The organism is Thermaerobacillus caldiproteolyticus (assembly GCF_013761245.1).
Lineage (GTDB): Bacteria > Bacillota > Bacilli > Bacillales > Anoxybacillaceae > Thermaerobacillus > Thermaerobacillus caldiproteolyticus.
Genome location: NZ_JACDUT010000003.1, coordinates 230,687 through 288,357, shown reverse-complemented (window position 1 = coordinate 288,357; position 57,671 = coordinate 230,687). Strand labels below are relative to the sequence as shown.

The 57,671-nt window shown below is 40.1% G+C and carries 44 protein-coding genes and 1 pseudogene (2 of these 45 running past the window's edge); 13 read left to right on the top strand and 32 right to left on the bottom strand.

Annotated features, from left to right (window positions below; all coding sequences use genetic code 11):
• Positions 1-1,181: the 3' portion of a polysaccharide deacetylase family protein gene (locus HNR31_RS06685; RefSeq protein WP_181555477.1), read on the top strand. 28 nt of this gene lie to the left of the window's left edge; only the last 1,181 of its 1,209 coding nucleotides appear in the window; its start codon lies off the left edge, out of view; it ends in the stop codon at positions 1,179-1,181.
• Positions 1,182-1,363: 182 nt separating this feature from the next.
• Here the strand turns inward: HNR31_RS06685 and HNR31_RS06680 are convergent, their stop codons facing one another.
• Complete coding sequence (locus HNR31_RS06680) at positions 1,364-3,283, bottom strand: S-layer homology domain-containing protein (protein ID WP_181555545.1); 1,920 nt, start codon at positions 3,281-3,283, stop codon at positions 1,364-1,366.
• Positions 3,284-3,809: 526 nt separating this feature from the next.
• On the opposite strand from HNR31_RS06680, the gene HNR31_RS06675 reads away from it, so the two are divergent.
• Entirely contained in the window at positions 3,810-5,126 is a 1,317-nt protein-coding gene (locus tag HNR31_RS06675; protein WP_181555476.1) for a processed acidic surface protein, read from the top strand.
• Positions 5,127-5,720: a class D sortase gene (locus HNR31_RS06670; protein WP_181555475.1), complete on the top strand. Its 594-nt coding sequence runs from the start codon at positions 5,127-5,129 to the stop codon at positions 5,718-5,720.
• Between the two features lie 285 nt (positions 5,721-6,005).
• Here HNR31_RS06670 and HNR31_RS06665 read toward each other — a convergent pair whose 3' ends face one another.
• The 3 genes from HNR31_RS06665 to HNR31_RS06655 form a co-directional block, all read right to left on the bottom strand.
• Positions 6,006-6,146 (bottom strand): hypothetical protein, encoded by a 141-nt coding sequence (locus HNR31_RS06665; RefSeq protein ID WP_181555474.1) that lies wholly within the window; start codon positions 6,144-6,146, stop codon positions 6,006-6,008.
• A gap of 417 nt (positions 6,147-6,563) precedes the next feature.
• Positions 6,564-7,034, bottom strand: coding sequence for a C40 family peptidase (locus HNR31_RS06660; protein ID WP_220129426.1), 471 nt, complete (start codon positions 7,032-7,034; stop codon positions 6,564-6,566).
• Positions 7,035-7,205: 171 nt separating this feature from the next.
• Positions 7,206-8,246 (bottom strand): zinc-dependent alcohol dehydrogenase family protein, encoded by a 1,041-nt coding sequence (locus HNR31_RS06655; protein WP_181555472.1) that lies wholly within the window; start codon positions 8,244-8,246, stop codon positions 7,206-7,208.
• A gap of 768 nt (positions 8,247-9,014) precedes the next feature.
• Here HNR31_RS06655 and HNR31_RS06650 point away from each other — a divergent pair.
• Positions 9,015-11,363, top strand: a complete 2,349-nt coding sequence (locus HNR31_RS06650) for an N-acetylglucosaminidase (RefSeq protein ID WP_309505629.1) — start codon at positions 9,015-9,017, stop codon at positions 11,361-11,363.
• A 943-nt stretch (positions 11,364-12,306) separates the two neighbouring features.
• Positions 12,307-12,474, top strand: coding sequence for a hypothetical protein (locus tag HNR31_RS19240; RefSeq protein WP_374058291.1), 168 nt, complete (start codon positions 12,307-12,309; stop codon positions 12,472-12,474).
• Here HNR31_RS19240 and HNR31_RS18605 read toward each other — a convergent pair.
• The 12 genes and pseudogenes from HNR31_RS18605 to HNR31_RS06590 all read right to left on the bottom strand — a co-directional run.
• Positions 12,448-12,648, bottom strand: a pseudogene (locus tag HNR31_RS18605) (pre-toxin TG domain-containing protein); the annotation flags it as partial. The gene HNR31_RS19240 and the pseudogene HNR31_RS18605 overlap by 27 nt on opposite strands.
• A gap of 216 nt (positions 12,649-12,864) precedes the next feature.
• Entirely contained in the window at positions 12,865-13,209 is a 345-nt protein-coding gene (locus HNR31_RS06640; RefSeq protein ID WP_064551988.1) for a hypothetical protein, read from the bottom strand.
• Positions 13,210-13,237: 28 nt separating this feature from the next.
• Complete coding sequence (locus HNR31_RS06635; RefSeq protein ID WP_181555544.1) at positions 13,238-14,536, bottom strand: pre-toxin TG domain-containing protein; 1,299 nt, start codon at positions 14,534-14,536, stop codon at positions 13,238-13,240.
• Positions 14,537-14,872: 336 nt separating this feature from the next.
• Complete coding sequence (locus tag HNR31_RS06630) at positions 14,873-15,427, bottom strand: T6SS immunity protein Tdi1 domain-containing protein (protein ID WP_181555470.1); 555 nt, start codon at positions 15,425-15,427, stop codon at positions 14,873-14,875.
• 289 nt (positions 15,428-15,716) lie between these two features.
• Positions 15,717-16,025 carry a hypothetical protein gene (locus HNR31_RS06625; RefSeq protein ID WP_181555469.1) on the bottom strand — a complete coding sequence of 103 codons (309 nt, stop codon included), beginning with the start codon at positions 16,023-16,025 and terminating at the stop codon, positions 15,717-15,719.
• A 246-nt stretch (positions 16,026-16,271) separates the two neighbouring features.
• Complete coding sequence (locus tag HNR31_RS18600; RefSeq protein ID WP_258561024.1) at positions 16,272-16,478, bottom strand: hypothetical protein; 207 nt, start codon at positions 16,476-16,478, stop codon at positions 16,272-16,274.
• A 513-nt stretch (positions 16,479-16,991) separates the two neighbouring features.
• Positions 16,992-18,227 carry an IS110 family RNA-guided transposase gene (locus HNR31_RS06615; RefSeq protein ID WP_181555468.1) on the bottom strand — a complete coding sequence of 412 codons (1,236 nt, stop codon included), beginning with the start codon at positions 18,225-18,227 and terminating at the stop codon, positions 16,992-16,994.
• 159 nt (positions 18,228-18,386) lie between these two features.
• On the bottom strand, positions 18,387-19,163 hold the full coding sequence (locus HNR31_RS06610; protein ID WP_181555467.1) for a recombinase family protein: 777 nt from the start codon (positions 19,161-19,163) through the stop codon (positions 18,387-18,389).
• Between the two features lie 441 nt (positions 19,164-19,604).
• Positions 19,605-20,045, bottom strand: coding sequence for a DUF6756 family protein (locus HNR31_RS06605; protein ID WP_258561023.1), 441 nt, complete (start codon positions 20,043-20,045; stop codon positions 19,605-19,607).
• 14 nt (positions 20,046-20,059) lie between these two features.
• Positions 20,060-21,193, bottom strand: coding sequence for a polymorphic toxin type 47 domain-containing protein (locus HNR31_RS06600; protein WP_181555466.1), 1,134 nt, complete (start codon positions 21,191-21,193; stop codon positions 20,060-20,062).
• On the bottom strand, positions 21,190-21,504 hold the full coding sequence (locus HNR31_RS06595; protein ID WP_181555465.1) for a DUF5082 domain-containing protein: 315 nt from the start codon (positions 21,502-21,504) through the stop codon (positions 21,190-21,192). The genes HNR31_RS06600 and HNR31_RS06595 overlap by 4 nt, the downstream gene beginning before the upstream one ends.
• Before the next feature lie 976 nt (positions 21,505-22,480).
• Positions 22,481-25,111: an S-layer homology domain-containing protein gene (locus tag HNR31_RS06590; protein WP_181555464.1), complete on the bottom strand. Its 2,631-nt coding sequence runs from the start codon at positions 25,109-25,111 to the stop codon at positions 22,481-22,483.
• Positions 25,112-25,532: 421 nt separating this feature from the next.
• Between HNR31_RS06590 and HNR31_RS06585 the strand changes: the two genes are divergently transcribed.
• Positions 25,533-26,531: a C40 family peptidase gene (locus tag HNR31_RS06585; protein ID WP_181555463.1), complete on the top strand. Its 999-nt coding sequence runs from the start codon at positions 25,533-25,535 to the stop codon at positions 26,529-26,531.
• A 232-nt stretch (positions 26,532-26,763) separates the two neighbouring features.
• On the opposite strand, the gene HNR31_RS06580 is transcribed toward HNR31_RS06585, so the two are convergent.
• The 3 genes from HNR31_RS06580 to HNR31_RS06570 all read right to left on the bottom strand — a co-directional run bounded on the left by HNR31_RS06580 (position 26,764) and on the right by HNR31_RS06570 (position 33,551).
• A complete protein-coding gene (locus HNR31_RS06580; RefSeq protein ID WP_181555462.1) occupies positions 26,764-28,236 on the bottom strand; it encodes an S-layer homology domain-containing protein in 1,473 nt (490 codons plus the stop codon).
• A 93-nt stretch (positions 28,237-28,329) separates the two neighbouring features.
• On the bottom strand, positions 28,330-29,943 hold the full coding sequence (locus tag HNR31_RS06575; protein WP_181555461.1) for an S-layer homology domain-containing protein: 1,614 nt from the start codon (positions 29,941-29,943) through the stop codon (positions 28,330-28,332).
• A gap of 131 nt (positions 29,944-30,074) precedes the next feature.
• Positions 30,075-33,551 carry a S8 family serine peptidase gene (locus HNR31_RS06570; protein WP_181555460.1) on the bottom strand — a complete coding sequence of 1,159 codons (3,477 nt, stop codon included), beginning with the start codon at positions 33,549-33,551 and terminating at the stop codon, positions 30,075-30,077.
• Positions 33,552-33,769: 218 nt separating this feature from the next.
• Between HNR31_RS06570 and secA2 the strand changes: the two genes are divergently transcribed.
• Both secA2 and HNR31_RS06560 read left to right on the top strand, forming a co-directional pair.
• The gene (gene secA2 / locus HNR31_RS06565; RefSeq protein WP_181555459.1) at positions 33,770-36,121 is read left to right on the top strand and encodes an accessory Sec system translocase SecA2; all 2,352 of its coding nucleotides are present in this window, start codon (positions 33,770-33,772) and stop codon (positions 36,119-36,121) included.
• Between the two features lie 37 nt (positions 36,122-36,158).
• Positions 36,159-37,058, top strand: coding sequence for an accessory Sec system S-layer assembly protein (locus HNR31_RS06560; RefSeq protein WP_181555458.1), 900 nt, complete (start codon positions 36,159-36,161; stop codon positions 37,056-37,058).
• 182 nt (positions 37,059-37,240) lie between these two features.
• On the opposite strand, the gene HNR31_RS06555 is transcribed toward HNR31_RS06560, so the two are convergent.
• From HNR31_RS06555 to wecB, 7 genes are all read right to left on the bottom strand, one after another.
• A complete protein-coding gene (locus HNR31_RS06555) occupies positions 37,241-38,512 on the bottom strand; it encodes an oligosaccharide repeat unit polymerase (protein ID WP_181555457.1) in 1,272 nt (423 codons plus the stop codon).
• Positions 38,509-40,050: a murein biosynthesis integral membrane protein MurJ gene (gene murJ / locus HNR31_RS06550; protein ID WP_181555456.1), complete on the bottom strand. Its 1,542-nt coding sequence runs from the start codon at positions 40,048-40,050 to the stop codon at positions 38,509-38,511. The genes HNR31_RS06555 and murJ overlap by 4 nt, the downstream gene beginning before the upstream one ends.
• 10 nt (positions 40,051-40,060) lie before the next feature.
• Positions 40,061-40,768 carry a WecB/TagA/CpsF family glycosyltransferase gene (locus tag HNR31_RS06545; protein WP_181555455.1) on the bottom strand — a complete coding sequence of 236 codons (708 nt, stop codon included), beginning with the start codon at positions 40,766-40,768 and terminating at the stop codon, positions 40,061-40,063.
• A 32-nt stretch (positions 40,769-40,800) separates the two neighbouring features.
• Positions 40,801-42,087 carry a nucleotide sugar dehydrogenase gene (locus tag HNR31_RS06540; protein WP_181555454.1) on the bottom strand — a complete coding sequence of 429 codons (1,287 nt, stop codon included), beginning with the start codon at positions 42,085-42,087 and terminating at the stop codon, positions 40,801-40,803.
• A gap of 479 nt (positions 42,088-42,566) precedes the next feature.
• Positions 42,567-43,895, bottom strand: a complete 1,329-nt coding sequence (locus HNR31_RS06535) for a UDP-glucose dehydrogenase family protein (RefSeq protein WP_181555453.1) — start codon at positions 43,893-43,895, stop codon at positions 42,567-42,569.
• A gap of 386 nt (positions 43,896-44,281) precedes the next feature.
• A complete protein-coding gene (locus HNR31_RS06530; RefSeq protein WP_181555452.1) occupies positions 44,282-44,677 on the bottom strand; it encodes a hypothetical protein in 396 nt (131 codons plus the stop codon).
• 194 nt (positions 44,678-44,871) lie between these two features.
• Positions 44,872-46,017 carry a non-hydrolyzing UDP-N-acetylglucosamine 2-epimerase gene (wecB, locus tag HNR31_RS06525; protein ID WP_181555451.1) on the bottom strand — a complete coding sequence of 382 codons (1,146 nt, stop codon included), beginning with the start codon at positions 46,015-46,017 and terminating at the stop codon, positions 44,872-44,874.
• Positions 46,018-46,232: 215 nt separating this feature from the next.
• Here wecB and tagU point away from each other — a divergent pair, with 215 nt between their 5' ends.
• Positions 46,233-47,168, top strand: coding sequence for a polyisoprenyl-teichoic acid--peptidoglycan teichoic acid transferase TagU (tagU, locus tag HNR31_RS06520; RefSeq protein ID WP_181555450.1), 936 nt, complete (start codon positions 46,233-46,235; stop codon positions 47,166-47,168).
• Positions 47,169-47,596: 428 nt separating this feature from the next.
• Here the strand turns inward: tagU and HNR31_RS06515 are convergent, their stop codons facing one another.
• Both HNR31_RS06515 and HNR31_RS06510 read right to left on the bottom strand, forming a co-directional pair.
• Positions 47,597-47,806 carry a hypothetical protein gene (locus HNR31_RS06515; protein WP_181555449.1) on the bottom strand — a complete coding sequence of 70 codons (210 nt, stop codon included), beginning with the start codon at positions 47,804-47,806 and terminating at the stop codon, positions 47,597-47,599.
• A gap of 76 nt (positions 47,807-47,882) precedes the next feature.
• Complete coding sequence (locus tag HNR31_RS06510; RefSeq protein ID WP_181555448.1) at positions 47,883-49,271, bottom strand: C40 family peptidase; 1,389 nt, start codon at positions 49,269-49,271, stop codon at positions 47,883-47,885.
• 245 nt (positions 49,272-49,516) lie between these two features.
• Between HNR31_RS06510 and HNR31_RS06505 the strand changes: the two genes are divergently transcribed.
• A complete protein-coding gene (locus tag HNR31_RS06505) occupies positions 49,517-51,115 on the top strand; it encodes a hypothetical protein (protein WP_181555447.1) in 1,599 nt (532 codons plus the stop codon).
• The gene (locus HNR31_RS06500) at positions 51,099-53,861 is read left to right on the top strand and encodes a DEAD/DEAH box helicase (protein ID WP_181555446.1); all 2,763 of its coding nucleotides are present in this window, start codon (positions 51,099-51,101) and stop codon (positions 53,859-53,861) included. The genes HNR31_RS06505 and HNR31_RS06500 overlap by 17 nt, the downstream gene beginning before the upstream one ends.
• A gap of 158 nt (positions 53,862-54,019) precedes the next feature.
• Here the strand turns inward: HNR31_RS06500 and HNR31_RS06495 are convergent, their stop codons facing one another.
• Positions 54,020-54,511, bottom strand: coding sequence for a hypothetical protein (locus tag HNR31_RS06495; RefSeq protein ID WP_181555542.1), 492 nt, complete (start codon positions 54,509-54,511; stop codon positions 54,020-54,022).
• 215 nt (positions 54,512-54,726) lie between these two features.
• On the opposite strand from HNR31_RS06495, the gene HNR31_RS06490 reads away from it, so the two are divergent.
• Complete coding sequence (locus tag HNR31_RS06490) at positions 54,727-55,137, top strand: helix-turn-helix domain-containing protein (protein ID WP_181555445.1); 411 nt, start codon at positions 54,727-54,729, stop codon at positions 55,135-55,137.
• Positions 55,138-55,319: 182 nt separating this feature from the next.
• Here HNR31_RS06490 and ssb read toward each other — a convergent pair whose 3' ends face one another.
• A complete protein-coding gene (gene ssb, locus HNR31_RS06485; RefSeq protein WP_181555541.1) occupies positions 55,320-55,664 on the bottom strand; it encodes a single-stranded DNA-binding protein in 345 nt (114 codons plus the stop codon).
• A 255-nt stretch (positions 55,665-55,919) separates the two neighbouring features.
• Between ssb and HNR31_RS06480 the strand changes: the two genes are divergently transcribed.
• On the top strand, positions 55,920-56,372 hold the full coding sequence (locus HNR31_RS06480) for a YwpF-like family protein (protein WP_181555444.1): 453 nt from the start codon (positions 55,920-55,922) through the stop codon (positions 56,370-56,372).
• A gap of 60 nt (positions 56,373-56,432) precedes the next feature.
• Here the strand turns inward: HNR31_RS06480 and HNR31_RS06475 are convergent, their stop codons facing one another.
• On the bottom strand, positions 56,433-57,032 hold the full coding sequence (locus HNR31_RS06475; protein WP_373367421.1) for a class D sortase: 600 nt from the start codon (positions 57,030-57,032) through the stop codon (positions 56,433-56,435).
• Positions 57,033-57,038: 6 nt separating this feature from the next.
• On the bottom strand, positions 57,039-57,671 hold the 3' portion of the coding sequence (locus tag HNR31_RS06470; RefSeq protein WP_181555443.1) for a processed acidic surface protein. The gene runs 333 nt beyond the window's last position; 633 of the gene's 966 nt are visible here — the last part of the coding sequence; its start codon lies beyond the right edge, outside the window; the stop codon is at positions 57,039-57,041.

Here is a 57,671-nt window from a genome sequence, read left to right as displayed (position 1 = left end):
CCATAGCTTTTTGTATATCTGTCGCTACTCTAACGGCAAGCCAATTTGCTTTTTCTGCTTCTCCAAAAACAATTGTTGCCACAGATGACCACGCGTTTTTTTACCGGAAAGTCAACGGACAACTTCAGCCTAGTGGGCGGTTAAATCAACAACAATCGTTCTATGCAACAAAAGTGCATCCAAATTGGTATGTAATTCGAATCGGAAGCAATCAATACTACATTTATAAGAAACATGTGAAGGCGGTTCGCGCTTCTTCATCCGGAATCAACAAATCCGTGAAACCAATAAAAACCGTATATCCTCAAACTAATATATGGGTATACAAAAAAACGGATTTCAATACACCGATTGGAGTCATTTATAAAAATACCCCTTTACCAATTAGACAAATAGAAGGTCCTTGGTACAAGGTCGAATTTGCTGGCCATCTTGTCTATGTCAATCAAAAACAAGTCGCTGGATTAGCAACAGAAGTTCCAATTATTGTCTATCATCATATATTGAAAGAAAAGGAAAATCACAAATACAAGAACCAGCCAACAGTTGTAAGCTATGAAGAATTTGTCAAACAAATGAGGCTTCTTCATGATTATGGATATCATACAATTACATTGCATCAGCTTGAACGATTTTTGAAAGGGAAAATCGACTTGCCAGCCAAAAGCATGATGATTCATTTTGATGATGGCTTGAAAACGAACTATGTGTATGCTTATCCTATATTAAAAAAATACGGATTTCATGCGGCTGCATTTTTAATTACAAGTCGAAATAGCCGGCCATTAAAGCCTTTTAATCCTGACGACTATCAATTTCTCAACTGGAAAGAAATCGAGAAAATGGGAGACGTATTTGAGTTTGCTAGCCATACGCATGCCCTGCATAACCGTGGAAAAGATGGAATTGGAAATTTAGTTAAGGAACCAAGAGAAGTAGTTAAAGCTGATCTGTTGCTAAGCCGAAAACTGCTACATGGAACAACGTATTTTACGTATCCATTTGGTCAGTATAAGAAGGAAACGATTGATATTTTAAAAGAAACGGGATTTACAATGGCGTTTACAACAAAAATTGGAACAGTAAAACCCGGAGATGACCCATATCAATTAAAACGCCACGGCATCGATCCTCACACGACATTACAACAATTTAAACAAATTATTGGTGTCGTTGAATAAATAGTAATCTATTTACACCAAGAGCCCTCTCGCTTTGAGAGGGCCCTTTATCGTTTTTGTGAGAAATAAACAATATGAAACATTTACAATTAATTTAGGACAACAGAATCGAAATAAAAGAGAGAAATGGAACTGAAGCCGTTTTACACTCTCATCCTTTAACTAACGCCTTCATTTTATTCCTACTTCCCCATAGCCAACATGGCTCGTCTTACAAAAGCTGCGAATTCGGCTCGCGTCGTCTGTTCATTCGGGCGGAAATAGCCGCTCGCTTTGGTCACTTGATTGGCCTTTAATGTGGCGATATATGGATGCGACCATCGGGATAGAGCTACATCTTGAAAGTTGATGTCTTCCTCTCCGGTTAGCTGATACGCTTTTACTAAAATTTTTGCCATTTGCTCTCGTGTTAATGGCGCGTTCGGATAAAAGCGACCATTCGAACCACTAAAAATTCCTTCGTCAATAACTGTGGCAACGATGTCATATCCGTCTCGCCCTTGTTTTACATCCGCAAGTTTTGGATTCGGCCGATTTTTTGTAGATAATCCAAGTGAACGAACAATCATTGTTGCCGCTTGTAAACGTGTCACTGGGGCATTTGGTTTAAATGTTTGATTCTGCTCTGGTTTAATAACCCCTAAACTGGCTAGCACATCGATATCTTTTTTCGCCCAGTGATTGTTAGGAATATCTTTAAACGGTGCGAAATCAAGGATCGTCGCTTTGCTTCGACTATTTTTGATAGAAATGACTTTTGTCACTCCAGCAATTTTCAGTCCATCTTTACTTTTTCTTCCTGCATGATAATATGCAACTAACTGATAGTTTCCAGTTGGTAAATTTTTGGGTAGTATGAGTTGAAATTTTTCAGGGTAGCTTTTTCCTTTTGGTACTAGGCCAACAACATATTTTTCATAAGATGTTTTCACATTTCCTGAAGGATCGAGCAATTCGACTCTCATTGTGCCGCGTGATACCACGTTCCCTTCATTGTTTGCTGTCATCGTTCCATAGACGACATAATCATTCGCTCGTGGATACGCCTTAACATCAGTTAATGAAACGGTGACACTTCGATCAATCGGATGGGAAGTCGTCAACGGTTGTGATGTCCATTGAATGGCCTCGTCGATTAGCACTTTCAACTCCTCACCGCCTTTTAGCCCTTGCCACGCCTCTCCTTGTATTTCGTTTTTACCAAGCGGATTCGTCATATCCCACTCGTTCGACAAAGAAGTATCGACGCTTATATAGTTTAGAAGTTGAAACCCGAACCAAACCGCCTTTCCGCGTCCATACTCAATGGCATACGCAGCTCCTGTGTTGGCAGGAGTATGCTTCGGCACGTTAGAGTATCCGATTGTCTCATAATATAAAATTGGAGTAACATAACTGTTTGGGTACGGATGAATAACCTCAATCCATTCCGGACCATATTGATGGTAACGACTATTTTTTAGAACGAGCTTTGACGTTCCGAGTCGCTGAAGTGCTTTCTTTACAATCGGGTGATTATTAGTGCTTGCCACTGTGTAATTACCAATCTTTACATCATTAATAAACGCAGACTGAAATAATTCACTGAGATTATCCCACTCCCATATCCATGTTTCTGTATCATAGATGATTGGAGTTAAATCTAAATCGGTTGTTTTATACGGGAAGCGAGCACTGTCGTTTCTCGCCATGGCAAAGGCAAAAATGGCTCCTCCACCGTTTTTTATATATTCTTTTACCGCTTGCCGCTGTTCTTTTGACATCATCACCGTATTGGGAAAGAAAAGTGTATCGTATTTCGCTAACTTAGCAGGGTCTTTTAATTGGGCATCATCGACATATTCCACTTTATACCCAAGACTCTCTAGCAATAACTTTGCTTTAATCCGTTTATTTTTAATGGAAGATCCCAAGGGTTTCTCCGCAATGCTTTTTCCATTATAGGTTCCGCCTTTTCGTTCGATAAACGCGTACTTTTCGCTTAGTTCGGAAACAACGACCCCAACTACTCCCTTCCCCTTCTCCTCTGCTTGCACCTTTGTAATATGAACAAAAGCGAATGAAATGAAAGCGACAAGTACGGTGCTCAAAATCACATTCATTGATTTCAATACAATCCCCTCCCTCATGGTCATCTATTCTTTATATCGGTTGAAGCAGAACATGTTTAAATCAGGAATTTTGTCTATGTAATGGAAATGAAAACTTCCAAGAGCATTGCAAATCGGCATTTTAACATTCCAAAAAAGTTCTTCATTTCAAAAACATGACGAATTTTTATGGAAAGGGACTATCATTCTATAAAAACGCAGAAAGGAGAGCAGCCCATCTTTTACAGGGAAAACTCTCCTTTTTTCGACAAACTTCGAGATGGCCGCAGTGGATCGAGCCTTCGAAAATAGACATGTATGAAAAATGCTTATGCAGAGAATAAAAAGAAACCGATTAGCCATGTTCTGCAAAAGGAAGAGTCTAAACTCGAAGCAGTAAAAAGAAGACTTTCTTCATTTCTCATACGCGTTCATCCAAATTAAAATTTATTACATTAATGTTATATATTTTGTTATTTTAAGCTATTTGGTTTTTGTTTATACTAAATTAGTATTATTTTGCTATGGGGGTTATTCTATGAAAAAATTGATTTCTTTTACTATTGCGGCATCTCTTGCAATCGCCACATTGCCTGCTTCTGCTTTTGCGATTAATTCCAATGATCCTGAGCTCCAAAGCTACCTAAACGAGATCGGCATGACACAAGAAGAACTGGAAGAATATTTGAGCTATGATGGCTATACATTGGAGGATTTTAAAGATGTTGACGATCTTCGCAACGAGCTTGGCGATATATTGACAGAAGAAAATTTAGAACTATTACTTAAAAATTACGGCTTAACAAAAAATGAATTAAAGCAACTTCTTATCGATAACGGTGAACTAGAACCAAACGAAGAAATTACGGAAGCGTTTAAGTTTTATAACGACTTAGAGGAATACCTCGACTTTCTTCTCGAACAATCAGATTCAACACCGATTACCGAAGAAACGCTTTCCGATTTCTTACAAAAGCGCAATATGACGAAAGAACAATTACTCGCACTTCTTAACAGCCATAATGAATCATTAGAAGATTACAGCTCCATTGGCGAATTGGCTGATGCTGTTGATTATTATCAAAGCTTAACTCCTCTTACGGAAGAAACATTGAACGAACTTTTAGACACACTCGGACTTACACGACAACAATTGGAAGAATTGCTTGTGGCAAATAACGATTCTTTAGACAACTATGCGACAGTAGAAGAACTATCAGAAGCCATTGTCAATTATATGCTTCCTGATTTTGAAGAACTTGGTCTAACAGACGCTGAACTTGAAAAATTGTATAATCACTTCCATTCACTTAATATAGAAGATCCACAATTCGCAAGCCGAATAGAAGAACTCGGAAAGCGGCTTGAAGCCATTAGTTCGTATGATTTTGAAGGGGCAAAAGAATTGTCTCCAGCACAAATAGCGGAAATTGCTGATGTGATGCATGATATACTTGATATTTTCCAATTAGACGTGAAATTTTATTTGACGAAAAATGGGGAGAAAAAGCCATTAAGTCTATCCACGCTGTTAACGATGGAGTCAACAAACGGCTATGACCTCTTGATCGAAATTTATAACAAACAAGGCGAACTGCTTGCCGACTTCACGTTGACGGCAGACATGTTCAACGCTGATTTATTTGAAGACGTAGGCGAAGATTTAGAGAACATCGGAAAAGTCGCAAAGATTGAGAAAAACGCAACACCAAAACCGGTAAAAAGAACGGTGAAAGAAGCAAAACTTCCAAAAACAGCTTCTCCATATGCAACAAATATGCTTATGGGCGTTGTATTCATCGCTGCGGGAGCGTTTCTATTCCGAGCGAGAAAAATATTAGGGGCAAAAAAATAAATGCAAAAGCAACGAATCGTTCGCCTTCTTGGCATTGTCTTGATGGCAGTTGGCTTCGCTCTCGTCTTGCTCAACGGCTACAAATATGAAAAAGGGATCAACGCCGCAAAGCCGTTGCCAAAGGAGACAGCAACAAAAGCAACATCTACACCGACAAAGACTGCTGCAGCGATTTATCCGCGCCAACCAAAACTGGGCGAAAATATTGGGGAGCTCATCATTCCGAAGCTGAACGCCAGTCTTCCGATTTATCATGGCACCAATGAAGATGAGTTAGAAAAAGGAGTCGGTCATTACGCTGGAAGCGTCCTACCGGGAGAGCCAGATAACTGCGTCCTTGCCGGACATCGGGACACCGTCTTTCGCAAACTGGGCGAGGTAGGAAAAGGAGACTTGCTGATTGTCAAAACAGTCGCTGGAGAGTTTACCTATAAAGTTCGCAAAGTGCGAATTGTAGATGCCGATGACAGAACCGTGATTGTGCCAAAGCCAAAAGCCACTTTAACGGTATCCACGTGTTATCCATTTCACTACATAGGCGCGGCACCAAAGCGGTATATCCTCATCGCTAACTTAGTGAAGGTGAGGAATTGATATCTGCTTATCCCTTCACTCTCTATGAATTTAACTAAAACCTATTTCATTTCCATCAAAAATCCGGCTACATGCAAAAAGGGGCTGACCCAAAAGTATACATCACTTTTTGGGTTCATCCCCTTTCTTCCTTTTTTTCAATTACAAGAAATATAGTGATTAATTAGCAATTGGCTGTACCGCCAGTTTCAGCTCACAATGACCACCTTGATTTGTACCTTCGTGAGGCTACGAAAACAAAATCGCCGGAACGTCCGATTGCCTTTGAATTAATCGAACATATTTTCAAATCCGTTTCGGGGTGAGTTCCTTTCCACTACCTATCCAAAGACGCTCTTTTTCATATAACGGAACATCCCGAACGAACAATGCAGCAAATTTGATCTCTTCCGCTGTATGATCCCACAGCCTCGTTTCATTGGACAAGGCTTTAAATACTCCAAAAGTTCCATTGCTACCTCCAAGTTCGTCATTCCATCGTATTTTTTAATATTACATTATTTAAGTTTGTTCAGGAATCACTTAAGCAAGTATTATACTCAAAAAAGACGCACCAATTCGACTATGTTGGGCTTCACACAGAATGGCAAAATTCAGCCCTTAGAACTTAAAGAAAGTCAAATGATTTTTTAAGGTCCCGTCGTTTTTCTGAGCAGCAGAAATGAAGAACATTACAAAAAAGAAGTCATAAAATTGCGCCTCAGGGGAATTGGAGAGATGAAACAGCGGTTCTAAACAGGGGAATAATGAAGGAAATATCTATTCAGAGATGTCTATTTCACATCGCCTTTCTTTGGCAAGTCCCGGTTGTTAACCCATTTGCTTGTAATTTAAAACTGAAGCTTACAATACTCTCTTAGCACCGATAAAATTTTTCCTCCAATATGAATTTAACTCTGTGATGGTTACTTTTTTTCCTTGGCGGTACGTATGAAGCATTTGATTATTTCCTATATAGATCCCAACATGTCCAATTTTAGCAATTCCGTTTCTTTTCTTCCTTTTTTTCGTCGTAAAGAACAATAAGTCCCCCTTCTGAATCTGGTGTAAAGGAACCGGGGTACCTACTAAAAATTGTTGCCGGGAGTTTCTAGGAAGAGAAATGCCATTCACACCAAAAACGTACTGTGTAAACGAACTGCAATCAAACATATCTGTTCGATAAGATGGAGCATTAAATACATAAGGTGTTCCTAAATATCGTCGACCTGTCAAAATAATTTGATCCGCCAGCATATGAATCTCCCTCTTTACATAATCGCTATAATCCATAACATTCCGATTTCCTGTCATTTGATTGGACAAGTGTTTCATAAAAAGCACCTATTTTTAAATGGGAATCAAAGGAGATATAATAACTCGGGCGGTGGCAGGTACTAAGTCAAGCATTTGCAGGGAAAAAGAACCCGCATCATTGTATAATAAGCAATGATACGAGTTCTAAAAGTCAAGAATGGATGGATTTTGTATTAATAAAAAGAAAACTTAGTCGTTGGAAATAATGACTTTTAATGCTTTTTCTTTTGCTGCATTGCCAAATACCTCATACGCTTTCCTAATATCTGAAAAGGCAAAGCGATGAGTAATTAATTGTTCCGGCTGCAATTTTTTGGCCTCAACAGTTTTTAATAACATTGGTGTAGAAGTTGTGTTGACAAGACCGGTTGTTAACGTAATGTTACGTATCCATAATTTTTCAATATGAAACTCAACACTTTTTCCATGAACACCTACATTGGCTATATGGCCGCCTGGTTTTATAATTTCTTGGCAAATGTCAAACGTTACAGGAATTCCGACGGCTTCCATCGCGACGTCTACACCTTTCCCGTCGGTCAATTCCATAATTTTTTCAACTGCCTTACCGTCACCGCTATTAACCACTTGAGTTGCACCAAATTTTTTCGCAACTTCTAAACGGTTATCGTCTAAATCAACCATGATGATCTCTGCAGGTGAATAAAATTGGGCGGTTAATAGAGCTGCCATGCCTACGGGGCCAGCTCCGATAATGGCAACGGTTTGTCCCGGCTGAACCTTTCCGTTTAGCACGCCAATTTCAAAACCTGTTGGAAGAATATCACTAAGCATAACGAGAGCCTCTTCATCTACGCCGTCCGGGATTGGGTAAAGACTGTTGTCTGCATACGGAATTCTTACATACTCTGCTTGGGTTCCGTCAATTAAGTGCCCTAATATCCATCCTCCATCTTCACAATGAGCATACAAACCTTTTTTGCAATTTTCGCATCTTCCGCAGGAGGTAATACAAGAAATCAGCACTCTGTCGCCTTTTTTGAAATTTTTCACACCGGAACCAACCTCTTCGATAATCCCTACACCTTCATGGCCTAAAATTCGCCCTTCTTCTACAGTAGGAACATCTCCGGAAAGAATATGTAAATCCGTTCCGCAAATCGTTGTTTTTGTAATTTTAACAATTACATCTGTCTCCTTTTCAATTTTCGGTTTTGGTTTTTCCATTACTTCTTTTTTTCCTGCTCCCAAATATGTAAGAGCTTTCATTTTTGGTTCCTCCTTAGAGAAAAGTTATTATCTTTTCAATTTTCGTTTTACAGAAAATGGACTGCATGTTTCAACATACCAAACATACCATATATCAAGTTTTTGCTTTTTTTCCTTTCTATATACCTTCTTTTCCTTCTTCGCTAAAAAGAGCGAAATCGATTCAATACCTCAATATACATCAATGGCTGTCTCCCCGCCTGTTACTGCGCGTATTCCAACGCTTTTTCATCAAGCATTTTCGTCTGTGCTCGTTTTGCTTAATTTAAGTCTTATCAGGCACGCCCTTCTCATCTTGATAACTGTTTCACGAAAAGATAAGAAGACAAAAGGAATAAGAGCGGTTTCCCCCTGATTCCTTCTACTCTAACTGATTTTATACTGTCTACTTTTAGGATCGCATGCACAGGTATCTATCCCATTGGTTAAACATGTCGGAATTTCAAACTGAATTTATATATGTGAATATGCTGGAAAAAATGATATAATTTGTATTGATAGATTACCAATATAAGGAGGTGTAAAACTTGATTACTAAAATCTATGTCGTGACGAAATCCATCGCCCGCAACATGCTGTAATCATTGCGATGGCTAGATTTTAGTAATCAGGATGGAGATGCTTGCCAAAACCAAAAAAATATATGCAATACTTTCCATCTTGTTTTTGCTAGTTTCCTATGTATTCTCTCCTGCTTATGCCGTGAAGGCCTCTGAGAATACCAATGAAACTAGTACCTATGTCCAAATTTCACAAGACACCGCACCGGTGAAAAACGCTGAAACAGCTGAAGTCATCGGAGAATTAACAAAAGGTTTGATATTGAAGGCAGCCAAACTGGAAGGAGACCGCGTGTATTTTCAGTGGGGAAAAGAACTCGCTTACATAGATGCTACCAATACACAAACGGTCGATCCTTCTCAGCCGTTTGAAGCTTATTCATACGATGCAAACGATTCAACCATTCCATATATACAAACAAAAGAGAAAACAGTGATTCGATCACAGGCCAATGATATCATCGGATATTTCATAGAAGGAAGTCAATATCCGATTTTCCGTGAGTTAGAAAACTCTTTCGAAATTATCATCGGAAATCAATTGGCTTATATAGAAAAATCCCCTGCCATTACGGTTGTGCAAAACGAGGAGACAAATCCGGCAAGCACAGAGAACAAGCTGAATCCTCAAACCAATGCAACGAATCAAGTTGATTCCACATCAAATCAGCAATCGAATGCCACTGAAGCAACACAACCATCGACAACAATCCGTGCATCGATTGCATCCATTAAACAAAAAAAAACTGCTACGTTTACTGCAAGTACGAAGTATTTTAAAGTGACAACCGATAAATTAGCAATCTACGATAACAGCACAGGAAAACTTGTTCAAGTCGGTTCTCTCGAAAAAGGGCAAGAATTTCCAAGAGTAAAAGATTACGGGAATTGGCACCAAATCAAGTATGGTAAAGGCTACGGATTTGTCTGGAAAGCGGCAACAGAGCCTTCTAACGGTGCAACGATTCGAAATATCAATTCTCTCGCCCCGTCTGGGAAAACATTCACCACCATCGCCGATGTTCCGGTATATGATAATTCATCTGGCCGGCTAGTAAAGTTTGCAACGATTCAAAAAGGAGTTAGCTATCCAATCTTAAAAGATTACGGAAACTGGTATGCAGTGGATGTATCAGGACGGACAGGTTATGTTCATAAAAATGGAGTAAAATTACCATTCAAAACTACAGATCGCTATTTTGAAGTGATTGAAGATCGTGTGCCAATCTATGATAATCGTTCAGGAAAATTAGTGCCGATCGCATACTTAGAAAAAGGACAAGTGTTCTCTAGATTGCATGATATCGGGAATTGGCACATGGTGAGATATGGCCAGGAATTGGGTTATGTTTGGAAAGAAGCAACAAGACCGCCACTTCGAATTAATATCAAAAATGAACATAATAACGATCCTTATCCAACAAACCAAACCTTTTTCACATTATCTGATACGCCCGTTTATGATGACTCAAACGGTGCTCCAGTCCAAATTGCGACCATTAAGCCCAAGGTCATCTATTCGATCTTCCGGGAAGAAAGCGACACTTTTGTCATCAACATCGCTGGACGTATCGGGTATGTGTTAAAGGACAACACTCAAATCCGTCCAACTATCCGTTATACGTCATATTACTTACACCTTGAAACAGCACTAACTACCCAAATGTCAACCAATCCGCAAACGGATTTATATCAAAATAACAAATCTTATGTACATTCTAATTATATCCAAGTTCAGCAACCAAATAGATTTCCAACAAAAGGAACTGTCACCGCTAAAACATTAAATGTCCATGAAGGAACAGGAACCACGTATTGGGTAGTAGGAACGCTGAAACAGGGAGACGTTGTCGATGTTGTAGGTAAAGTAGGGAAATGGTATGAAATTAAGTTTGGTCCTTGGAAAAACGCGAAACGGGAAGATGTGCAAGCATACCTTGATCCTGAACGAGTCAGCCGAAGCAGCAAGGAATTCTTCCAATTCCTTGTTTTATCAGAAAATGCAGGTGTCCCAGTAAATGATTTAAATAATAAAATTTTAGCCAATAAAGGGATTCTTGCGGGAAAAGGACAAGCTTTTATCGATGCTGGGGTGAAATATCATATTAATGAGATTTACTTAATTTCTCAAGCCTTATCAGAAACAAGAAATGGAACTTCGGAATTGGCTAATGGTGTATTAGTAGACACGGTGGACGGGAAGCCTGTCGAACCAAAAAAAGTATACAATATGTATGGAATTGGTACTAATAACAACTGTCCAATTCAATGCGGTGCTGAATATGCCTATAAACAAGGCTGGTTTACGCCGGAGGCTGCTATTATCGGCGGGGCGGAATATATCGCTAACCAATATATTAACAACCCTGCCTATAAACAAGACACGCTTTACAAAATGAGATGGAATCCGGCTAACCCTGGAATTCATCAACGTGCGACAGACATCGGCTGGGCATTCAAACAAGCCCGCAACTTGAGTCAGCTATATGATCTGTTGGACCATTATACCTTAACATTTGATGTTCCTTTCTATAGAATACATCTCGACGATTACTGAGAATCGAACACAAATATGATATTTTTGATTATGAACAAACTAATGATGGAAAACAAGAAACGAGCCCGAATGTGATTGTCGATTTCTTCGAAAATCTATCGGGTGCGCCGAGTCATCTTGACAACAGTTCCTTCACTGATGGCGCACCCCAATACATCCTCTATGATTTCTTGTTGTTCGTTCAAATGAACTAGTAGTAATGCAAGTATACCGTCAAGGCTGTCATCATCCCCCACTGCATATGATTCGTCACAAGAAAGAAAACTCCGTTTAGTCAGAATAATGGCAATGAGGGCATGATTTGACTTCTCGTCCTTGTTGTTTCACTTTAGTTACTGTCTACTAGTGATGAACCGTCTCTAAAACAGTGACTCAAACGCCCAACGGTTGAGTCACTGTTGTTTTTCTCACGTAATCGTTCAGCATCTGCAAATATGAAACATTTACTATTCGATAAATGCTGTAGAATAAAAGCACGGGAAGATTTTGCTCGATAAGCCGGTTGCCTTTGATTCCAACTGATCCTTTTTTATCTAACTTGATTTCCGACAAATAATGTCACATTAAACCTTTCAAATATAACATTTGAAAAGTCGCTTCTTTCATTTATAAGTTATCGCTAGTTTTCGATATAAAAATTTAGCTGAACTGAACTTTTACACCACTTGAATAAGAGAGGTTTGTAATCAACGGTAATAACATAGTTCTTACGCTAATTTGGGGAGATGATTTTCTATATAACTACGTGGATATAATAGAATATCATAAAAATAAAGAGGTTCGTAACGATGATTAACCTTTCTCGGTTTCCTCTTGATTCAACTATTGAGTTACTAGATGTGTCTGATTTCGATGATAGTTTACGTTTAACAAAAAGCAACAGAACGTCCTTCTCCCTGCCTGTCATCATGTTTCCTCTCGCCCGCATAGTCGGTATACACGTGTGATTCAAGATCTTCCTATCGCTGATCAGCCTGTTCGACTCCCGCTTATTTCTCGAAAATGGTTTTGTGATGATTCTTCCTGTTCCGTTAAAGTGTTTACAGAGCGTTATGACTGGCTGGTGCCGCATGGCCGCGACTCAATACAGCAGTTCCTCCGCTTCATTTAGCTTTTCTTCATAGCGGCGGAGCCAATGAAGAAGCTCGTCTCTGAGTTCATGGATGGCATCAGATCCGATTCCGGGAATCTCCATCACGAGAGAGGGGAGTTCCCAGGAAAGCGAGGTTCTCGCACGCTGGCAGGCGTCTTCCGCATCGGGGACATGCTCAGCTACCGTTTCCAGCTCTTCCGGATTGACTCAAATCGTCGTCATTGCAGCTTCTCTTATCTTGTGCCAATTTGGGGGATTTTCCTGCTTCGCTATTAAAAAGGATCATCCGTAATGATGGACGTATACGTTACTTCAATGTGTAATATTATTACATTATCTTATTAAAGCGGTTAAACAAATAAAAATCCCAGACGAGTAATTACTCGTTTGGGATGGGCTATAGGAGTATCAATCATCGCCGTACATAAGGTCATCTAACAACTCATTTTGAGCTTGAATTTCTTTAAATCTGTTTAACCTGTTCATTAAATACTTAATAGAAACTTCCTTATCACTCGATATTTCCTCTTCGTAAATTTTTATCTTCACTCCATTATTTGTTAAATCAGTAATGAGTTTCTCAAGTTTGGCGTCATCATCCTCATTTTTGAATAAGTCACATTCAAAAATGGGACTACTATTCTCTATTCTATTTTTTATATCACCAAGACCTAAGTTAGTATATTTTTTTACCATCGCCAAATGCTTTGTTTGAACAGTATTTTTGTCTAGTAATACTAGTATTTTTGACAATTAAATAACCTCCTTTCAATATCAACGATTAAAAATCATTTGGAATTGAATCGTTTATTGGTCTTCTAGGAAGACTATCTCGATAATTACCACCATGCCAACGATACAAGTGTTCTCTAAAAGTAACTGGATAAATAATTTCCCCTTTGTCAGCTATTTGTGGATACTTAGAAGCACTATATGCATGATGACCAATTATAGGCTTTCCATTGTGTTTTGGTATATTTCCATTCAAAATGTCTTTGATTTGTTCTGGCGCCCAATTTATAGTCGGATTACCGTTCATTACCCGAACTTTTTCTTGTTCCCAAAAATTATCTACACCCCTATCCCTTCTTCTTTTAAACCTCTTGCTCCATTCCAATTGTTTCCATTCTTCTCGTGTTATTGTTCTATTTTTGACCTTTTCATTTAATATCTTCATTTTCTTACTACCCATAATCTTATACGGTGTTTCCCTTGGGGTTAAATCCAAATTTTTTGCTCTTTCTGCTATGATATCAGCCTCATTTTTTACTACCCTATCGCCTACAGCATTTCCCTTATCCACCACACCATCCACCGCTTGACTCATCGAAAAGCGCACCGAGTTGGCGGATTCATCCACGATTCCTATCATCTGTCCATTTGACACCGCTCCAACTCCATCGACGGCTAGCCGCGATCCCTGTAGGACAGAGCCAACATTTTCGCGGAAGTTCTCCCATTGCTTTTTGAACGACCGGATTGTTTCGGTGATTGGCCCTTTGATGACTTGGTGATAGATCGTTTGGAAGAACGGTTTGATTTTATTATAATTGAGGACGTTTTTCGTTTGCGAGACCAATTTGGAAACATCCACCGCTGTTTCCGCCGCTTTCGCTCCTTTGATCGCGGCTTTACCGGCGACGCCTGCTCCTTTGACCAGAGGAACAAAAGAAGCCAATAACATTCCTCCCGCAACCAAGCGGTCCCATCCTGAAATCCGTTCTCCAGTCACTGGATCGTATTCTCCGAACAATCGCTGCACATCGTACCAGCCAAGAAGCTCTAAACCGAATTCCTTCATGTTGTCAGCAAGCGTTTGGTCTGCCTGTCTGATTGCCGCTGCCGTCCGATACAACAGTTCCTCCGCTTCATTCAGCTTTTCTTCATATCGCTGGAGCCAATGAAGGAGTTCGTCTGTAAGCTCATGGATGACGGCAGAGCCGATACCGGGAATCTCCATGGCTAGAGAGGGAAGTTCCCAAGAAAGAGAGGTTCGCGCACGCTGGCAGGCATCTTCTGCATAGGGGACATACTTTGCTACCGTTTCCAGCTCTTCCGGCTTGACCCGAATCGTCAGTATTATAGCTCCACTATCTTTCGCTAATTTAGGCGATTTCCTTTCTCATTTCATAAAAAAGAGTACCTGCACAGAGTAAATATGAAAATTGGCTCAATTTCAGAAAACAGACCCAAAATAATTTGAAAAAAATACCCGAAATTAATATGCTAATTTAAATTAGGGTTATATTTGTTAGTAACGGAGAAAGTGGCTTATTAGGCACTGATATCCTCCGCCAAAAAAGAAACCTTGAAAGGCATAAAGCCCATCAAGGCTGAAAATAGAAGTAATCTAACAACTAATATAGATAATGTTTACTGAACATTGATTGATCAAGTTAAGATATATTCTAAATATTTATTCTATGGGTCCCATAAATTGGGTGATTAAATAAATATGTTCAATCAGTTTAATCTTTTTCAAGTTCTCTACTTTTTCTGGTCCACCTAATCCAAGAAGAGGTACGTAGCCAAAACATTCATCAAACTCTGGTTCCCCATATCTCTTAACCGCCTCTGGATAAGGAAACCAATTTAATTCCTCATCTAAAAAGGCCTCATCGTTTAAATCCTCAAAGAAAAAATCAAATCCAGCTGAAATAACATGTACCTCATTTTTTCTAAAGTTCAACAGGTTTAAATATCTCCCCTTTTCCCAAACGATTATATCTCCCATTGATGTAGCGAACAACGGAATGGCTTCTTGATATCGTATATATACGTCTTCTAAAAGATCTTGAAATTTATCAGGATTCACTATTTTTAGATAACCTTGTAAAATACTACCAAAACCATATTGTTCCCAAATGTCAACAACTTCTGAGGAAATTCTTTCTTTATACTTCTCAACTGTTGATATGGAGACTTTCTCTTCTAATTTAAAATGATTAAATATATTTTGTGTATCTCCCATTAATAAGTCACCTCAATATTTAAAAGGGCAACTCTCTTTCTTCTTGAGTCATTATTTTCGCAATATCTCTAATTGGTGGCCACTGACGATTTTTCAATTTTTTAAAGCTGATGGCAATCATAAAATAGGGCATCTTTTTTAACTCCTGTTGTGCGTACGTTATAACTTAAAAAATTATCATGTAGAAGTTTCTTGGGTTATGTATATATTGTACCACAAGCGGTTTATTCGGCATTCCATACACCAAAAAATCCCCCTGAGTAGATAATCCTCAGGGGTAAAATATTTGTTATTTATCATTCATATCTTGCCATATCAATACGCCATTCTCTAAAAAAATTTTACTTGGTTTATTTTGTTTTGATACTTCTAATAAAGTATTTTCGCTTAAAACCCTACCGGACGGATTATTCTCAATGGACAAGATTTTTAAAGCACAAGCAAAGTATTCATCGTAGTCCTCATCTTCTAATTCCAGCCCATTGTCTGTTTCATAAATAGTATCTAATAAACCTTTAATACGCAATCCATCTTTCCACTCTATTATCAGTTTGGTTCCATTGGGATAATGATTTAACACCTTGATAAATTCATCCATTTTTCTTTCTCCCCATTCTATGGTCTTGCAAGAACAATATGTGCACCGTTCTTCGAATAATGGATATTGTCATTTTCAGCTCGTCTGAATTGACTCACTACTTCCGAACATCATCAGCCATCTTTAGGCTTTTGCTTGGTATAGATACGAGGAAGTGATAGGTTCGACACCTACTATTGCAACAATAAAAACCTTGAAAGAATGATATACACCCTTTCAAAGTTTTTCATGTTTAATGAAAATATGTTAGTCCAATTTTATAAAATCTACTTCTGCAGCTTGAACGGTAAGAATTTTCACATCTTCTTCACCTTTCAAAACAAATTTAACCGTTTCATTATTCATTTCACTCGATAAAAGTTCTACTTCTAAAATATCATCGTAATCTACTAGTGTATTTGGAATAGCCTCAAACTTTGATACTCCTTTAAAAACTAATTTATATTTTGCCATCTCGGGTTCTGTATCTCTGTATCTGTATAAAATTTTTGCTTCCAATTACATAATTCGATTACTAACTCTAATTTGTTTTCATTTATAAGATATTTTATATCTTCTACAAAGCTATCATGTAAAACATATAGATTAAGAAATTGTGAAGGCTTCATTTTGTATATCTCCTTTTAAGGTAATATATGAGAAGCTTTCGAACCCTTAGGAACAGGATTACCGTTTTTGTCCAAGTAATAATCACCTTTACCTGTACGATTAGGGTTATAAATATGGTAATGGTCCTTTCCTTCAAACCCTGGAGCACCCGGCTTACCAGGATCAAATCTAACTCTTATTCCTGTACGTGGATCTTCGTACTCTCTTGAGTTTGTATTTTTTCTCATTCCATCTGGAGTTACATCTTTCCAACCATCTTCCAGCAGTTCCTTTGGATTCTTTGGTAAATTATTATAAGTAAATTTACTCGTACCCTATGTAGTAATCTTAAAAGCTATTATAAAAAAAGACCACCTATTAAATTACCTTTCGCTCTGTTATATTCGGCAATTGATAAGCGGTTTTATTCTTCATCATGCCATATATAACGTTCACAAGCCTTCTCATAATACAAACCAGTGCTTGTCCTTTTGTTTTGCCTTCCTTTCGCTTGCGTTGGTAGTATTCATAAAATACAGGATTCCTTGGCTTTTTACTTTCTTTTGCCACTTGTATTTGTTGTATCGCTAATTGATAAAATAACGCATGTAACGTTCGATTGCCTTGTTTGCTTTTGTGGTCTTTTCCTTTTCCTCCAGAGCCAAAATGCACAGGCGCAATTCCCGCATAACGAGCAAGTTTATTGGCATTTGGAAAACACTGAATATCTCCAATCTCGGCAACCAAGGCGGATGCTGTCACTACATCAATCCCCGGCATTGTCTCCAGTTGGTAATCGAGTAATTTCATTAATTTTCTTAGTTCTCCTTCGACCAATGCCATTTCCTGCTTTTTAAAGCGCAAATCTCTCACCATGCTTTGCACGAGGAAATCCCGTGTTTCTTGGTATTGTTTGGTGGTCGTTCTATCTGTTTTCACAAGTTCTAGTATTTCTTTTGCTTTCTTTCTTGAACAAGTGTTGTGGCTAACAGCTTGTAAAAAAGCAGTAAGCTCATCTATCCTTACTTCCTCTAAACACGATGGTGACGGATATCTTTCCCAAAATGCTAATGCTGTTTTTCCGTCTACTTCCGCAAAAAATTTCTTATAGCTGGGGTAATGATGGCTTAATTGTACATGAAGCTGGTTTTTCAGCGCCCCTTGGGCTTTCACAAGGGCGTTTCTTCTTGTGACTAGCTGTTTAATAGACCAATATACATCCTTTGGCTCTGCATCCGGCAAAAAATCTAGTTTGTTTACAAGAACTCTCGCTACACATTCCGCATCCCAGCTATCGCTTTTTTGCATCGTAGGATAACTATTACGTTCGGCATAAGACAAAGCGGGATTCACTTCTTTTACCATTTGCCCATGATCAACTAAAAACGTTGCCAATGCTCGTCCGTATCCACCAACGTCCTCTAAACCGAAGACCAGTGTCATATTCTCAGGTACTAATTGACGAACCTTGATGAAAAAATCCGTAAAAGCCGCGGGCTTATTTTCAAATTGAATCTCTCCTAATCTTTCATGCCAACAGTTGATGATAACCGCCGTATGATGGTGTTTATGTAAATCAATCCCCACGTAAATATGCCGTTGTTTGTGATGCATACATCCTCCCCCAATCCATTGAGTTTGATGATGACTCCCATGGCGGCAACCTTAGTTCGAGCGTTCACCTTCCGGTGCGCATTGGTACATCAGCCTGTCCATGGATGTATCATCTATACGGATATATAAGAAATTTCATGTATTTTTTAAGTGACCGCTTTAAAGAATGGCTTGGTGTTTCCCTTTCGCCTGTATGCTTCCATAGGTATACATCCCTTTATAAAAGTCCTTTCGGTCTAAAATCCGTTTCACTTGTACTTTGGTAAAGGGCTTACCTTGTGTCGTCAAATGCCCTTCCTTGTTTAACACATCAGCAATTCGAGTAAAAGACCATGTAGGATGTTGCTCTCTTAACTCAAACACTCGTTGTACGGCTTTGGCTTTATCCTCGTCGACTCTTAACTCTTTTTCTCCCCTTAACTTCCTATAACCAAAAGTCGCTCTTCCTCCGGCATATCCTCCTTCTTTTGCTTTTTTATGCCGACCTTTCTTTAGTTTTAAAGCAATTTCCAATCGCTGATATTGGTCTAATAACTCCATTAGTCCATTGACCAATATATCACTTGGGTCTTTTTTGTAGATACTGTAATTTGGCTGTTCAATACTTTTAATATCCACCCCATACTTCTGTAACTCTCGATGAATCAACACTCTCACCATGTCAGAGCGCCACAACCGGCTTGTGTTTAACACCACGACATACTTAATTTGGAGAGAAGAAAGGTGGGCTAACATCTCTTGTAAGCCCACCCTGTCCACTTCCAACGCTTCTTCATTAATTTTTGCCCCGCTGATTCCTTCATCTCTAAATATATGTATCAAATTCCAACCATGTTTTTCGCAATACGCTTGTATTTCCTCCTCTTGGTATTTCAAGCTATATCCATCTTTTGCTTGCCCCTGTGTCGAGACTCGTATATACCCGACAACATTCAATGTTACATCCCCCCGTTACGAAAATTACAATTTATGTAACGCTTGTTAACAATGACGAGTATTATACGACCGTCTCTAGTGAAAATACAATACAAAAGTAATTTGCCAGCTTTTTATTGTCACAGTCAGTTAAAAGTTTATACCCTCTTTCTCGCCACGAGAAAGCTTTCTCTCGTGTTTTAAAGCATACTCGAAGGGTATTTGTTAATAGTTTCACCATGCATCACAGCCAAACTCATAGTAGGCGGAACCATTATGAAGTCTGAATTAAAATGTTGGTAAAAACGATATATAAATTTTCTCGTAATTGCACTTTATTATTTGATACATCTGTTAGTTTTAAAATAAAAACCTTGAAAGGCATAAAGCCAATCAAGGTTATACAAATACTTAACATTTAAACAACTCATCGAGATAGATAGTTAGTAGTGAAGATTTTATTCAATCTTGAATATTCTCGTATTTTTTTATCCATTCGGTTGCATCTCCACATGCAATTAGTACATCATGATGGTTAAAACATAATAAATATTCATTGTTCTTATTAGTAACATAGAACTCAACATTAAACATTTCTGACAGTAGTTTTACTAGATTTTCTCCCCCCTCTACTTCATAAGACGATTTTTCATCGGATGGGTTAAACATCAAAATAGCTTGAGAATTTCCAATATATTCAGCAATCCATTTCCAAGCTTCTGGATGTTGTACAGCTATATCGTTATCTAGATGCTCCCACAACGGAAATAATTTAGTACCGTTAGCGTATTTTCTGGAAAGTTGTTGAAATCTTAATTCTGTATCATGTTCTGATATTTTAGTTACATTGATGTTCATAGAAGCAGCAGCAGACATAATCTGTTCCTCAATATTCCACAACATATACATTCCTCCATTTATCTATTTACAGGTACATCGTCTACCAGTATATGCCCACGTATGGCTCCTCCTCCACCTCTTTTCCCCCCAGTTTGATAACCAATGTGCGGAACATCTGGACCATTTTTTGTATGTCCAATATCAATATTGACTTCTGCACCATTTTTAGCTCTCCACTCTACTGGGAATGATTTACCATTAGCGTCTCTTCCCCACTTAGTCACAGTAAATTCTGTTCTCGGTACACCTGTCCTAATAAAAGCTTCATTTAATGCGTCCCTATATGTCTTTCCTGTTCCCCTAAAATCTAAATCAACATCTTCTTTAAATTTATATCCTGTTATTTTACCTAACTCAGTGTTACCTGTACCCTTACCAACCACCTCACCCCTAGTTTTGCCAATCATGTTCATCGTAGTTTCTTTTACTTCTTTCTCGGCTCCGCTCATCCATATACGGGGCTCTGGACCAATTCCCGCCAAGGCCGGCTGCCATTGGACAGATGGAACGCTGGCAAGAAGATCGTTCCATTGCTTCTTAAAATATTGCAGCGTTTTGGTAATCGGCGCCTTCACGACTTGGTGGTATACCACTTGAAAGGCTGGCATGATTTTATCATAGCGGAGAACATATTTCATTTGCGAGACCAATTTGGAAACATCTGCTGCGGTTTCTGCCGCTTTCGCTCCTTTCACCGCCACTTTTCCAGCAATTCCTGCCCCTTTGGCTGGAGGAATAATGGTCAACAATAACATTCCTCCCGCAAGCAGGCGATCTCCTGCCGAAATCCGTTCTCCGGTGATCGGGTCGTATTCTCCAAACAATCGCTGCAAGTCATACCAGCCAAGGAGCTCCAGACCGAATTCTTTCATGTTGTCGGCAAGCGTTTGGTCTGCCTGTCTGATTGCTGCTGCCGTCCGATACAGCAGTTCCTCCGCTTCATTCAGCTTTTCTTCATAACGGTCGAGCCAATGAATCAGCTCGTCTTTGAGCTCATAGATGGCATCAGAACCGATGCCAGTAATCTCTATCACTAAAGAGGAAAGTTCCCAGGAAAGCGAGGTCCGCGCACTCTGGCACGCGTCTTCTGCATCGGGGACATGCTTTGCTACCGTTTCCAGTTCTTCCGGCTGAACTCGAATCGTAGTCATTGTATCTCCTCTATCTTTCGCTGTATTCGGGCAATTTCCCTGCTGATTTCATGAAGAAGCTCATCTGCGGTCGCATAAATATGTGCTTCGATTTGCCGCAAGTCCCCGTATACCAATTCATACGCTTCCCTCGATTCTCCCTGCCAATGCGGAACATACTCGTCATTTGCGCGATAAAATGCACGAGTGCCATGATGAAATTCCTCGATCGCTTCTTCGACCTTCCCCCGATAGGATTGAAGGCAGCGGATCATGGCTACATATGACCGACGCTTTGCTTCTTTTTCGATGGATTCCAATAAGGATGACACCTTCATTCCCTCCCCCATTTATCCAATACTTAAATGGTAACATAAGTAAAATAAGGAGAAATCATGATATATTCCTATTTTCCAAATAAACACCAGGACTTTTTCCTTATTCATCCATTCTTCCATATTAAGCATATAGAATGATTCTTTTGGAATATAATGGTTTTACCGAATAAACTTTTTCATGCGTGGGACGATTATCGTGAAGAAGGGGATCAAAAAGCCGGAAATGAAAGCGCCAGACAGCTACGGCAGAAGCGATGATGAGAATGTTTGCAGGACGAGCGAAGTCAAATGGAAATAGTTGGAATCAACGGGATGATCAGAATCATAATGAATCTGATGGAAAAAGAGGCAATGAAGCCGATACAGCAGATGACAAAAACAGAACAGGAAACCGAAAACAAGGATCATATGAAGCAATAGTTATCGGAGAAGACAGCGAAAGTAACGGGAGTCATTCAAGTCCATCTTCTATATTTAGATACACACGCAAGTTCATCGTGTGGACTTGCTTTGAAATCGTTAGAGGTTGTTAAAAACGGGGAAAAAGAAAGGAGATTAGAGAAAACACTTACAAATAAGAAGCCCTCTTTTGAAGTAAAAAAAGAGGGAAAAAGCTCCCACAAAAACTTGATTCACACTATAACGAAATTCGAATTCAGACACAATTAAACTGCCTATCTCCTGCTGGATTCAGGAAACAGGCAGCATAAACGTTTTTTCTTTGTCTCAAATAAGTGGGGCAGTCCAGCAGCATCTGAAAGTCGCTTCTTTCATTTATAAGTAGTCTCCCATTTGAAATACTCATTTCATTTTCCTTCTGATCCATTGTAGCAGCATAACTTCATGAGTATTGATTTTCGCCTTTATTTCTTATCTTTCCTTTTTTTCATTATATAAATAAAAAAGAAAAGCCCCGCAGAGATTTCTCTCCGCAGAGCTTTTTCACAAGTGTTCATAGACACCTTTTTAATTATTTTGAAACTGTAACAACGCCAGTTTTAACTTTGTTATTGTTAGCATCAACAATAATATCAGTTGTTCCATTTACTACTTTAACAGTAATTGTTTGAGCATACTCAGCAGGTGTTAAGCCATCAGTTAAAGTGATGATAAATTCTTTATCAGTAGGACCTGAATTTGCTTGTGTAACAGCAAATGGAGCTGATTCATCTTCTTTAGTTGAACCTACATATACATCAAAATCTTCTGCAGTTGCAGTAGATACTTGTACAGGTTCATTAAATACAACTTTAATTTTGTCTGGAGCAATTAAAGTTGCTGATGTAACATAAGGTTTCACGTTTTCAACGAAATATTCGCTAGCAGTAAACGTATCCATTAATACGCCATCTTTGCTCTTAACACCGCTAATTGTTACATTACGTAATCCACTAAGAGTATTAGTATCTGCAGCTAACTTAATTTCAACAACATTGTTAGGTAGTAAAGTTGCTGATTCAACTGTTAAACCGTTTACTTGATAGTTAGCTATATTCGTAGCAGTTGCTCCATCTAGTGCTCTGTCAAATTTTACTTGAATTGTGTCGCTATCTACAACTTTAATACCATTGCTAGCTACATAAGGACTAGATTCACCATTATCATATGTTTTATCGATTGCAGGTTTATTAGTATCTGTGTCAGAACCACGGTTAAATGTAATTGTTGTATCTTCTAAAGCATTGCTATTTGCATCAGTGAAGTTAGTTAACGTAACAGTGTAAGTTGCTCCTGTTGAAAGTGCAACAGCTGTACCACTAGTTGGCGTGAATTGTACAGCATTTAAAGCAACTTTATATTGCTTGTTATCTGTTCCGCTAACTGGTGTAAGACCGCTTAAATCGATAGTACCTGTTGTTGTTACATAGTCTTTCACTTGTTTTGCAGCTAATGCATTTACTGTACCTTTAGTAACAGGCTCATCAAATGTTAAATATAAGTATTCAGCGCCATTCTCTTTTTTAACTTCAGAGGATACCAATTTTGGAGCTGTTGTATCAGCTTTGAATTCAACTACTTTTGAGTAAGCATCGTTTTGTTCACCAGATAAGTCACTTACAGCGTTTGCAGCAATGTTAATTGTATGGAGTCCGGCAGTTAAAGCTGCTCCTAATTCAACTGTATATTTAGTTTTGTCAATAGCATCTTGCGTTACTTTAGCTTCGCCTGCTTCTAATAGTGTATTACCATTTGCAGCATAGTCTGTAAATGTTGTTGAACTATCGATTGTAATGTCAGTAGCATCAAATCCTTGTACTTCTTCACTAAATTTAACTTCGAATTTATTTAAACCAAGCACATTTACGGATGTTACAGTTGGTTTAACTCCATCTAATTGACCTTTCGTAAATTTTACTGTAACTGGGTTAGGATTAATTAAGTTATTAACGTAGTCTGCTGCACCAATGACAGTTGCTGTAATTTCTTTACCAGCAGCAACACTAGCATCAATAGCTAAATCTACATAACCTTTTGCAAGGTTTGGAGTAGGTGTAACTGTTGCATCAGAACCATCTGCTAATTTAAATGTCCAGCTACCTGCACTTGATAATGGCTCTGAGAAATAAACACGCACTGTAGATGCATTTAATTTTTCTGTTTTTGTTATTGTAGGTGCAGTAGAATCAGAAGCTGTTAATACTCCCGAAACATATTTTTCAACATACTTGCCATCAGTAGTTTTAACAGTGTTTTCAGGAACATTCACAACATATTTTACTGAGTTTAATGCACCTGAAGTTACTGTAATTGTTAACGTTTTACCGTCCTCACTTAAAGTAGCTAAGGAGTTGTCATCAATTGTTACGTTTCCAGTTCCGTCCACTTTAGTAATAGTTAAAACTCCAGATTTTAAAGTATCGTCAGAATCAATTACTGTTGACTTATCGATAGCTTTGTTAAATTTAACTTGTAATTGTGCAGCGTTAATCGCACTTACCGATTCAACTTGAGGTGCTTTTGCTGCTTCTTGTGCATCCAACGCACGTTTTACGAATGATGCGAATGCTGCACGAGAAACGCTATCTTTTGGTTTATATTCAGTAACGACTGTTACGCCGTTTGCTTCTAATGTTTGGATGTAGTCGCGAGCGTAAGCGTCTGCTTTATCTAAATCTGTAATTTTAGATGTGAAATCAGCAGGTTTTGTTAAATCGAATGCTTCTACAAGCACTTTCGCCATTTGTTGACGAGTGATGTTTTGAGATGGATTTAATTTTCCATCAGTTCCTGTCATTACGCCTGCTGCTTTAACAATTGCAGCTGCTTCTACTAATTCTTGGTCTTTGCTGTCAACTGGAACATCATCGAACGCTTTTTTGTCAGCAGGAACTTGGAATCCTTGCTCTTTTAAAATGCGCGCGAAGATTTTCGCTACTTGACCGCGTGTAACGTTGCTGTAAGGTTTGAATGTACCATCTTCAAAACCTTTGATGTATCCTTTTTCAACTAATGCGCTAATGTCTGCTGCATGCGAATCGCTTGGATCTACGTCGCTGAATGATGCAGCGTTCGCAACCACTGGTCCGATTGCTGTAGCTACTAACGCAGCAGATACAGAACCAGCCAAAAATTTACGGTAAGACTTTGGTTGGTAAGCCATCTGTATTATTTCCTCCCTTTTTATGGTAATTTCTATAAGTATTTAAAACTAAATTTAAGAGATTATTTATTATGTATAGTTTCCCCCTCTTAAATTTAGCTACTAAACAATTACTAGTATAGTTTTTTATAGGCACTTTGTCAATGTATTCCTATGTTGGATGCCATAAAAAGTGCACAAATTTCTCTCTCTAGCTAATATTCTACTAAAAATGCCATGTTATGCAAGCGTTTTTCATAAAAATTCGCTCTTTTTTTTCTGACTTTTTTGTTTCAACAGGATTACTTTATGCTTCTTTGGTCCCCTTCATGCCTAAAAATTTGTTACAAAAATGTAAAGTTCACTAATCTGCAAATATGTTAGACTACCAACAGCGACAAATTTCGGGAAATTTTTATATAGAGAAGGGGATGTGTCGAATATGCGAAGGCAGCTGATGTTGGTGATGCTTATGTGCGGAAGCGTTTTGTGGATGAGCAAATCGCCAGCAAATGCGCAGACAAATTATGTTGCAGTGAATTACGACAAGATTATTCCCGCATCCAAAAAATATGTTGGCGTTCCTTATCAGTGGGGCGGAACGACAGCGAAAGGATTTGATTGCTCCGGTCTCATTTACCACGTATATAGTTCGCTCGGCATCGACGTTCCGAGAACGACGGCAGAGATGTATCGAATGGGAGTAAGCGTAAAAAAAGAAGATTTGCGCGTCGGTGATCTCGTCTTTTTTGATACAGATGGCAACGGGGTCTCCCATGCTGGAATATACATAGGAAATGGAAAGTTTATTCACTCTTCTTCCTCCAAAGGGGTTATCATTTCATCGCTGGACGATCCGTACTATTGGGGGAAAACATATATAGGGGCAAAAAGGGTGCTCGCTTATCGCTTGCAACCGGGGCGATTTCAAGACATTCCTACATCTTTCTGGGCATTTAACGAAATTCGCACACTTTCAGAAGATGAATTAATGATCGGTTATGCTGATAGCTATTTCAAGCCGAACGAGCCGATTACTCGTGCTGAAGTCGCTTCTTATTTAGGAGAATACTTACAGCTTGATCTTTCCGACCGTTCAGCTATTTTCAAAGATGTGTCTTCTGACCATTGGGCAATCGGTGCGATTAATGCGATGCAAAAAAAAGGGTTTCTAACTGGCAGCAACGGAAACTTTCGTCCTGAAGATAACTTAACTCGTGCCCAGCTCGCTGTTATTTTAACAAGAGTATTTCAATTGAAACCACCAGCTACACATCGATCGTTCACCGATGTGCCGCCGACCTTTTGGGCGTACAAAGAGATTCAAGCATTAGCCGCTTCGGGAATCACAACCGGATACGAAGATGGCACGTTCCGTCCAAACGACACCGTTAGCCGGGCACAATTCGCTGTATTCCTCTATCGTTCCATCCATAAGTAACATAAGAAAAGCGGAGGCGAGCAGTTAGCTCCGCAGGGCTAATGTTCTTCGCACGCAGAGGTGCTCGACACCTCAAGGGTGAAGGTTATTTGACCCCGAGGAGCTGCGAGCCGAGCTAGACAATAAGAAAAGCAGAGGACTTAACAAACACTAAAAACTCCGGACAATGAATTGGAACGATTCGATCCTAAAAAAAGAGATGGTCTCATTTGGTGAGACCATCTCTTTTTTATTACTCTTGCTCTTTTCTCTCCAGCGTTCGTTTTAAGAAAAGTGCAAATTGTGAGCGTGTCACGTGCTCATTTGGCCGGAACGTATCGACGACTGTAATTCCGTTGTAAGCGAGTGTATTAATGTCCTTGTAGTTCCAGAAATCCTGCGGCACATCCGCAAATGTTTTCTGTGTTTGCGGCGTATCGTAATACTGTTGATACGCACGAACTAAAATGGAAGCCATTTGCGCGCGCGTTAAATATTCGTTCGGCCGCAAGTTTCCCCCTTGCCCCATTAAACCGTAAGCTTCCGCAATCACCATCTCTTCATATCCTAAATCCCCTGGTTTCATATCTTTTGCTTTTGGTACATATCCGTTCGGAAGCTTCAGACCAAGCTCATTGACCAACATTTTCGCTGCATGGCGGCGAAGAAGCTTGTCATTTGGCCGGAATGTTCCGTCTGTGTATCCGTTAATCACGCCCTTTAGAGAAAGGTACGTAACAGCAGAAGCAACTTCATTGCTAGAGATATCTGTAAAAATTTTCACTTCTCCTTTTACAACATTGGAGGAAGCAACATACCCGTCAATTCCATTTCCTCTAACATGATAATAGACATAGTGGTTATACGGATTAGCTGCTGATTCATAAGGACCTCCGACAATTTCAAGCGGTGTATAATGAGCCGCTTTCAAAATAACCGCACCATCGACCCCGTTACGAATGTTGGAATATGACGCGTCTTTGTTCCATGTATACACTTTATCGCCTGCTTTATAATGTTGGGTGGTCATTGTATTTAATTGCGGCCATGTGTATTGCTTAACAGGAAAATATATAATGTCTGGGTGATTTTCATCGGAATACTCTACTTCAAAGCTTGGAATGCTTTTGACATTGACGAGACTATGATTTCGAATGATATCAAACACTCGCTCTTGATATGGCTTTTTCTCATGCGGTAAATTCGGGTCATTGCGCTTTGACAAACCGTTATACGCCATTACCGCAAAATACCAGTGTTCAATGATGTTGGGATTCTGGTCGTTTATTTTCGGAATGCGCGTTCCGGCCCAGTTCCATTTTTCTTTTAATATTTGCGCGCCAATGTCAATATTATATTTCGTATCGTACATAAGCCGCTCTTTATCAATCTTTTTAGCTTGAAGCTCTTCATCCGTTAATGTGACTTGCATGATGCCAATGCCGCCGTCTTCTGTGACAATAGGATTCCCCATATCATCAAATTGCTTCATTCCCGTTTCAACATACGCCATCGCTTTTAAAATTTCTGCTGGTATGCCGTATTTATTGGCTGCTTCGTACAATAATTGTTTAATTTCCACAGTTGTCAGATTAACAGTGTTTTGCTTCGTTTTACTGCTTTCAATTTTTTGGTTCGTTTCATCAAGAATATCGGCATGGATCACCGCTTGAGGAACAAGCAGAATGGCCAAAACCGCCCATAAACTCGCCACCATGCTTCGCATAAGCTTCCCCCATCCTTTTTACATATATTAATAAAAATTGTAGATTCATAGGCAACAAATCTAACCCAACGTAAAATGTCAGACCCTTCTTTTTTATTGTTCTTTTTTGTCCAGCGTCCGCTTTAAAAATAACGCCAATTGACCACGTGTCACGGTGTCGTTCGGGTGAAACGGGTTGGCGATGGTGATGCTGTTATCGGCGAGAGTGTTAATGGCATCGTACGCCCAAAATGACGGTAAAACATCTATAAATGAGTGGTTCGTTGTCGGTTTTTTATACACATTTGCATACGCACGAACAAGGACAGCCGCCATTTGTGCCCGCGTCATGTATTCATTCGGACGAAGCTTCCCGCCTTGACCGAATAATCCATACGCCTCAGCAATCGCCATGTCCTCGTAGCCAACATCGCCTGCTTTGATGTCGGTTGCTTTCACTTTATAGCCTTCAGGCAGCGTAAGACCAAGTTCTTTGACAAGCATGCGTGCGGCGTGGCGGCGAAGAAGCGTTTCGCTTGGGTGGAAGGTACCGTCCGAATAGCCTGTCACAACTCCCCGTTCATATAAAAGCTGCACTGCTTTCTTCATTTCTTCATCATCGACATCAGGAAAAAGCGGCCGAGTGCTTACGCTTGAAGCGATGTTGCCATAGTTTACTTTTAACGTCGTTGAGCCGCGGTTAAATCCTTTCTGCGCATGTTGAACCGCACGGAATAAGACGCTATCGTTCCAGTCTTTCTGGAATAACCAAGAAACATCATCGCTTAGTTTTGAAGGATCGTACCATTTTTCACTCACACCACTAGAAAATGTATCCAAGTAGACGGAGGCATAACGACCGTTTCCGTCTTGCGCATTCACATACGCGCTTGTTTTCGGACTGTACAAATATAGACGCAAATTGTAATAAGAAGCGTTCAATGAATTCGGTGAGTAGCCTGTCAATAAAAGGGAAAGCGGTGATTGCACCACATAGTCGCTTCCTAACTGATCGTGCCAATAGGCTTCCTCACTCGGCAGTTCAAACGGCGTCGGCAGCGCGGCATTCATTTGCATATGCCCTTTTAGCGCAAGACTGGAACCGAATAATTGCACATAATCTTCGGCTAAAATTTCCGGAAGTGACCATTCATATGCTCCACTTGCACTAACATGGACGGACGGGTAACGGAATAACTCGCGCGCTGCAGCATATTTGGAACGAAGCCAATCGCTCGGCTGCAGTTGTTCCTTATTGATCAAATAGTAATACGTAAAATGATGACCATATTCATGAGCTAGTGTCGTTGCCATTTGCTCTACGGTTGTAAAATCGTTGCCGCCATATAAATGGATGATGCGGTTCGGTAAAAGCGTTAATGTTTTTCCGATTTGGTATTCGGCAAAGTATTGCCCAAGTACATTCTCTCCTGCCGGATAATCAGGAAAAATCATGATTTTCCCAAGAAGGGAAAGCTCAGGGCCATGCTTGTTCGCCAGCAGCTCTGCTTCAAGTGCTTTTAATTGCGCTGTCGTGCGCCATTTCGTGCTGTAGCTTTCAATCGTCACTCCGCTTGCTCCTTTATAGCGGGCGATGAGCGGATAAAAGTCTTCGTAACTGCTTTGAGCCTGCGCCTTGTTTGTGAGGTCGACGACGTGGGCATCAGCCGCTTTTCCACCAAAGAGGAACATCACGAAAAATAGAAAAATGACCGTATATTTACGCATTATGCTCTTCTCCTTATATATTTTCTAATTTCATAGTACCATAGATTCGGAGCAAGACGGAAAAGTGTTTGTTAGAGAGAAAAAAGATGCTTCAAATGCATCTAGCATTTCAAAGCATCTTTATTTCATTATTATTTTACAGGCGAAATCGAAAGCGTATATGGTTGTGCGTTTGGACGGGCAAAAGAGTCTTCGACGACAAAATAATATTTTCCTTTTTTCAATGAAATGGTAGCGACTTCGCTATCACCTTCACCATAATAGTCGAATGTTTGCACGAGCCCGCCTTTTTCGTTATAGATGGAAATCACACCATCCATCGTGCTTGATCCATCTAATTTGACTGTGAATTTTCCGTCTTTCGTCACAGTTAATGTATAGTAGTCTTTGTCGCCATAATCGACGGACGTATTCAAATAGCCCGTTGCTTTGTATGTGCTGCCTTCTTTTTTGAAGCCTAGCGGTTTGGACGGCACATTGTTTTTCACAACAGATGCAGCATCTTCATCTTTTTTGTTCAATGTTTCGATACCAAAGCGGTATGATTGTAGCGACAATCCTCCCCAAGAAAAACCATTGTTGATAAAGAAGTAGCCTGTATCTTTTTTCGCTTTAAACGAACCGTTCACATCATACATCGGGTTCAATTCGTTCGGCCAGAAATCGATCGCCTTTGATGCTTCGTCTTGATCGATATTCATATTGCCGTTCGTATCTTCGACAACTGTGATAATCGGAATTAATGTACCGCGCAAGTCTTCCGGTAAGTTCGCTTCATTTTCCAGTTTGTTTGGCCGCGCAAAGAACGTAAAGATTTCATCGGCTTTTCGGTGTTTATAGTAGTAAATATCAACATCATTTGGTAAAACAAGGTTCCCTGTCGTTACTTTGTTTGGTTGAACGACAGTCGCACGAATCGGCTCGTTATTATCTTCATTCGCATCTTTTGGGGCATCCATCAATTTTTTCGATACAAATGTATATGGATCAGCAACTGGTTGGTAGCGGTCGTTTGCCACGGATAAATAATATTCTTTTCCTTTTTCTAATACCAGCGTTAACGATGATGTCTTTTTGCCGGTAAAGTAATCGTAGCCGTAATAATCGGCGACTGGAGATAAATCATCTTGTTTTGCATCGTATTCATAAATCGTCGCCCACGGAATCATGTCGTCTGGTGTATCAAATGTAAATTGATAAATGGCTGTTTCATTAACAGAAAGCTTATAAAAATCGAGGTCTTCGCCAAATTGAATATACCCTGATTGCTTACCGCCAATATTGTAAGGAAGGGCTTGTTCTCTAATTTGTTGTACATCCTCTTTTTCAAAATTGCGCCAAGTTCCGTCGTCCTCAACAATAATCGCGTTTCGTTTTTTCGTATTTTGATTTAGCTGTTGTTCCGCTGCTGGCGACGTTTCTTCTGTCGATCCGTTTTCTTCCGGATTTTCGAATGATGGATAGCCGTCTTCATCCGGCGGGCTCGTTACTTGTTCCGCTGTTAAGCGATACGGAATCGCTGAAGCAGGAAGTCCGCTTCCCTCATCACTGCTTGTCGGATAAGAACCGTAATATACAAAATCGCTAACCGGCTCACTAGAAGCTTCAATAATATATTCCGTGTCCGGCTGTGCCTCAAACGTTAACGTTTCACCTTTTCCGCTTCCGTTGTTATTAGCGATTGCGATTGGAGAAGGAGACTCTTGTTCTTTTGCATTCGGATCAGCTTGACGATAAAAGTCTTCAGCAAAATAGACGCTTAGCGATGAATCGATTCCCGGAATAGCGGAAAGATTTAGCTTAATCGTCGTTGGTTCTTTCACCGTCAGCTTGAAATAGTCTTTATCTGCCTCCTTCTCATTTTCTGGAACAAATGTGAACGGAGCAAATTCTGTCTTTTCGCTATCAAATGGAAGCTGTTCAATGGCGACTGGATTGTCTTTTGTTGATGGGTCCGCCGTTAACTCAGCAAACTTTTGCAATGTTAAGGTATATGTTGATTTGCCTTGCAAGCTGTAGTTGCCGTTTGCATCTGTTACGCCGATGACAAGAGTGCCATTTTCTTTCGCTGTATACAATTTTCCTTCCACTTCTCCGGCATGCGTGTCATTGACATTGATTGGCTTGTCCGACTGTTTCTTTCCTTCCGGATAAAAGCGGAAAATCAGTTTGTAGTCGTAATCTTTTGCGCCATCAAGCACCGCTTGAACGCTTTCTCCACCTTGTAAATCGACTTTCATCCAATGAACTTCTTCAGGTGTCTTGAAGCTGCCTGTTTTTGTATATGTCTTTTCCGTTAGCTGTACCGGAAGAGCTTTGGCAAGAATGGTTTCATCGTTCCATGTTTCTTTTTTCGGCAAGTTCTTTAAATTAAATTGAAGCGCAGCAACTGGGTTGACAAGACCATTCGCATATTTTAAATCGTATCCTTTTTCACCTAAATCGGTTGCCGTTCTTTCTAAAATCGCTTCGACTTCATATGGTTTTAAGTTTGGATATTTTGATAAAATAAGCGATGCCACGCCAGCGACAACCGGAGAAGCCATTGACGTTCCGCTTAATTCAGCAAATGAAGCTCCTTTTGTCGGATCATAAACGGTGCTGTATACATCGACTCCCGGCGCAACGATATCGACAGACGGGCCGTAATTCGAGAAATTAGCTAAGTGGTTTTTGCTGTCGGTTGCACCAACGCTAATAACCCCTTCATAGGATGCCGGTATGGAGTACATATCCGTCGCATCATTTCCAGCTGCGGCAACGACTGTGACTCCTGCATCAATCGCTTTTTTCACCGCATCTTCTAAAATCGGCGAATTAAAGTAGCCACCGAGACTCATGTTAATGACTTTCGCCCCTTTTTCAATCGCATATAAAATCCCTTGGGCGATGACATAGTCGCTTGCCCCTGCGCCGCCGTTAAAAACGTCGATCGGCAAAATTTTCACATTCGGATTGATGCCGTGTGCACCGACACCGTTATTGGCCGTTGCCCCGATAATACCGGCAACGTGCGTTCCATGAAGATCTTTGACCCCCGGATTCGCCGGGTTCGCTGCATTATAAGATGGCAACAGTTGTGCTTTTAAGTCCGGGTGTTTCATATCAAGACCTGTGTCGATGACTGCGACGGTTACGCTATGTTTGCCAGCGAGTTGCAGCGCTTTATCAATTTGCAATAAAGAGAGCGGGTACATTTTCTCATTTTTCGGATCATTTGTACCAAGCTTCTTGTATGTAAAACTAGGTGTTACGCTCGTCACCGTTTTTAATTTTGCATAGTTGCGTGCAACTTCTTGCAATGTTTTTCCTTTTTGCAAGGTGACGACATCATAGCCTAACTGCGGGAACGATTTTTTCACGTTCGCACCGAGGCTACGATGAACGCTTGCTGGAATTTTGTCTTTGTACTTGACGATGAGCGTATCTTCGCTGATTTGGTTTTGCGCTTCCTCAAGCTGCTTGTACGCCAGTGGTGCTTTCACAACGTTGTATGGTTGCTTTTTCAACTGCTCAAGCGGCGGCAGCGTCGTCGCTTGGGCAAAGCTAGGCAGGACAAGCGTTGAAGCCAGTCCAAAAGAAAGAGCAGCCTTTTGCCATTTTTTCATGCTCAGTTCCCCCTAATCTTTTTGTAAAAAAATAGATTTCAATAATACTAACGAAAAAAACTAAAAAAAGTTTCATAGTTTTATAAATTTTTCCTGATAGTTACATTATAATCCATTTATGAAAGGAATAAAGAAATATTTCCACGAAGATGAAACAAAAAATGAACAATGCTATACTGTATAGGAGACTATTTGACAAGCTTGGAGGAGACTTGTGAATGTTATCCTACGTAAAGAAGTTATTGAGCAACGATGAACGAAGATTAAAAAACTATTACAAAATTGTTGCTCACATTAATGAACTAGAACAAGAATTAGTGAATCTATCAGATAACGAATTAAAAGAAAAAACATTTTATTTTAAAAAACAGCTTGAAAGCGGAAAAACCATATTTGATATTCAAGCGGAAGCGTTCGCCGTTGTGCGCGAGGCTGCCAAACGCGTGCTTGGCATGCGTCATTTCGATGTACAGCTCATTGGCGGATTAGTATTAACAGAAGGAAATATCGCAGAAATGCCGACAGGAGAAGGGAAAACGCTAGTCGCTTCGCTGCCAAGCTATTTGCGTGCTTTAGAAGGAAAAGGTGTGCACGTGATTACCGTCAATGAATATTTAGCGAAGCGGGACCGGGAGTTAATTGGAAAAATTCATGAGTTTTTAGGATTGACCGTTGGCTTAAATCTTCCGATGATGGAAACGGAAGAAAAGAAGAAAGCCTATCAAGCTGATATTACATACGGCATTGGCAGCGAGTTCGGTTTTGATTATTTGCGCGATAACATGGTCTATGATGTATCGCAACGTGTACAACGGCCATTTCATTATGCCATTATTGACGAAATCGACAGCGTTCTCATTGACGAAGCAAAAACTCCGCTGATTATTGCCGGCAAAACAGGAGTGAGCTCCGAATTAAGTTACTTATGTGCACGCATCGTAAAAACGTTCAAACGAGACGTCGATTACTACTATGATGAGGAAACAAAAACGACAAACTTAACAGAAGAAGGAATCGCGAAAATTGAACGAGGATTCGGCATCGACAACTTGTACGATTTAGAGCATCAGACGCTTTACCATTATGTCATTCAAGCGTTGCGCGCCCATGTGTTGTTTCAGCGCGATGTCGACTATATTGTAAAAGACGGAAAAATTCTATTAATCGATATGTTTACAGGCCGTCCAATGGAAGGTCGCAGTTTAAGCAATGGATTGCATCAGGCAATTGAAGCAAAAGAAGGATTGGAGCTAACAGAAGAAAATAAAACTCAAGCTTCTATTACGATTCAAAACTACTTTCGACTATATCCAATTTTGTCTGGCATGACGGGAACAGCGAAAACAGAGGAAAAAGAGTTTCAGACACTATACGGAATGGACGTTGTGCAAATCCCGACGAACAAACCGGTCATTCGCGTGGATGAGCCCGATCGCGTGTTTTTGACTGTCGAGCAAAAGTATAAAGCTGTCGCTAAAGAAGCAAAGCGAGTTCATGCGACTGGACAGCCTATTTTAATTGGAACGACATCGATTTTACAATCCGAAAAGGTAGCAGAATATTTAAGACAGGAAAATCTCCCTTTTCAATTATTAAACGCAAAAACGATCGAACAAGAAGTTCAACTTATTTCACTGGCAGGACAAAAAGGCCAGATTACGATTGCAACAAACATGGCAGGACGCGGGACAGATATTATGCTGGGAGAAGGGGTCGCAGAACTTGGTGGTTTATTCGTTTTAGGAACGGAACGACATGAATCGCGGCGCATCGATAACCAGCTAAAAGGACGGGCTGGCCGCCAAGGAGATCCGGGACGCTCGCAGTTTTTCATCTCTCTCGAAGATGATATGTTCCGCCGTTTTGCGAACGAAGAAGTGGAAAAGTGGAAAAAGAAAGCGAAAACGGATGAAAATGGTCTTATCTTGAATAAAGATATTCATGAGTTCGTCGACCGCGTACAGCGCATTTGTGAAGGAAGCAACTTCTCGATTCGCGAATATAACTTAAAGCTTGATGATGTGCTAAACGACCAGCGAACGACTATTTACAAATTAAGAAACCAAATTCTCGAAACAGAGAACCCGCTCTCGATTGTAGTAAACATGTTGCGTTCATATATTCCATATGAAATTGATCAAGCTTGCCCGGCAGAGTCAGCTCCTGAGGAATGGGATGTAGAGCATTTAGCTGCGAGGTTAAATGAGATCATCGTCTCTCCTTCCGTGCAAATTGCCAAAAACATAGACGATATAGAAGACGTAAAACAATCTGTGCTCCATTCCCTTGAAAAATATGTCGAGAAGCTGCAAAATTTGATGGATGATGAAAGCGTACAATCTCAATTGAAGCCTTCTCTCCTTTCAACGGTTGACTATCATTGGCTCAATCATCTTGATGCCATGGAACGCTTAAAAGAGGGGATTGGATTGCGTTATTACAGCCAAGAAGATCCGATTCGCCAATTTCAGCGTGAAGGGTTCGAGTTATTTACACACATGTACCGCCAAATCGAAGGCGATGCTTGTCGTAAATTAGCCTATCTCGTTTCCGATAAAATAAAGAAATAATGAAAATTTCACTAAAAAACCGACGGGGGAAAACGATATGTTATCATTCTTTAAAAGAGGACATGCAAAACAAGACGGTTTAGACACCGTAGTCGATTCTAATGAGCTGTTTAGTACAGAATCTGCTCATTCAACCGACGAAGAAATACATCCAGAGCTATCTTTTCATCCAACATGGTCGATCAGCGTGGAAGAGCGATATTACTACCAATTTTTAAACAATGAACAGAAACCGTTAAAAGAAAATCAAGTTTCTCTTTCTGGAATCGAGCTAAAACAAGTAAAACAAGGATACATGGTCACTGCTTTTGTACGAAGCAGCTTACCAAAGCCGATCACCTTTTCTACTATGCCGCTTTTGTTAATCGGACCAAATGGTGAAATCCTTGCACGCAAAGTATTTGATTTATCGGAGCTTGGAGAGATCCCTCCCCGCAGCAGCAGACCATGGAAATTTTTATTTGAACATGATACGTTGCGGACAAGCGAAATTCCTGCCGTGGATTGGAAGCTTGCATTTGAGCTAACATCCCGAAAAACTCATTCACTCGATTTAGCTGAAAGCTGGGAGAAAAGCCTAGCAGATGAAGATAAGCAAAAACTACAGTCTCTCGTTCAATCCATTCAGCCACCAAAACCAGGAGAAGTCAATTTTATGGGGCTGCAAATTCAGCAAACAGAACATGGCGATCTTCATGTAACATTGCTGATTCGTAACGGAAGTGACAAAAACATTGAAATTCAACAATTGCCGCTGCAAGTGGAAGATGCTGCTGGGGATATCGTCGCGCGCGGGGCTTTTACCCTTAATGATTTTGAAGTGAAAGCAAACACAAGCAAGCCTTGGACATTTATTTTCCCAAAATCATTAGTAACAAAAGAAAACCCAGACTTCCGCTCATGGAAAGTGTCTCTGCCGCAAACGCAGGAATCGTGATATTATCGGGCTCTATCAGAGCCCCTTTTTTTATTCCTACAGAAAAAACCGTCCACCATAAGATGGACGGTTTTCCCAGAGGCTACCAACCGAGGTCCCTGTTTTATATTGCTACAGAAGGAAATAATATCTTTCTTACAAGTATATTTTACCATCGGTAGCTTTATATAACAATTATTTTTTTATATGATTGTTTTTCTTCTTTCAATTCCTCCGGATACAATAGCGTAGCCGATCATCAATAAGAAAACTAAATCTAGTAATCCTGTATGAATAGAAATCATAAAAATCGTCGTAATGAAAGCGTATGAAACTGTTTGATAAGACGCTAGTCCTGAGCTTTTCATTTGATTATATAGCATCGATAATATCATACCGTATAAGGCAAAACCAATGATAATCGCCAAATAGCCGCCCTCTACATAAAATTGCCCTAGCAACGTCGGTGTCGTTGTACGTCCAGGACGAGTGATATATTTCCCCTTCTCAATCGTAAGAGAATTAACCATTTTGGTGATTTCCATACGCGGAGATAGCTGTTCTCCCGGTAAAATGGTGGAAAAAATACCCTCATGAAGCTTTCCATGCATATAACCGTGCTTATCTGTATATTCCATTAACTTGCTTAACACAATTCTTCCTGTTACGCTCGCTTCGGTTAGACCGCGAACCCATTTTGGCGTTTCATTAATTTTGCGAATGAGTATTAAATCACGGTCAACTTCCTCTTCACTTCTTTGTACATCTGGACCTTCGTGGCTATTGAACTGTTTCGTCGGATCTTCCGTTACGACACGGAAAAAGCCAAACAACGAAAGAGCGAGTCCCACAACAAATAAAAATGTTAGTAACCACGATAGTTTAATGCGTCTAATCGTGTAATGGAAGACGATTAAACAAGTAAAACATATAATTGCAATCGGTGTGCGATATCCCATCAAGACTAGCAATACAAGGATAATAAAAAGAATAATCAGATATGTCCGCTTGCGCTGTTTTGTTAATGGATGCTCATTCACCACACGTTGACAAATAAGGAAAAGAACCGAAAACCATAAAAATGAACTTAAAAAGTTTAGCTTCGGATCTAGGTGTCTGCGAACCGACTCATCGGTAATACCGATTTGCCCTGTTACTAACATAATAATATAGCTCACAAGGCCAATGAACCCGAGTGCATACAAAAGATAAACGGTTTTTCCTTTCAAAAACTTTAGTCCAAATGAAGGAAACATCCAATTTTTCTTTTGAACAATATGAACCGCTGCTAAATAGGAGACGAGCCCCACTAGCAGAGGCCATAAAATATTTTTATTTGCCTCAAAGTACTCCACTTTTCCAAAATCAAACAAACTAACAGAAAAATAGAGAACTAAGATAAAAGGAAAGAAAAAATAAGGTGAAAACGAATCGATATGATTGTTCCACTTTTGCAAAATCCCCAATCGCTTCATAACTCTCCAGTTTCTCTCGAAGCAGAAACTTTTTTAATCCTCCCTTTCGTCAGAATTTCTTTGAATGATTGTACCCTGAATAACCATAATGCGACAAAATAAATCGCTGCTCCAGAAATGATCATCACCGCTAAATAAGGAATAAGCGAAAGTCGCTCGGCATGTAAATTATACTTAATGAAGAGAAGTACAATCGTCATCACAGCGGCACAGGCTATAATTTTTGCATATTCTTTTCCAATCACAGCAAGACGGAATCCACCGGAAATGTTATACAGCGTCGTAAACGTAATGACTGAATACACAAGACCTACAAGAGATGAAGATAAAGCAAGGCCTGCTGCACCGATGGTATTGGACAAAATCGCATTAAAAATAATATTGACAATAATAGAAAGGATCCCCACTCTTAGCATGTAGTGACCTTTTTCCAATGTATAAAAACCTTTGGCAATCACCGCTTGAATGCTATAGAAAAGGACAGAGCCCATATAAAGCACGGCATATTCGCTCGTTTGCGCCGTTGCACTTGCCGTAAAGGCGCCGCGTTCATAAAAAGCTTGGACGAGTTCTTTCATTAAAACCAGCATTCCTGCCACAGTAGGGGCCAAAAATAAAAACATGTAGATAAGTCCTTTTTCAATCCCTACTTTAAACAATCTCATGTCGTTTTTGGTTTTTGCCTCTGCTAACAAAGGAAATACAATCGTTGCGATGGTAACACCAAAAATCGCTTGCGGAATGTTGACAAGCCGGAATGCATAGTTTAAATCGGAAACAACTCCTTCTCCCAGCCTTGCTGAGAATAACGTATTGACAAATAAGTTGACTTGTCCAACCGCAGTAGTTAGTCCGATTGGTAAAAATACCATATAGAAAGAGGAAACTTCCTTTCGATCTAGTGGTTGACTCCACAATAAAAAGTGACGCGGACGCAAATAAAATAACTTAATCAAAAAAGAAAGGACTGTACCAACGAAATATCCGAAGGGTACTGAATAAATCCCCATTTGGCGGTGGAGCAAAAGCGCTCCACCGATAGTACATAACACGACAATCGTCTGAGAGAATGTAGAAAAAGAAAATTTCTTTTGTGCGTCAAAATATCCTTCATATACGGCATTCACACCAACAATGGCTACCGAAAGAAAATAAATCACCGCTGTCCAAACCGCAATATCCGTTCCATGTTCGTTGAAATTCGGATATAACTGACGAATAAGAAGGGGGGAAAGTATTACCCCAACAATAGTGATCACAGCAGAAATCCAAAACGTCCCTTTGACGATATTCGTTAAATGAGAAAAGCCTTTTCCCAGCCGCTCATACTTATAATAGCTAGGCAAAAAAGCATCTTTCATGCCCGTCAACATAAACAAAATAATCGCATTTGGAATGGTCATAGCGGCAATATAGGCGTCAGTCACATACGAATCGCCGAATAAATTTGCGATTACCATGTCGCGAAGCATGCTGGAAAACTTCAAAAAAAAGGTGGATAGCAAAAACAGGATGCTCGCAATACGTAATTTTGACATACTATCCCTTCTATTCTCTAATCGCTTTAATTAGAAATTTCGGAAGTACAAGCTGCCGCTTCCATCGCCACGGTTCCTTGATTAGACGGTACAACCATTCTAAGCCGAGCTTTTGAAAGAAAAGCGGAGCTCTTTTTAACCTTCCGGAAACAACGTCAAAGGATCCGCCTACTCCTTGGTATACTTTTGGAACCAGAGAATGCATATGCTTCACAATCCAATATTCTTGGGCCGGGCTTCCTAAAGCAACAAATAAAATATCGGCTTGTGATTGGTTAATGGCTTCCTTGACGACATTCTCATCTTTTTCATAACCATGCATAGTACCGACAATTTGAATGCCGGGGAACTTTTCCTCTAGCTTCTGTTTTGCCGCATCCGCCACTCCTGGTTTTGCTCCGTATAAAAAGATTTTTTTCCCATGTGTAGTCGCTTCTTGACACAATCGAAGCATCATATCGATTCCCGTTACACGCGAGCGGATTTTCCCACCTTTTATTATTGAGGCTAAAATGACACCGATCCCATCGGGAATTTGATACGTCGCTTTGTTTAAAAGTTCCCGCAACTGTTCATCTTCTTGCGCTTTCATAATCTTTTCCGGATTAATTGCCACAATGAATGATTTGCGGTTATCATTAATGTCCTCTATTAATTTGGCAACAAGTTGTTCGTACGTATATGTACAAACATCGACGCCTAAAAATGTTTCTTTCATCTTATCACCTAATTTGGAATGGTCATCCTCATCTATTGCTTTGGGAGGTGTTTGCCGTCCCCTAATACATGTACCTCATACCCTTTTTGTTCCCATACATGTCGGTCAATACAATTTTTTGTATCAAAAATGATTTTTGTTCTTACATAAGATTCCACTTGTTCTGGATGTAACGTTTTAAACTCGTTATGGTCTGTTAAAATCACAATCATATCCGCATGAGCCACGGCTTCTTCGATATGCTGTGTTTGACGAGCTAAGCGATTTTCTTGAATGTGCGGGTCATAAGCCGTATAGTCAATTCCGAGTCTCTCAAGGTGATGAATAACTTCTAATGACGGGCTTTCCCGCATATCATCAACATTGCCTTTAAACGCCAGCCCAAACACGGCTACGCGCCCATGTCGAATTCCTTGTTCTTCGAGAATTCGCTGAATTTTTAGCGCCGTATATTCCGGCATGCTATCGTTAGTATGACGAGCTAAGCCAACGATTTTTGCTAGCTCCGGCTGCAATTCCACTAAAAACCAAGGATCGACAGCGATACAATGCCCGCCTACTCCCGGACCAGGAAAATGAATATTTACTCGCGGATGGAAATTTGCTAGGCGAATAGCTTCCCAAACATTGATGCCAATTTTTTCGCTAATTTTCGCTAACTCATTAGCAAAAGCAATATTGACATCTCTGTATGTGTTTTCCATCACCTTGACCATTTCAGCAGTCGTAGCATCAGTTAAATGGATCGTTCCTTTGACAAACGTTTTATACAATTCCGCAGTTAAGCGGCTTGATTCTTCGTTAATTCCACCAACAATTCGATCGTTATTGATCAATTCTTCAAAAATTCTTCCCGGAATCACTCGTTCAGGAGAATGAGACACAAACAGTTCTGTTCCGATTTCCAAGTTCGTTTCTTTCAAAATTGGCAACATGACATCTTCTACTGTGCGCGGTGGTACAGTTGATTCTAAAACAACTAAATTTCCTTTGCGCAAATAAGGGACAATCGACTTTGTCGCCTCACGTACATAATCTAAATTCGCGGTTTTATCTTTATTAATCGGAGAAGGTACGGCAATAATAAAGACATCAGCTTCTTCAGGTGTTGTTGAAACCGTAAATTTACCGCTGTCAATCGCTTGATTCAAACGCTCCTGCAATCCTGTTTCTTCAATGTGTAATTGTTTTTGTCGAATCATGTTAACTGCTTTTTCATTGATATCGACACCATGCACTTGCAACCCATGATTTGCAAACATCACTGCAGTTGGTAGTCCAATATATCCTAATCCGATAACACAAACTTTCTTATTCATACGAAAGATTTCTCCTTTACACAAGTACCGTTTTTTGCACTCAAATTTTATTATAGCAAAAAATACAGATTGGTCATATAATTTCTCTATCTTGTAACAAAATTTAAATAAATGTCATCATAAATTAGAATGTAATGCATACCAATAAACAATTCAAGTAGGAAGTTATAGTTTAAGATGTATCTTTTTGTTTAGTTTCCCGTTTCCTTTCTCCTTCATTCTCCAAAAAAACACCCCGTCCGTTATATGCGGAAACAGGGCAGAGCATATTTGATTATTCATTTATATCGGTAGCATCTCGTCAGCATTTGTCTATTTGATTGCGTTTCCTATAATCAAACGGCTCATATGTGTGATTTTCCCTGCCAGAATGATGCCAGCTTCATATAGCGTTTGTAATGTTTTAGATGGATCAAGTTTTGCCGTATCGATATTCGTCAGTCGCAGTTCTGTATCAAAATAGAAGGTAATCTCTATCTCTATCTCTTTTCAACTAACGAAGCATGAATAATATTTCTACGACCAACAGAAATATACGTAATTGGATATTTCTCCACTTCCTTTAAATCATAACAATTCCTTCCATCAAAAATAATCGGTTCCTTCATCTCGTCTACATAAGTAGAAAGAGGAATATCCTTAATCTCATCCCATTCTGTTACAATAAAAACCACTTCTTGTCCAGCTAAAGCAGATATCGCTGAACGAGCATAGCGAACACTGTCACCGAGTACGCTTTTAGCGTTTTCCATTGCCACTGGATCATATACTGTGACCTCTGCTTGTTCGTTCAACAATTTTTGAATTAATACAAGCGAAGCGGCTTCGCGAATGTCATCGGTATTTGGCTTAAACGCCAAACCAAGCACAGCAACTCTTTTCCCTCTTAATGAAGAAAATATTTCTTTTGCTTTTGTGTATAACAGCAACTGCTGTTTATTATTCACTTTAATGACCGACTCAAGTAAATCAAATTGATAATGAACATTGCCTGCAATTTGCATCAACGCTTTCGTGTCTTTTGGAAAACAAGACCCTCCATAGCCAATTCCGGCTTTTAAAAAATGAGGTCCGATTCGTTTATCTTGCCCGATTCCATAAGCCACATCATCAATGTTGGCGCCTACTTTTTCACAAATATTAGCAATTTCATTGATAAAGCTAATTTTTGTGGCTAAAAAAGCATTCGCCGCATATTTAATCATCTCGGCGCTGCGTATATCTGTTTGAATAATCGGGATGCCAAAAGGTTTATTAATTTCAGCAATTATCGAAGCAGCCCTCTCATCGTTTGCTCCAATCACGATACGATCTCCATGAAACATATCATAGACAGCAGAACCTTCCCGTAGAAACTCTGGATTGGATACAACCGTAATTTCAATTCCCGGTAATTTATGTTCATTGATCAATGCTTGGATTCGATCATTCGTCCCTACTGGAACAGTACTTTTTATCACGACAATAGTATCTTTTTTTACATAATGGCTAATCGCTAACGCCGCTTCTTCAACATAGGTTAAATTAGCCGAACCGTCTTCATTTTCCGGCGTTCCCACCGCAATATAAATCACGTCCGCACTTTCGTAAGCGGTTTTTGCATCTGTTGTAAAAAACAGGCGTTCTTCGGCGATGTTTTTTTTCATTAATTCCTCTAATCCCGGTTCATAGATTGGAACAATGCCTTGGCGCATTTTTTGTACTTTTTGTTCATCAATATCATAACAAGTCACCTTATTCCCGATTTCCGCAAGACAAACTCCGGTCACGAGGCCTACATATCCCGTACCAGCAACAGTGATTTTCACACGTTACACCTCCTATGGCGATTCGAAAAACGTACATGTCCCATATTCAACTCCCGCGACTAATTATATCGCAAAAATAAACACCGAACTCTATTTATCTGTCATTCCATCCAAAAAGATCGTTTCCCTTAACACAGAGATAATTATACCGCTCCCAAACAAAACTATAATTCTTATAAAATAGTTGCTTTTAATAGATTAGCGTGTTTTACTATTACATTCAACTTTCACTTTGCGATAACGCTCCCTTTCGTTTTACCATTTTTCCTTCATCTTATTTATATACCATATTACTCGGGAGAGAAAATGAATCCGAGATTAACAGCGAGAAAGGGAGATGCCAACAATCATAATAAAACATGCCATAAAGTCGATTTATGGCATGTTCACTTATTCTCCCTCTTCATGTTTTGGAGCCGTTCGATGTAGTAATTGGCCTCTGCCTTACAAGAAACATGAATATCTTTTAAATTCAGCTCTTTCGCTAACGTTTCTATTTTGGCTAATTGTTCGTTCGTCGGCGCTTCTGAAAGTACTTTTTCTATCATTTCGTTAATTTTATTTGCCAATTCTTCATGGAACGACGGATCGGACTTAATTTGTTCATCAAGAGAATGAAACCAATTAGAATTTTTCTCGATATAGCTACGCCATTCTTGCATAAATGCAGGTGGATGAAACTTCGTTTCCTCCCATTCAATGTCATTCATATATTTTTCAAACGCACGAGTAATAGAACGAGCAATACTAATTTTTACCCCATGAGGAAGATTTTTTAACATTAACCAGAAAACCTCCATAATTTTCATTTTTATACGGATAAATCCCTAATTAGTAATCCTATCACAAAGTAGCCTGCAACTAAAAATTTTTTATTTCCTGCTCGATCATTTTTTCCACTATAATTCATTTATTACATTCCAAACGAAAAAGTACCCGTACCTTTCGTCAACGCGGTACGGGAATGATTTCTTGTCTAAACATGAAATGGACTTGGTGGCTGTGTTATTCTACCAAAGTGGTAAAGGATTGCTTGAACGATTCGCTCTGATGCTTTTCCATCCCCATAAGGATTGACGGCTTTTGCCATCTGTTCATACGCTGCCTCATTATTAAGCAGCTCAAACGCCAATTCGTAAATTGTCTCTTCATTTGTTCCGGCGAGTTTTAATGTACCTGCTTCGATTCCCTCAGGGCGTTCGGTTGTATCGCGCAATACGAGAACTGGCACCCCAAGCGAAGGAGCTTCCTCTTGAACCCCGCCTGAATCCGTTAAAATAAGAAACGCTCTTGCGGCAAAGTTATGGAAATCTAATACTCCAAGCGGCTCAATTAAATGAATGCGAGGATCATTCCCAAGTATTTCATCAGCTACTTCCCTTACTGCCGGGTTTAAATGAACTGGATAGACAACCTGTACATCATCATGCTCATGAACAATCCTTTTAATAGCACGGAACATGTTCCGCATTGGTTCTCCTAAATTTTCTCGACGATGGGCTGTCAGTAAAATCATACGGCTACCCTGCATTTTTTCTAACACAGGATGTTGATAGTGCTCACTTACTGTGGTTTTTAGCGCGTCAATTGCTGTATTTCCTGTAATAAAAATCGATTCACGTTTTTTATTCTCACAAATAAGGTTCTCGTATGCCTTTTTTGTCGGAGCAAAATGCAGATCAGCAATTACTCCCGTCAATTGCCGGTTCATTTCCTCCGGAAAAGGAGAGTACTTATTCCACGTTCTTAATCCGGCTTCTACATGCCCTACAGCAATTTGATTATAAAAAGCAGCAAGACTAGCAACAAATGTAGTAGTTGTATCCCCATGGACAAGCACTAAATCCGGCTTCACTTCTTTCATTACTCGATCAAGTCCTTCTAAAGCGCGAACAGTAATATCAGCCAATGTTTGGCGCTCTTTCATAATGTTTAAATCATAATGGGGAGAAATATGAAAGATATCTAAAACTTGATCAAGCATTTGCCGATGCTGCGCTGTGACAGTAACAATCGATTCAATATATTCGGGATATTTTTCAAGTTCTAATACAAGCGGTGCCATTTTAATCGCTTCAGGTCTTGTTCCAAAAATGGTCATGACTTTTAGCTTTCTAGACATGATTTCACCTACAATAACTAGTAATGATTTGGCTCGTACATTTTTATCTTGACAATAATTATTCTTGCTCTTTATTCCCTTAAAGCCTGTTCATATTCTAGCATGTGTTCTCTCTTATGAAAAGAGTAAACAAAAGTTGGAAGGTTGTATCCATATTCAAAAATATTTATAATCATTGTTAGATTTACCATTAACCTAAAAAAGGAAGATTATGCATGAGAGCAAAACGTCGAAAAAAGAAAAAATGGTTATGGATAATAACAAGCTTATTGGCATTGTTCCTTTTAGGAGTTGGAGTTTATGGCTATTCAGTTTATCATCATCTAAAGAAAACAGCTGATCGAATGCACGAGCCAATTCATCGCATGACGTCTGAGAAACGAAAACAACCAGTTTCCTTGAAAAAGCAGACCCCTATTTCTATCTTGCTCATCGGTGTCGACGAACGAAAAGGGGATCGCGGTCGTGCCGACTCATTAATTGTACTAACGGTGAATCCAAATAAGAAATCCGTTGAAATGGTGAGCATTCCGCGTGATACAAGAACAGAGATTGTCGGCAAGGGGAAAGAAGATAAAATTAACCATTCCTATGCGTTTGGTGGCGTCGAAATGACGGTGGCGACCGTCGAAAAATTTTTGGACATTCCCATCGATTATTATATTAAAGTCAATATGGAAAGCTTTAAAGACATTGTCGATGCCGTTGGCGGAGTAACCGTAAATAATCCTTTTGCCTTTACGTATGACGGGGTAACGTTTCCAAAAGGAGAAATCAAGTTAGACGGGGAAAAGGCATTAAAGTACTCGCGCATGCGTTACGAGGATCCGCGCGGTGATTTTGGCCGTCAAGACCGGCAAAAGCAAATTATTGAAGCGGTCATTAATAAGGGAGCAAGTTTTTCATCGTTAGCGAACTACGATGAGCTGTTAGCTGCAATCGGGAAAAACATAAAAACGAATTTAACGTTTGAACAAATGAAAGATATTCAAGCGAATTATAAAGAGGCACGGCAGCATATCGAGCAGTTGCACATTAAAGGTAATAGCCAAACAATCAATGGTGTTAGCTACATCATTGTTCCTAAGCAGGAACGTATCACATTATCCAATAAATTACGTGAACATTTAGAAATAAAGGATACCCCTTAAATTTTATCACAAATATTTTCTTATGGGACTGACTGCTGTTTTAGAGTCAGTCCCCTTTTATCACATCATATCTTGCTCTCTTGTGCCAAAAACGACAAGAACTCTGTCGCGGGAAGAATATTTAGGTTTAAGAGCAATTCACTCCGACTCCGCTTTTCTTCACTGTTTAGCTCCGTTCGCAAATCGCTCCGGGTCAAATGACCTTTTCTCTCCAAAGTGCAAGTGCTTCTCAGCGGAAAGAATGTCCATCGAGGGAACCAAGATGGCAACATTCCGCTGTTTGCCCACAAGACATGGGCAGGGGACGTTCGCACTTTCTTATTTGGCTGTTTCCGCGTAAATTGCTGCTATCCGGAACATAGCTGTTAAAACAATGGCTTGGCACGACGTTTACAATGACTCCTATCCTCTCTCAAAGATAACCGTTACTATTTTTCTGTGCGGCCAATCTTGTTGTTTCTCGCCACCCCATAAATTGTCATACCAAGAAACAAAAGAGATAGCAATATAAAAGCAATACTATAACCCATTTGCTTTTCGCTGAATTTGTCATAAGCGAACATGGCCATAACGATTACATTGATAAAAGTAGAAATAGCACCATTGGGTGGATTTTTGTCTCGTCCCTCATTTTCCACACCTTCACTCCATTATTCTAATCACATAATATGCAATTCTTTTAGCAACACTCTTTTTAGAAAATAGCCTTTTATTTTAATAATATCGCTTCGCCCCTAAATAGCGCGCTTTCCAGTAAGAGTTGTTAAGTTGGCTGATCGTGACGCCGGTGGAACTGCCGCTATGGATGAATTGATTGTTGCCGATGTAAATACCAGCATGGGAAGCGCCTGGTCCATCGGTTTGAAAAAAGACAATATCGCCGACCGAAGGAGTAGCAATAGATGTACCCGTATTCCACATCATCGCTACTGTACGCGGTAAGGACAGACCTTGTTTCTTAAACAAATACACAATGAAACCACTGCAATCAAATCCGACTTCTGGCGTTTGGCCGCCCCATACGTAAGGCTTGCCCAATAATTCTGCCGCATCGGCCATTAGCTCCATGACATCCAGCTTCACTGCCGGTGCTTGTCCCATCAATTGTTCATATGTCTCATTATCCACCACGCCAGTTACTTTTAACTTTGCACTCTGTTGAAACTTCTTAACAGCTTCGGCTGTCACTTGGCCGAAATAACCGGTAATCGTCGGATATGTAAAATGACCGAGCTGTTTTAGTTTCGCTTGTACTTGTTCGACTTGTTGTCCAGTAGAGCCAATTGTTAAATAAATAGTCGTTTTTGGTGTTGATGAGCTCGGTTTTGTCTTTTGGTCAACGGCTTCGCGGATCTTCGCCAACGTTGTGCTGTCAGCGACACCTGTTGCTTTTAGCCCGGATTGCTGTTGAAACTTACGCACAGCATCAGACGTAATTGTACCGTAGTAATCCGTAATTTGCGGATATGTAAAATAACCAAGTTGCTTTAAGTTTTGCTGAAGTTTGCTTACTTCAGGCCCCTTTGAGCCAATTCGCAGAGCGGTTTCATTCGACGGCGAAGCAGTTTGACGATTCAATGCATTTTGAATCGCTTGTACGGTCTGCGAATCAGCGACACCTGTTATCGCAAGCCTGCTCGCTTTTTGGAATTTTTTTACCGCATCAGCCGTAATCGTGCCGTAATAACCAGTGATTTGTGGGTATGTAAAATAGCCAAGCTTCTTTAAGTTTTGTTGAAGTACTTTCACGGCATCTCCAGTTGAACCGATTTGCAGCGGACGGCTCGCTTTGCTTTTCGCTTGGTTGGCCGATGTCACACTGCTTTTTAACTTCTCATACGTTTGGTCATCGACAATCCCCGTTGCCGGCAAGTGAACAGATGCTTGGAAATCTTTCACCGCCTTTTCTGTAATCGTTCCAAAATAACCGGTTGCAGTAGGATAAGTAAAAAACCCTTTCGCCTTTAATAGTTGCTGCAATTCTTTCACTTGCGGGTGGCTCATACCGATTTTCCATTCCGCTGCTTTTCCGGTCATCGGCAACATAAACAAGGCCGAGGCAAAAGCAGATGTCATGATGACGTGCTTGGGTTTTAATTGCATCGTTTGTCACTCTCCCTCTTTTTCTTGCTAGCCTAGCGCTCGCTATGTCGAAAAAAGGAATCCAGCCACCGAATTCTTTTTTTCGACATACGGTTTCAAGAAAGATTTCTCATTCTTGTATACTTATGTTTAAGTATACCGAAACTTTCTTTTTCATAGAAAGAGACTTTTGCTATAATTTTATATAAAATTTTGCAGATTAAACTAGAATAAGAGAGTAAGCAATAGCGAGAGGATGAAATCGATTGTTACAAACGAGCTTGTCGAAAGCTGTATTAGATCAAGCGGCACGTCAACTAAAAAAAGAAGTTACACTTTCCAATCAATCAGCAATGAAAAAGGGGCTTAAGCTGTATCGGGAAGGTTTTGTCTATAATGCAGCAATCGTTCAAAATGGCGTCATTCAAGCGAATGTTCTTGATGAGAATGTGTACAAACCGACAATTTATTTCACCCATCTTTCACAAAGTCATTGCCAATGCAGTGATTCGTACGTTTGTCCCCATCTACTCGCCTTGTTTTTTTATTTATATTCACACGTTGGGCAAATCGGAGAGTTAATTCGCGAGTGGAATACAAAGCGAACAGGTAACATATTGCCCTTAACAAAAGCAAGTGAACTCGTAACCCCATCCTCTTCCGTCCGTAATTGGATAAACCAGTTTCAGAAAGCATATCATCTCTTTTTCGCAAAATCGAATAAAGGAGATTATGCATTTATTCACCAGTTGTGCTACCGTTTTTTCCCGTCATTACTGAATGAAGCGCCTATGTTGCTTGTAGAAAAACGACTGTATCATCTTCATGCGGCACTTTTTACATTTTGTCGTCTTCTTGAGGAAGGACAACACTATCAGCACATTTCTTATTATCGCTCGTTTTGGATCGCGAACGTGTCTGAATTTATGGAAACGATTAAAAAGAAATGTGAAGATTTAGCGAAGGTTTCTATTCCTAAGTCATTCGCTCCGCTTCTTGAGGAAAGCCGCGAATACGTTCGTCACATTTTATTTGCTGGCGATGCATTGATGGATGAGCGCATCGCCATTTATCAAATGGTATGGAGCGTTCTTTTTCATAATGAAGAATGGAATCAGCAAGAAAAAGAATGGTTGTTACAGCGGCAAGAAGAGCGCGGTGATATTGTGCTTGAGTGTCAACTCGCTTTGGCACATCTTGCATTTCTTCGCGGCGATGATGAGGAAACTTTTTCTCTCTTGAAAAAACTAAAATTTGTTCCAATTCCTTATGTAATAATATGGATAAAAAACTTGATCCATGGTCAACAATGGGAACGCCTCAAACATTGGTGGGAACTATGCATCACCAGTATGGAGTGGTACTTAGCTGCAACGAATTATTCTGACGGGGCCATTATTACAAGAGAATTGCTTTATTTATACGACCGGTACGCGAAGGCAACCGGGGATGATGAAAACTATGAAATATTATTACAAGTTTTACTTCCTTACAGCGCTTCCGATTATAGTTACTTTTTACTCACAAGCAAGCAATATAAAAAATGGGTTGATTTGCATTTGCTTGCCGATATCGATGTCAACAATATTCACCGTTCGTTTCTAAAAGTTGTTGAAACGTATGATCGTTCCTTATTGTTACCTCTCTATCATCATGCCGTTCACAAAATGATTCAATTGAAAAAACGCGAAAGTTACAAAATGGCGGTTAAGCACTTAAAAAAGCTGCGTACATACTACCGCGCTTTAGGGAAAAAAGAGGTGTGGAACAGATATATCACGAAATTAGTAGAGGAGCACAAACGGCTCCGTGCCTTTCAAGAAGAGATACAGAAAGGAAAGTTGCTTAATGATCAAAAGGTATAAGTTAATGAGCCGCTGGCTTGAGGATGAAAACGCCTTTTTCCTTTATAGCGATGAACCGGTAGAAAAATGGCGAGCGCTGGCGTTTTCGTGGCATGCCGAAAGCTTTTACGGAACGTTTTTGACAACCAAAAAAATCGGTGAACAGCAAGGAGTATGGCTATCTCCTTGGGAAGCTCTGACGTTTTTTTCCTCTTCGTCAGAAAACGAGTTGGCTCGCCTTCAATGGGATGAACCTTCAATGACGTTTCGCCGATGGGCGAAAGCGATCATGGACGATATACGAACCCTTCAATTTATGCCCGATTTTACGGCCTGGAAAGACGGGGGCTTCGGTTGGAAAATGGAAGAAGAAACAGAGCAAAATCCATTTATCAAAACATGGCGTTCTCTCGCAATTCATGATTGGATTCAGCGCGATCAAGAGCTCTATGAAGTGTGGCAAGAAATCACGAATACGTACCCGCTTCTTATAAATAATAGTTCTCATTGGCTCTATTCCGAGGAAGATTGGCTTTATGAAATTGGCTGGAAAAAAGATACGGCACCGTTTACGGTTGCTTTGCGTCTAAGCGAACCAGACGAAGAAAACGATTGGAAGCTAGAGACGTTGCTGATTGCTAAAGATAACAGTGACACTCTCATTTGGAGTGGAGAAGAACATTTGCCGACTGAATGGAAAGAGTATAATCATGCTGTTCAACGAGCACACCGACTTTGGTTGACAGCTGTTCCGTGGCTAAACAATGGATATGGACAGCTGCGAAATTCGCTAAGCGAAGACGAAGCGTGGCGTTTTTTAAAAGAAGCAAGCGAGCAGCTTCTTGCAGCAGGAGCACGTATCTTTTTGCCATCCTGGTGGGAGATGGTCAAACAAGCAACCGTAACGATGAAGGCAAAAGTGAAATCCGCCCCGAAAGCTGGCGAGGCAACGCTCGGATTGCAGACTCTTGTCGATTTTGACTGGCGCATCTCGACAAACGGGGTTGAATTGAGCGAAGAAGAATTTGCCGAACTAGTCGTGCAGAAACGACGGCTTATGCAAATTCGCGGACAATGGATCCAGCTTGATCCCACTTTCATCCGACGCGTGCAGTCGTTGATGGACCAAGCGCGGAAAGAAGGGCTGCCGATTCGTGATGTGTTACAACAAGCATTTTTGCAGCAAGAACATGAGCATGCTGAGAGCGAGGAAGAAAGCACGCCGTTTCAACATATTTCGATTGAGTTAAACCGCAGCTTCCAAACCTTTATTCGCCAACTTACTCATTTAGATGAAATCCCGTCCGTGGCTGTTCCGGCTTCATTCCAAGGCACACTCAGACCGTATCAACAACGCGGTGTCGATTGGCTATTGTTTTTACGGCGTTTCGGACTTGGGGCATGTTTGGCGGACGATATGGGACTTGGAAAAACAGTACAAATGCTTGCGTACTTTTCGTATGTGAAAGAACATGAAACCGTGCACAAACCAGCGTTACTGATCTGTCCTACAAGCGTGCTCGGCAACTGGCAAAAAGAATGCGCGAAATTCGCGCCTTCACTGAAAATTTACACACATCACGGTCCGGATCGCGCCAAGGGAGAAACGTTCTTACAATCAGTTCGTGAGGCAGATATTGTCATGACCTCATACAGCTTGGTGCACTTAGACTTTGCCGAGCTTTCTTCCGTCGATTGGGGAACAATCTGTTTAGATGAGGCACAAAATATTAAAAATGCTCACACAAAACAAGCGCGGGCCATTCGTAAACTGAAAGGCGGGCATAGAATCGCCCTTTCCGGTACGCCGATGGAAAATCGGCTAACCGAGCTTTGGAGCATTTTTGACTTTATCAATCCGGGCTATTTAGGAAGCCTGACGCAATTTCAACGCCGCTTTGTTGCACCGATTGAAAAAGATCGCAGCGAAACGAAAATCGCCATGCTGCAAAAGCTCATTCGCCCGTTTTTATTGCGGCGTACAAAGAACGATGAAGCGATTGCTTTAGATTTGCCAGATAAGCTCGAACAAAAAGAATATTGTCCGCTAACCGCTGAACAAGCTTCTTTATATGAGGAGTTTGTCCAACAAACACTGAAACATATTGAAACAGCAAACCAGCGGGAACGGCGCGGGCTTATTTTGCAAATGTTAAATCGGCTCAAACAGCTATGCGATCATCCAGCTCTTTATTTAAAAGAAAGCAACCCGACAAATGTATTAGAGCGGTCGCATAAGCTTGAAACATTGCTTGAGCTTGTGCAGCAAATTCGCGCAAATGGAGAAAGCTGCTTAATTTTTACGCAATATATTCAAATGGGTGAGATGATTCAACAGCTTCTTTCCTCCCGATTAAAGGAAAGCGTCCTCTTTTTAAACGGCAGCGTGACAAAAATAGAGCGCGACCGCATGATTGAACAATTTCAAGCCGGTCAATTTCACATCTTTATATTGTCATTAAAAGCGGGAGGCACCGGGCTTAATTTAACTGCGGCCAACCATGTGATTCATTTTGACCGCTGGTGGAACCCAGCCGTTGAAAATCAAGCAACTGACCGCGCATATCGTATCGGACAAAAACGGTTTGTCCACGTTCATAAGCTCATTACTGTAGGCACACTGGAAGAAAAAATTGACGAAATGCTGGAGCGAAAACAGGCGCTAAATGAAGAAATTATTCAAAGTGAAGCATGGATTACGGAATTGTCGAATGAAGAATTACGTGAATTGCTTGTTCTCCCAACAATCATTCGCAAAGGAGCATAAAACATGAAGAAACAACCGAAGCGAAAAGCAAAAGAAGCCAAAGTAAAAACACCATGGGAAAAGCTATATGAGCGGATGGCGAAAAAATTAGAGGTTGCAAATCAAAAGCAACATCGTTAAAATATGTTGGGGTTATCTCCGCAATGAGATAGCCCTTTTTATTGTTTTTTCTTTACAGGGGAAACAAAAAGGTAGGATACTCGCTTATTTTCGTAAATATAAAGCGACTGGAGAATGTAGTAGATGAGCTGTTTTTCAATTGTGAGAAGTTCGTTCGTATGTAAGCGGAGATATTTTTGTTGAAGCTGATTCCATTCATAAGACGTAATTTCGAAATGCCGTTTTTTCAAATCAAGCTTGATAACAAACATATAGAGTTGATCAACGGATTTGAAGACAAAATACAGTTGCGCATTCTCTTGGCATTTAATTGTGCGAAACCACATTTCTTCGTCTAAAAAGCGGTCATGTGTTTCCTCGCTTTTTAAAAACCGTAACGAATCAGCAAAGTTCGTCGGAGCAATCGTTTTCAACCGCACCGAAAACGGGTTTTTCATCTCCTTCACAAAGATGCTGTATGTGCCTATTTTGCGCTTCTCCACTTTCCGCTCGCTCACAATTAAATCTGCAAGATAAATATTCACACAAATCCCTCGCTTTTTCATCCAAGTCAATATTTATCCATTTATTGTATATTCTAACAGAATCTTTGTTCGGGAAAAAGCTGTAGAGCACTAGCAAAAGATAGTTTAACGACCTTTTTCGCAACAAATAATAATATGTTCTAAAACAGAACGAACTTCTTCTCCACAATCTCCTATCTTTAATATATTGATTCATTTTTGATAGAGCTGTGGTGAAGAATATGAAAAGATTAGGCGAGCAATTAAAATACTTACGAAAACAGCAAAATTGGACGCAAGAAGAATTGGCCCAACGCCTCAATATATCACGCTCACAAATTAGCAAATGGGAAAACGGAGAGTTGTTACCGGATGTGCAATCGTTAGAAAAGCTAAGCAACCTCTATGGAGTCAGCATAGACTTTTTAATAGGAAGACAAACAAATAAAAAAGAGCTACTACGAGAAGTCAACCGCCTTTATCAAACCGACCGTATCGATGAAACGATGCTTGATATTATCGCTTATTTAAAACAAAATCCCGAAATGGAAAAAGCAATTTATTCACTAGTACAATTACCGACAAAAAAACGCAAACATATCGAAGCCATTATCGCTACACTAGTAAAAGAATTTTCGCGGGCCATTGAATAGCCTCCCCTCATGAGAGAAGAGCAATAGGCATCGTCACCTCACGTGTCTATTTGATAAATAATAAAAAATGCGCCAACGAATGTCTGTTGGCACAATGTAAGAGGGAATATTGAGGCTAGTTTCTCTATATAGGGGGAAAATTAGGAAAGGAAACATAGAGGAAGAATCAATGAGGGAGTTAATTATGAATGTCCGAGCCATTGCTGTGGTTGTCCACCCATAAATCGGACGGATTCAGCAACGACTTCGGTTACATAGACGCGTTGTCCATCTGACTTCTCGTAATTCCTTGTTTGAATTCGACCCATCACTCCAATAATCGAACCTTTCCGACAATAATTGGCTGTGTTTTCGGCGATTTTTCTCCAAAGCGTACAATGGACAAAATCGGTATCAATCACCCCTTCCGCATTGCGAAAATTGCGGCTTACCGCCAATGTGACGTTGGCTACCGCCGAACCATCGGCAGTATAGCGAAGTTCGGGGTCTTTTGTTAAACGCCCGACAAGAACAACGTGGTTGATCATTGTCAGTTGCATCTCTCCCTTCCTACCACCGTCTGCACCTTTATCATAATCAACAAACTATTTTTCGTAAAATTACGATTTTTTAATTTTCCCCATCAATGTTTTCACTATCTATAAGCATTTTTTGACAATAAAAGAGAAAATGTGACATAAAAATTCAATTTTTGTACCTCACTATAAAATTTTTGCCTATTTCCCCTTCACAAAGTGGATATGTTATAATTTTTCGTAAGACAACATTGACGAGGTGATGGGATGAAGACCTTTAAGCTTGTAGGGCTCTCCGTCGTTTACGATGATTTGCATCGAGAAGAGGTTTCGCTCATTGATGGGCTTGTTATTAATAAAGAAGACGGGAAAAATCACTGGTTAATTGAAACATATTTAGATAAAGAATACGAACATTTTTTTTCTGAGCTGCAAAAGGAAAAAGACGAATTCCGTCTCCAAGTCACGATTTCCAATAAAAGCAACGACCCCGCGAACATGATCGCTACCATACGTTCGATCACTTCGCTAAATGAACATATTAGCGTTCTGATGGATGGCCTGTTAATCCGCAATAAAACGGATTTAGCTGAAGTCGTGCTCGCCGGCCTCGTAGAAAAGGGTCTCCAAGGAGAAGCGCTTTTGCGAGAATTTAAGCATCAACTTCATGAACGGCGCGGTGTAAAAGAACCAACAAAAGCTGACTCAACAAAGGGCTGATTCTCTTCTAGCCCTTGATGAGTCAGCTTTTTTATCATGGCTCGTTACAGGTGAATGCTGTTACGTCCGTTTTTTCACGAACTGAGCAATAAGAACATACCGTTGTTTCGCATTCCCGATAAAATCAAACGGATAACAGGTCGTCACCGTTAAAGTGGGACGTGGCTTTTCCACGATGACGGTGCGGTCACTTTCATCGACAATCCGCACCTTTTTGACCCGGTATACAAATTCGCCTGTAGATGTTTTGACAATGAGTTCATCGTGAAGTCCGACTTGCCCTAACTGACGAAAAACGGTATCGCGATGTCCTGACAGCACAACATTATTCGGTTGGCCCGGCAATGCGCTTTTCGGATAATGGCCGACACCTTTTCGTAGCTCTTGTTCGTCCGTCCCATGATAAATCGGTAACGAAATGTGCAGCTTCGGAATGAGCAATGTTCCCATTTGCTCCCCGAGCTTAGGTGGTACAAGCGTTTCTTGTGCCCGGGTAAGCCGTTTGGATGATTGTTTGTCTGCTTCCTTTAATGGTGTAACGGCACGATATCCTTGCCAAAATGAATACCCGTTCCATAACATCACGGCAAGGCCAAGCATCATGAAAACAAACGCGCTATATCGCAACACAGTTTTCCAATGGCGACACGTCTGAGACATTCCCTCTCACTCCATTGCCTTTTCACGTGTTCTCCAATAAACAAAAGCACCCAGCAACATAAGAAGTAACCCAATAAGAGTATTTGTCACATAAGGCGAAGCGGTATTTGGCATTTTCTCTCCTTGCATTTTCTCTTTCATTTTTGCCGCCATTTCTCCGGCATGAACGAAGCTTTCTCCCGCATGAAGAATGTAATCGGACGTTAACATATTCTCTGATAATTGCAGATCGACTAATCGTTCACCTTGATTGTTGTATAGCTCTACAAGCAAATCTCGCCCGCCAAGCGTGTTCATCGCCATCAATTGTCGGGACGATACTTTTTGTTTTTGTCCATGTTTGACTAAATAAAACTTCGGTTGAATCTCGAGCGCCGACAATAAAGTTTCCCAAATGGATATCAATTCTTCTTGCTGCGCGTCTGTTAATTTCGTTGGATCATCGATATGAAGAAACGGTTCAAGGCGCGCATCCACTCCTTCTAATCGCTGAACAAGCGCTCTTTCATCAAGCGACATAATATGTTCAAATAACCGATTCACTTCCTGTTCTGTGAATCCAATGGATGCAAGCATATCATTAATTTCTTGCATTTCTTTGTCATGATGTAAGTAAAAATCAACAGCCGTATCTAAATC

Coding starts and splice junctions, on each gene's coding strand:
- HNR31_RS06670 (WP_181555475.1), top strand. CDS start 5,127: ATGCAAAAGCAACGAATCGTTCGCCTTCTTGGCATTGTCTTGATGGCA.
- HNR31_RS06605 (WP_258561023.1), bottom strand. CDS start 20,045: ATGTTGTGGAATATTGAGGAACAGATTATGTCTGCTGCTGCTTCTATG.
- HNR31_RS06490 (WP_181555445.1), top strand. CDS start 54,727: ATGAAAAGATTAGGCGAGCAATTAAAATACTTACGAAAACAGCAAAAT.
- HNR31_RS06655 (WP_181555472.1), bottom strand. CDS start 8,246: ATGAAAGCTCTTACATATTTGGGAGCAGGAAAAAAAGAAGTAATGGAA.
- HNR31_RS06570 (WP_181555460.1), bottom strand. CDS start 33,551: ATGAAAAAATGGCAAAAGGCTGCTCTTTCTTTTGGACTGGCTTCAACG.
- HNR31_RS06675 (WP_181555476.1), top strand. CDS start 3,810: ATGAAAAAATTGATTTCTTTTACTATTGCGGCATCTCTTGCAATCGCC.
- HNR31_RS06545 (WP_181555455.1), bottom strand. CDS start 40,768: ATGAAAGAAACATTTTTAGGCGTCGATGTTTGTACATATACGTACGAA.
- ssb (WP_181555541.1), bottom strand. CDS start 55,664: ATGATCAACCACGTTGTTCTTGTCGGGCGTTTAACAAAAGACCCCGAA.
- murJ (WP_181555456.1), bottom strand. CDS start 40,050: ATGTCAAAATTACGTATTGCGAGCATCCTGTTTTTGCTATCCACCTTT.
- HNR31_RS06560 (WP_181555458.1), top strand. CDS start 36,159: ATGTTATCATTCTTTAAAAGAGGACATGCAAAACAAGACGGTTTAGAC.
- HNR31_RS06585 (WP_181555463.1), top strand. CDS start 25,533: ATGCGAAGGCAGCTGATGTTGGTGATGCTTATGTGCGGAAGCGTTTTG.
- HNR31_RS06530 (WP_181555452.1), bottom strand. CDS start 44,677: ATGTTAAAAAATCTTCCTCATGGGGTAAAAATTAGTATTGCTCGTTCT.
- HNR31_RS06625 (WP_181555469.1), bottom strand. CDS start 16,025: ATGGATGAATTTATCAAGGTGTTAAATCATTATCCCAATGGAACCAAA.
- HNR31_RS06600 (WP_181555466.1), bottom strand. CDS start 21,193: ATGACTACGATTCGAGTTCAGCCGGAAGAACTGGAAACGGTAGCAAAG.
- HNR31_RS06510 (WP_181555448.1), bottom strand. CDS start 49,271: ATGCAATTAAAACCCAAGCACGTCATCATGACATCTGCTTTTGCCTCG.
- HNR31_RS06680 (WP_181555545.1), bottom strand. CDS start 3,283: ATGAATGTGATTTTGAGCACCGTACTTGTCGCTTTCATTTCATTCGCT.
- HNR31_RS06475 (WP_373367421.1), bottom strand. CDS start 57,032: ATGTCTCAGACGTGTCGCCATTGGAAAACTGTGTTGCGATATAGCGCG.
- HNR31_RS18600 (WP_258561024.1), bottom strand. CDS start 16,478: ATGGCAAAATATAAATTAGTTTTTAAAGGAGTATCAAAGTTTGAGGCT.
- HNR31_RS06660 (WP_220129426.1), bottom strand. CDS start 7,034: ATGAAACACTTGTCCAATCAAATGACAGGAAATCGGAATGTTATGGAT.
- HNR31_RS06580 (WP_181555462.1), bottom strand. CDS start 28,236: ATGCGAAGCATGGTGGCGAGTTTATGGGCGGTTTTGGCCATTCTGCTT.
- HNR31_RS06630 (WP_181555470.1), bottom strand. CDS start 15,427: ATGGGAGATACACAAAATATATTTAATCATTTTAAATTAGAAGAGAAA.
- HNR31_RS06590 (WP_181555464.1), bottom strand. CDS start 25,111: ATGGCTTACCAACCAAAGTCTTACCGTAAATTTTTGGCTGGTTCTGTA.
- tagU (WP_181555450.1), top strand. CDS start 46,233: ATGAGAGCAAAACGTCGAAAAAAGAAAAAATGGTTATGGATAATAACA.
- HNR31_RS06540 (WP_181555454.1), bottom strand. CDS start 42,087: ATGAATAAGAAAGTTTGTGTTATCGGATTAGGATATATTGGACTACCA.
- secA2 (WP_181555459.1), top strand. CDS start 33,770: ATGTTATCCTACGTAAAGAAGTTATTGAGCAACGATGAACGAAGATTA.
- HNR31_RS06575 (WP_181555461.1), bottom strand. CDS start 29,943: ATGCGTAAATATACGGTCATTTTTCTATTTTTCGTGATGTTCCTCTTT.
- HNR31_RS06615 (WP_181555468.1), bottom strand. CDS start 18,227: ATGCATCACAAACAACGGCATATTTACGTGGGGATTGATTTACATAAA.
- HNR31_RS06480 (WP_181555444.1), top strand. CDS start 55,920: ATGAAGACCTTTAAGCTTGTAGGGCTCTCCGTCGTTTACGATGATTTG.
- HNR31_RS06555 (WP_181555457.1), bottom strand. CDS start 38,512: ATGAAGCGATTGGGGATTTTGCAAAAGTGGAACAATCATATCGATTCG.
- HNR31_RS06500 (WP_181555446.1), top strand. CDS start 51,099: ATGATCAAAAGGTATAAGTTAATGAGCCGCTGGCTTGAGGATGAAAAC.
- wecB (WP_181555451.1), bottom strand. CDS start 46,017: ATGTCTAGAAAGCTAAAAGTCATGACCATTTTTGGAACAAGACCTGAA.